This window comes from Allobosea sp. BE125 (assembly GCF_031456075.1).
In the GTDB taxonomy this organism is placed as follows: domain Bacteria; phylum Pseudomonadota; class Alphaproteobacteria; order Rhizobiales; family Beijerinckiaceae; genus Allobosea.
The window spans coordinates 506094-563764 of sequence record NZ_JAVDTY010000002.1 but is presented as its reverse complement, the minus strand read 5'-3'; the positions used below and the strand labels follow the sequence as shown (position 1 = coordinate 563764).

44 protein-coding genes and 1 pseudogene (2 of these 45 cut by a window edge) are annotated in these 57671 nt (G+C 65.7%); 19 read left to right on the top strand and 26 right to left on the bottom strand.

Annotated elements, in window-relative coordinates; all coding sequences use genetic code 11:
- Both trmFO and J2Y55_RS07920 read right to left on the bottom strand, forming a co-directional pair.
- Positions 1-385, bottom strand: the 5' portion of a protein-coding gene (gene trmFO, locus J2Y55_RS07925; RefSeq protein WP_310150277.1) for a methylenetetrahydrofolate--tRNA-(uracil(54)-C(5))-methyltransferase (FADH(2)-oxidizing) TrmFO. Its footprint begins 1028 nt before the window's first position; only the first 385 of its 1413 coding nucleotides appear in the window; the start codon lies at positions 383-385; its stop codon lies beyond the left edge, outside the window.
- A gap of 224 nt (positions 386-609) precedes the next feature.
- Positions 610-765: a DUF1127 domain-containing protein gene (locus tag J2Y55_RS07920; protein WP_082358930.1), complete on the bottom strand. Its 156-nt coding sequence runs from the start codon at positions 763-765 to the stop codon at positions 610-612.
- Between the two features lie 507 nt (positions 766-1272).
- Here J2Y55_RS07920 and J2Y55_RS07915 point away from each other — a divergent pair.
- The gene (locus J2Y55_RS07915) at positions 1273-2166 is read left to right on the top strand and encodes a dienelactone hydrolase family protein (RefSeq protein WP_310150268.1); all 894 of its coding nucleotides are present in this window, start codon (positions 1273-1275) and stop codon (positions 2164-2166) included.
- A gap of 817 nt (positions 2167-2983) precedes the next feature.
- Here the strand turns inward: J2Y55_RS07915 and J2Y55_RS07910 are convergent.
- Positions 2984-3811 carry an arylamine N-acetyltransferase family protein gene (locus J2Y55_RS07910; RefSeq protein ID WP_310150264.1) on the bottom strand — a complete coding sequence of 276 codons (828 nt, stop codon included), beginning with the start codon at positions 3809-3811 and terminating at the stop codon, positions 2984-2986.
- 278 nt (positions 3812-4089) lie between these two features.
- Here J2Y55_RS07910 and J2Y55_RS07905 point away from each other — a divergent pair, with 278 nt between their 5' ends.
- Both J2Y55_RS07905 and J2Y55_RS07900 read left to right on the top strand, forming a co-directional pair.
- A complete protein-coding gene (locus J2Y55_RS07905; RefSeq protein WP_310150262.1) occupies positions 4090-4368 on the top strand; it encodes a PsiF family protein in 279 nt (92 codons plus the stop codon).
- Positions 4369-4447: 79 nt separating this feature from the next.
- The gene (locus tag J2Y55_RS07900; protein ID WP_310150258.1) at positions 4448-4810 is read left to right on the top strand and encodes a YidB family protein; all 363 of its coding nucleotides are present in this window, start codon (positions 4448-4450) and stop codon (positions 4808-4810) included.
- A gap of 257 nt (positions 4811-5067) precedes the next feature.
- Here the strand turns inward: J2Y55_RS07900 and uvrA are convergent, their stop codons facing one another.
- Positions 5068-8022, bottom strand: coding sequence for an excinuclease ABC subunit UvrA (uvrA, locus tag J2Y55_RS07895; RefSeq protein ID WP_404978848.1), 2955 nt, complete (start codon positions 8020-8022; stop codon positions 5068-5070).
- Positions 8023-8304: 282 nt separating this feature from the next.
- On the opposite strand from uvrA, the gene J2Y55_RS07890 reads away from it, so the two are divergent.
- Together J2Y55_RS07890 and J2Y55_RS07885 are read left to right on the top strand one after the other, a co-directional pair.
- Positions 8305-9657 (top strand): methyl-accepting chemotaxis protein, encoded by a 1353-nt coding sequence (locus J2Y55_RS07890; RefSeq protein WP_310150254.1) that lies wholly within the window; start codon positions 8305-8307, stop codon positions 9655-9657.
- An 85-nt stretch (positions 9658-9742) separates the two neighbouring features.
- On the top strand, positions 9743-10447 hold the full coding sequence (locus J2Y55_RS07885; protein ID WP_310150251.1) for a hypothetical protein: 705 nt from the start codon (positions 9743-9745) through the stop codon (positions 10445-10447).
- Here the strand turns inward: J2Y55_RS07885 and J2Y55_RS07880 are convergent.
- Positions 10416-11597, bottom strand: a complete 1182-nt coding sequence (locus J2Y55_RS07880) for an MFS transporter (RefSeq protein WP_310150245.1) — start codon at positions 11595-11597, stop codon at positions 10416-10418. The genes J2Y55_RS07885 and J2Y55_RS07880 overlap by 32 nt on opposite strands.
- Positions 11594-12184, bottom strand: coding sequence for a GNAT family N-acetyltransferase (locus tag J2Y55_RS07875; protein ID WP_310150243.1), 591 nt, complete (start codon positions 12182-12184; stop codon positions 11594-11596). The genes J2Y55_RS07880 and J2Y55_RS07875 overlap by 4 nt, the downstream gene beginning before the upstream one ends.
- Between J2Y55_RS07875 and J2Y55_RS07870 the strand changes: the two are divergent.
- From J2Y55_RS07870 to J2Y55_RS07850, 5 genes and pseudogenes are all read left to right on the top strand, one after another.
- Positions 12080-12472 (top strand): annotated as a pseudogene (locus J2Y55_RS07870) (LysR family transcriptional regulator); the annotation flags it as partial. The gene J2Y55_RS07875 and the pseudogene J2Y55_RS07870 overlap by 105 nt on opposite strands.
- An 86-nt stretch (positions 12473-12558) precedes the next feature.
- Entirely contained in the window at positions 12559-13296 is a 738-nt protein-coding gene (locus J2Y55_RS07865) for a LysR family transcriptional regulator substrate-binding protein (protein ID WP_310150239.1), read from the top strand.
- A 521-nt stretch (positions 13297-13817) separates the two neighbouring features.
- Positions 13818-14687, top strand: coding sequence for a helix-turn-helix domain-containing protein (locus tag J2Y55_RS07860; RefSeq protein WP_310150236.1), 870 nt, complete (start codon positions 13818-13820; stop codon positions 14685-14687).
- 126 nt (positions 14688-14813) lie between these two features.
- On the top strand, positions 14814-16100 hold the full coding sequence (locus J2Y55_RS07855) for an MFS transporter (protein WP_310150233.1): 1287 nt from the start codon (positions 14814-14816) through the stop codon (positions 16098-16100).
- Complete coding sequence (locus J2Y55_RS07850) at positions 16093-17013, top strand: amidohydrolase family protein (protein WP_310150229.1); 921 nt, start codon at positions 16093-16095, stop codon at positions 17011-17013. Before J2Y55_RS07855 ends, J2Y55_RS07850 begins: the two co-directional genes overlap by 8 nt.
- A gap of 166 nt (positions 17014-17179) precedes the next feature.
- Here J2Y55_RS07850 and J2Y55_RS07845 read toward each other — a convergent pair whose 3' ends face one another.
- Positions 17180-18361 (bottom strand): pyridoxal-phosphate-dependent aminotransferase family protein, encoded by a 1182-nt coding sequence (locus J2Y55_RS07845; RefSeq protein WP_310150227.1) that lies wholly within the window; start codon positions 18359-18361, stop codon positions 17180-17182.
- A gap of 522 nt (positions 18362-18883) precedes the next feature.
- Here J2Y55_RS07845 and J2Y55_RS07840 point away from each other — a divergent pair.
- A complete protein-coding gene (locus tag J2Y55_RS07840; RefSeq protein ID WP_310150224.1) occupies positions 18884-22165 on the top strand; it encodes an autotransporter outer membrane beta-barrel domain-containing protein in 3282 nt (1093 codons plus the stop codon).
- A gap of 51 nt (positions 22166-22216) precedes the next feature.
- Here the strand turns inward: J2Y55_RS07840 and J2Y55_RS07835 are convergent, their stop codons facing one another.
- From J2Y55_RS07835 to J2Y55_RS07825, 3 genes are all read right to left on the bottom strand, one after another.
- On the bottom strand, positions 22217-23356 hold the full coding sequence (locus J2Y55_RS07835; RefSeq protein WP_310150221.1) for an ABC transporter substrate-binding protein: 1140 nt from the start codon (positions 23354-23356) through the stop codon (positions 22217-22219).
- Between the two features lie 349 nt (positions 23357-23705).
- A complete protein-coding gene (locus J2Y55_RS07830) occupies positions 23706-24389 on the bottom strand; it encodes a GntR family transcriptional regulator (RefSeq protein ID WP_310150687.1) in 684 nt (227 codons plus the stop codon).
- A gap of 39 nt (positions 24390-24428) precedes the next feature.
- On the bottom strand, positions 24429-25265 hold the full coding sequence (locus tag J2Y55_RS07825) for an isocitrate lyase/PEP mutase family protein (protein ID WP_310150217.1): 837 nt from the start codon (positions 25263-25265) through the stop codon (positions 24429-24431).
- A 69-nt stretch (positions 25266-25334) separates the two neighbouring features.
- Here J2Y55_RS07825 and J2Y55_RS07820 point away from each other — a divergent pair, with 69 nt between their 5' ends.
- Both J2Y55_RS07820 and ssb read left to right on the top strand, forming a co-directional pair.
- Positions 25335-26894 (top strand): FAD-binding oxidoreductase, encoded by a 1560-nt coding sequence (locus J2Y55_RS07820; RefSeq protein WP_404978846.1) that lies wholly within the window; start codon positions 25335-25337, stop codon positions 26892-26894.
- Positions 26895-27062: 168 nt separating this feature from the next.
- Complete coding sequence (ssb, locus tag J2Y55_RS07815) at positions 27063-27599, top strand: single-stranded DNA-binding protein (RefSeq protein WP_310150211.1); 537 nt, start codon at positions 27063-27065, stop codon at positions 27597-27599.
- Positions 27600-27983: 384 nt separating this feature from the next.
- Here ssb and J2Y55_RS07810 read toward each other — a convergent pair whose 3' ends face one another.
- Positions 27984-28853, bottom strand: a complete 870-nt coding sequence (locus J2Y55_RS07810; RefSeq protein WP_310150208.1) for a flagellar motor protein MotB — start codon at positions 28851-28853, stop codon at positions 27984-27986.
- Positions 28854-28881: 28 nt separating this feature from the next.
- Positions 28882-29739, bottom strand: coding sequence for a flagellar motor stator protein MotA (motA, locus tag J2Y55_RS07805; protein ID WP_310150205.1), 858 nt, complete (start codon positions 29737-29739; stop codon positions 28882-28884).
- A gap of 361 nt (positions 29740-30100) precedes the next feature.
- Here motA and J2Y55_RS07800 point away from each other — a divergent pair, with 361 nt between their 5' ends.
- Positions 30101-31687, top strand: a complete 1587-nt coding sequence (locus J2Y55_RS07800; RefSeq protein WP_310150202.1) for an ABC transporter substrate-binding protein — start codon at positions 30101-30103, stop codon at positions 31685-31687.
- 212 nt (positions 31688-31899) lie between these two features.
- Here the strand turns inward: J2Y55_RS07800 and J2Y55_RS07795 are convergent, their stop codons facing one another.
- Positions 31900-32370, bottom strand: a complete 471-nt coding sequence (locus J2Y55_RS07795) for a VOC family protein (RefSeq protein WP_310150684.1) — start codon at positions 32368-32370, stop codon at positions 31900-31902.
- A 188-nt stretch (positions 32371-32558) separates the two neighbouring features.
- Between J2Y55_RS07795 and J2Y55_RS07790 the strand changes: the two genes are divergently transcribed.
- Positions 32559-33674, top strand: coding sequence for a M20 family metallopeptidase (locus J2Y55_RS07790; protein WP_310150199.1), 1116 nt, complete (start codon positions 32559-32561; stop codon positions 33672-33674).
- Positions 33675-33829: 155 nt separating this feature from the next.
- Here J2Y55_RS07790 and gyrA read toward each other — a convergent pair whose 3' ends face one another.
- The gene (gyrA, locus tag J2Y55_RS07785) at positions 33830-36595 is read right to left on the bottom strand and encodes a DNA gyrase subunit A (protein WP_310150197.1); all 2766 of its coding nucleotides are present in this window, start codon (positions 36593-36595) and stop codon (positions 33830-33832) included.
- A 258-nt stretch (positions 36596-36853) separates the two neighbouring features.
- Between gyrA and J2Y55_RS07780 the strand changes: the two genes are divergently transcribed.
- Positions 36854-37486: a MarC family protein gene (locus J2Y55_RS07780; protein ID WP_069691952.1), complete on the top strand. Its 633-nt coding sequence runs from the start codon at positions 36854-36856 to the stop codon at positions 37484-37486.
- Positions 37487-37643: 157 nt separating this feature from the next.
- Here J2Y55_RS07780 and J2Y55_RS07775 read toward each other — a convergent pair whose 3' ends face one another.
- Positions 37644-39431 (bottom strand): peptide ABC transporter substrate-binding protein, encoded by a 1788-nt coding sequence (locus J2Y55_RS07775; protein ID WP_310150191.1) that lies wholly within the window; start codon positions 39429-39431, stop codon positions 37644-37646.
- Positions 39432-39722: 291 nt separating this feature from the next.
- Here J2Y55_RS07775 and J2Y55_RS07770 point away from each other — a divergent pair, with 291 nt between their 5' ends.
- Positions 39723-39923: a hypothetical protein gene (locus J2Y55_RS07770; RefSeq protein WP_310150189.1), complete on the top strand. Its 201-nt coding sequence runs from the start codon at positions 39723-39725 to the stop codon at positions 39921-39923.
- A 59-nt stretch (positions 39924-39982) separates the two neighbouring features.
- On the opposite strand, the gene J2Y55_RS07765 is transcribed toward J2Y55_RS07770, so the two are convergent.
- Both J2Y55_RS07765 and J2Y55_RS07760 read right to left on the bottom strand, forming a co-directional pair.
- Entirely contained in the window at positions 39983-40132 is a 150-nt protein-coding gene (locus J2Y55_RS07765; RefSeq protein ID WP_310150185.1) for a hypothetical protein, read from the bottom strand.
- Positions 40129-40794 carry a DJ-1/PfpI family protein gene (locus J2Y55_RS07760; RefSeq protein ID WP_310150182.1) on the bottom strand — a complete coding sequence of 222 codons (666 nt, stop codon included), beginning with the start codon at positions 40792-40794 and terminating at the stop codon, positions 40129-40131. The genes J2Y55_RS07765 and J2Y55_RS07760 overlap by 4 nt, the downstream gene beginning before the upstream one ends.
- Positions 40795-40868: 74 nt before the next feature.
- Between J2Y55_RS07760 and J2Y55_RS07755 the strand changes: the two genes are divergently transcribed.
- Positions 40869-41834: a GlxA family transcriptional regulator gene (locus tag J2Y55_RS07755; protein WP_310150178.1), complete on the top strand. Its 966-nt coding sequence runs from the start codon at positions 40869-40871 to the stop codon at positions 41832-41834.
- 175 nt (positions 41835-42009) lie between these two features.
- Here J2Y55_RS07755 and J2Y55_RS07750 read toward each other — a convergent pair whose 3' ends face one another.
- The 9 genes from J2Y55_RS07750 to guaB form a co-directional block, all read right to left on the bottom strand.
- Entirely contained in the window at positions 42010-43203 is a 1194-nt protein-coding gene (locus tag J2Y55_RS07750; protein ID WP_310150175.1) for an E22 family MetX-like putative esterase, read from the bottom strand.
- Between the two features lie 103 nt (positions 43204-43306).
- Positions 43307-45061 (bottom strand): AsmA family protein, encoded by a 1755-nt coding sequence (locus tag J2Y55_RS07745; RefSeq protein WP_310150172.1) that lies wholly within the window; start codon positions 45059-45061, stop codon positions 43307-43309.
- Between the two features lie 171 nt (positions 45062-45232).
- Positions 45233-46912, bottom strand: coding sequence for an ABC transporter permease (locus J2Y55_RS07740; RefSeq protein WP_310150169.1), 1680 nt, complete (start codon positions 46910-46912; stop codon positions 45233-45235).
- The gene (locus J2Y55_RS07735; RefSeq protein WP_310150166.1) at positions 46909-47922 is read right to left on the bottom strand and encodes an extracellular solute-binding protein; all 1014 of its coding nucleotides are present in this window, start codon (positions 47920-47922) and stop codon (positions 46909-46911) included. Before J2Y55_RS07735 ends, J2Y55_RS07740 begins: the two co-directional genes overlap by 4 nt.
- 193 nt (positions 47923-48115) lie before the next feature.
- Positions 48116-49126 (bottom strand): DUF2865 domain-containing protein, encoded by a 1011-nt coding sequence (locus J2Y55_RS07730; protein WP_310150163.1) that lies wholly within the window; start codon positions 49124-49126, stop codon positions 48116-48118.
- A gap of 294 nt (positions 49127-49420) precedes the next feature.
- Positions 49421-52564, bottom strand: coding sequence for an efflux RND transporter permease subunit (locus J2Y55_RS07725; RefSeq protein ID WP_310150159.1), 3144 nt, complete (start codon positions 52562-52564; stop codon positions 49421-49423).
- Positions 52564-53805: an efflux RND transporter periplasmic adaptor subunit gene (locus J2Y55_RS07720; protein WP_310150156.1), complete on the bottom strand. Its 1242-nt coding sequence runs from the start codon at positions 53803-53805 to the stop codon at positions 52564-52566. The genes J2Y55_RS07725 and J2Y55_RS07720 overlap by 1 nt, the downstream gene beginning before the upstream one ends.
- Positions 53806-54012: 207 nt before the next feature.
- Positions 54013-54423 carry an MAPEG family protein gene (locus J2Y55_RS07715; protein ID WP_310150153.1) on the bottom strand — a complete coding sequence of 137 codons (411 nt, stop codon included), beginning with the start codon at positions 54421-54423 and terminating at the stop codon, positions 54013-54015.
- A gap of 180 nt (positions 54424-54603) precedes the next feature.
- Entirely contained in the window at positions 54604-56097 is a 1494-nt protein-coding gene (guaB, locus tag J2Y55_RS07710) for an IMP dehydrogenase (protein WP_310150151.1), read from the bottom strand.
- A gap of 318 nt (positions 56098-56415) precedes the next feature.
- Here guaB and J2Y55_RS07705 point away from each other — a divergent pair, with 318 nt between their 5' ends.
- A protein-coding gene (locus tag J2Y55_RS07705) for an MFS transporter (protein ID WP_310150148.1) crosses the window boundary here: on the top strand, positions 56416-57671 show its 5' portion. Its footprint extends 184 nt past the window's final position; 1256 of the gene's 1440 nt are visible here — the first part of the coding sequence; its start codon is at positions 56416-56418; its stop codon lies beyond the right edge, outside the window.

Below are 57671 nucleotides of genomic sequence, written 5' to 3'. Positions count from 1 at the left end.
GCGGCAGACCGGCGATCTCGGCGCGGTCGATCGTGATCAGCGGATGGCCTTCCAGCGAAGCCGTCACGGCTTGCGAGAAACCGTCGCGGTCGACCGCGAGCGCGCCGCCGGCCGGCACCTGATGCGCGTCGCCCTTGGCTATGATCACCGAGCCGAGCCGGCGCATCTCCCAGTGGAGCTGCCCGACCGCATTGCTGAGCGAATCGTCGGAGCGGAAGGAATTGGAGCAGACGAGCTCGGCCAGGCCTTCCGTCTTGTGTGCTTCGGTGCCGCGCACCGGCCGCATCTCGTGCAGTACGACCGGCACGCCGGCCTCCGCGATCTGCCATGCGGCTTCGGAACCGGCAAGGCCACCGCCGATGATGTGTATGGGTTTGACTGTCATGCCAGCGATGTGTCGCCACAGGCGCCCGCGGTCAAGAGACGGATCGGTGTTGGTCGAGCTTATCTGGCAATCGACTGCTGCTCTTCGCGAGCGCGAAGCTGCGATGAGGGCGCATGCAGGGCCCAAAATGCAAAATGCCCGCTCGAAAGCGGGCATTCGCTCTTCGACCAGGTCCGAGGGGAGGACACGAACCCGGGAGAACTACTTGTAGAAGCCGTGAAGGCTCAGACGGCGGCGTGGGTCCGCGCGACGAAAGCGATTTCCGAACGCGACAGGCCGAGATCGTCCAGCTCGCGGTCGGTCAAACGCGACAGCTCGCGAACGGTCTCACGGTAACGAAGATAAGAGCGGATCTTGGCAGCAATCATGGTGACGAACATGGTGAAAGTCCTCGGTTTTTTCGGGGCCTTTTGGCCCTGACAGCGATGAATTCGTTGTGCACTGCATATATGGGAGCATCCTTGCCTGAAACAGAGGCGCCAGATCAGTTCCGTTATGCGCTTTGCGCATGTCGATTTAAGAAATGCTTCATAAATCGGGCGTTGTCCCGCGGTGAGGGTCTGGCAAGGCCATCCGAGGCGGTTTGATTCTGCCTATTCGATCGCCATTCGAGCGATCGGCCGTTAACAAATCGCTGCTTTGCCTCCTTTGTGGGCATGTTGCGCCTGCTCAGTCCATGCGTGAGGACCGGGTCGACGGGCTGACGCAAGGGGAGTGGCGCCCAAGCAGTTGGTTTTGCGCGAAAAGATTCGCGCTTTCCGCGATCGACGGCCTTGCGATCACGCAGCTGTGACCATTTGCGCCCGATTGCGCCGATTCGGCCCCTTGGCAGTCCACCCGCGCCGCCGCACTCTGCCGCCCCTTCCGACATGCGAGGAACCGCCATGATGAGCAGCACCAGCGCGAAAGCCGCCAAACCCCTGCTGGAGGGCCTGGACGGGCTCGTGCGCGAGCCCTTCTCGCGCCGCGGCTTCGTCATGAGCGGGCTGGTCACCGGCTTCACCGCAGCCACCACCGTGGTGCAGGGCCAGACCATTTCCACCGATGCGACGGGGCTGGAGGCCGGCGAGGTCAAGATCCCGACCAGCGACGGCATGATGCCGGGCTACCGGGCCATGCCGAGCGGGGCAGGGCCGTTCCCGGTCATCCTCGTGATCGAGGAGATATTCGGCGTCCACGAATATATCAAGGACACCTGCCGCCGCCTCGCCAAGCTCGGCTACTGCGCCGTCGCGCCCGAGCTTTTTGCCCGGCAGGGCGACCTCACCAAGATGACCGACGTGCAGCAGATCGTGCGCGACGTGATCGCAAAGAAGCCCGACGCCGAGATGCTGTCGGACCTCGACGCGACCGTGGCCTGGGCCGCGGCCAGCTCGAAGGGCAATATCCAGAAGCTCGGCGTCACCGGTTTCTGCCGCGGCGGGCGCGGCGTCTGGCTCTACTGCGCCCATAGCCCGGCGCTGAAGGCCGGCGTCGCCTGGTACGGTCCGCTCGGCGGCAACCGCAGCGACATCCAGCCCAAGACGGCGGCCGATGTGGTCGGCGAGATCAAGGCGCCGGTGCTGGGCCTCTACGGCGCCGCCGATACCGGCATCCCGGTGGCCGATGTCGAGAAGCAGCGTGACGCCGCCAAGGCGGCCGGCAAGACGGTCGAGATCGTGATCTATCCGGACACGCCGCACGGCTTCCACGCCGATTACCGCCCGAGCTACCGCAAGGCAGCGGCCGATGACGGCTGGGCCCGAATGCTCGCCTGGTTCAAGACCTACGGGGTGGCGTGAGCCTGGGGATGGTCTGAGAGGGCTTCTCCTCTTCGTCCCGTGTCCTTTCCGTCATGCTCGGGCTTGTCCCGAGCATCCACGTCTTGAACGCTGCCTTCGACAGGCGAAGGCGTGAATGGTCGCCACAAGGGCGACCATGACGGGAAAGTCGATGGCAGTCCGCTTGCTCGGCAGCGAGCCCTGCGGAGCAATCCGGGGCCCCGCTGCGCCCTTCAGCGGAAGCTTCTCATACTGGTGCAGTTCATGAAGGCCATATGCGCCGGGGTCCCGCGCTTTGCCGACCGCCAGCGCATGTGGCCGGGCCGGTGAGGGTCGGGATAGACGCTCCCGCCATTCTCGAGCGCGCAAGCGCATGAGACTCGGTCCCTGAACGTCCGGCATTCCTGAGGTGTCCCGCCAAACTGGGCGAAAGCCATCGATGACAGGCCGATGCTGCAAAGCGATGCGATGCCGAGCACTGAAATAGACTTCATTCTGAAGTCACCCTTATGTCTAGATGGTGTCTACCGCATCAATGCAACCTTAGGGTGCCGCGGACACTTGTGCAAACCCGCAATTGCCTACCCCTGCCGCAAAGGCATTGCCGAATAATCTCGCTGCTACTTTTCTCCGCCCCGGTGCTGCTCCGCAGCCTTGAACCTGGCTCGCGGGAATGTGGCGCCGCTCATCCCGCTACGCTCGGGCAAGGCGCTGCGTCCGGGCTCTTCCCGTTATGCTCGGACCTGTCCCGAGCATCCATGTCTTGAACGCTGCCTTTGACCGGCGAAGACGCGGATGGCTGCCACAAGGGCGACCATGACGGACGCGGCGCCCGCGCTCACCCCGCGATATTGCCAACCGCCTTCGCCCAGGCCTCATCCTCGACCGCGATCCCGAAGCGCTGCGCCAGCACGGCCCTGAGCGCGTCGTCATCCGCGATCTCCTGGATGATCGACGGCTCGCCCAGCCGGTGCTCCGTCAAGCGGCGGTTCAGCAAAGCGAGCCGGCCTTGCGGCAGCACGCGGGCGGCGATCAGGCTATAGGTGAAATGCGAGGCGGGGTGGGTCGCGACATAATGGTTGGCGACCTGGTCGTCGATCGGCCAGGTCTCGTCGAGGGTGAAGCGATAGAGCAGGCGCCATTCGCCGGCGACTTTTGCGCGCAGCCACCAGATCTCACTGGCGCGGTCGAGCCGGTAGGGCTCGTGCGGGGTTGGCTGCTCGATTTCGGGGACGAGGTGCATCGGGCCGGTCAGCACCTGGCCGCCGAGGCCGATATCGCAGAGCAGGTCCTGCCCTTCGCAGGTCAGGCGCAGCACCTTGTGGGTGCGCGCGACCTGCGCCTCCTCGGATTTGCCGAGCATGACGCGGCCCGACATCTGCACGACCGTGAAGCCGAAGGCCTCCAGCACCGCCTTGAACAGCGTATTCTGCTCGAAACAATAGCCGCCGCGCCGGGAATGCACGAGTTTCGCGACCAGCGCCGGCAGGTCGAGCGGAGGCGTGCGGCCCGAAAGCGGGTCGAGATTCTCAAAGGGGATCGCTTGCGGGTGCAGGAGGTGCAGCGCGTTCAGCGCGGCGCGCGTCGGGGCGACCGCGCCGTCATAGCCGATCCGGGCGAGATAGGCGGTGAGGTCTGGGGCGGAGAGGGCGGCGCTTTGAGGCATGGTCGTCTCGTCGGTTACATCGTCCCCGGCTGCGGCGAGTCGGGGGCGCCGGGGAGGATTGCGCCTTGCGGCGGCCTTGCGCAAATCATGGGTGCGAGCGGGCCCGCTGGGCGAGGCTGGCCTAACCAAGTATCCGCCTGACGAAAACTTCCGTTGCGGTAGCAAGCCGGGCGCGATGACTGTGTCCGAACAATTCACACGCGCCTGAATTCGGCCTCTTTTCAGTCATCCCTTGACTGGATCTGCCGGGGCAGGGGCCCACCGCAGCGAGGTTCATCATGAAACACTTCACAATTCTCTCAGGCGCGGCCGGTCTGCTTCTGATGACGATGTCGTTTGCCGGTGCGCAGACGACGCCCGCCACACCGGCGACGCCCGCCGCCAAGCCGGCGATGACCGCGCCTGCCACGACCACGGCTCCCGCTGCTGCCAAGCCCGCTGCTGCGGCTCCCGCGACGCGGACGGCGAAGTCCAAGGAATGCTCGGCGCAAGCCGACCAGAAGGGGCTGCACGGCAAGGAGCGCAAGAAATTCCGCGACGCCTGCAAGAAGGCCTGAGTAAAATAGCCTGAGCCTGGCCCGCGCGCCGTCTCGCGGCGCCGGGCCTTTCGAGGTTTCCAGAAAGGGGTGGGGCGAGATGAGTTTGCTTGATGGGTTGAAGGGCGCGCTTGGCGGCCTCGTCGAACAGGCGGAGGCGCAGCTGCTGCCCGAATTGCTGTCGAAGGCTCTGGCCAGCACCAGCCTCGGCTCGCTGCAGGGCCTGCTTGAGAAACTGCAAGCCTCGGGGCTGGGCCCGCAGGTCGCGTCCTGGCTGGGCAGCGGCGCCAACCAGCCTGTGACAGCGGATCAGATCGAGGCGGCGCTCGGCGACACTATCATCGGCAAGATCGCCTCGACCTTCAACCGCTCGCCCGACGAGGTGGCCGGCTTCCTCGCCGCCCATCTGCCGACGCTGATCAATGCGCTGAGCCCGAACGGGGCGTTGCAGCCGCACGCTTGAGCGGGGGGCTCGCTTCCCTTCTCCCCTGGCGGGAGAAGGTGGCGCGCAGCGCCGGATGAGGGGGCGCCGTGCCCTGTCCGGTCAGCGTCGTGTTCGCCACGTGGAAAGCACACAGCGCCCCCTCATCCGTCTCGGCTTCGCCGATCCACCTTCTCCCGCGAGGGGAGAAGGGCAGAACCCGCGCTAAAACCTGCCTGCGTTCCGCAGGGGTTGATGAGGGGCTGGCGGAGCGCCGGGAGGCGCGAGTCGGAGGTGTCCTACTCCGCCGCCTGCCGCGCGCCCTTCTTGATCGGCCGCCGCGCCAGCACCTCCTTCAGGAAGCGCGCGGTATGGCCCTTGCCGATCCGCACCACATCCTCCGGCGTGCCCTGGGCCACGACCTCGCCGCCGCCGTCGCCGCCTTCGGGGCCCATGTCGATGATCCAGTCGGCGGTCTTGATGACTTCGAGGTTGTGCTCGATCACCACCACGGAATTGCCCTGCTCGACCAGCTCGTGCAGCACCTCCATCAGCTTGGCGACATCGTGGAAGTGCAGGCCGGTGGTCGGCTCGTCCAGGATGTAGAGGGTGCGGCCGGTGGCGCGCTTGGAGAGCTCCTTCGAGAGCTTGACGCGCTGGGCCTCGCCGCCTGAGAGCGTCGTGGCCTGCTGGCCGACCTTGACATAGTCGAGCCCGACACGGTGCAGCGTCTCCATCTTCTCGCGGATCGAGGGCACGGCCTTGAACAGGATTTTTGCCTCCTCGACCGACATGTCGAGCACATCGGCGATCGACTTCTCGCGGTATTTCACCTCGAGCGTCTCGCGGTCGTAGCGCTTGCCCTTGCAGACATCGCAGGTGACGTAGACATCGGGCAGGAAGTGCATCTCGATCTTGATGACGCCGTCGCCCTGGCAGGCCTCGCAGCGGCCGCCCTTCACGTTGAATGAGAAGCGGCCGGGCTGATAGCCGCGCGCCTTCGCCTCGGGCAGGCCGGCGAACCATTCGCGGATCGGCGTGAAGGCGCCGGTATAGGTCGCCGGGTTGGAGCGCGGCGTGCGGCCGATCGGCGACTGGTCGATGTCGATGACCTTGTCGAGCAGCTCGATGCCCTCGATGCGCTCATGCGGGGCAGGGTGGTCGATCGCGCCGTTGAGCTTGCGCGCCACCGCCTTGTAGAGCGTGTCGATGACGAGCGTCGACTTGCCGCCGCCGGAGACGCCGGTGATGCAGGTGAACAGCCCGAGCGGGATCTCGACCGTGACATCCTTGAGGTTGTTGCCGCGCGCGCCGACAATCTTGAGCGAGCGGCCCTTCTGGGCCTTGCGGCGCTTGTCGGGCACCGCGACCGAGAGCTCGCCGGTGAGATATCGGCCGGTGAGCGAGTCCGGGTTGTCGAGAATGTCCTGCGGCGTGCCCTTGGCGACGATCTCGCCGCCATGGATGCCGGCGCCGGGTCCGACATCGACGACATAGTCGGCGGTCAGGATCGCGTCCTCGTCATGCTCGACGACGATGACGGTGTTGCCGAGGTCCCTGAGACGACGAAGCGTACCGAGCAGGCGCTCATTGTCGCGCTGATGCAGGCCGATCGAGGGCTCGTCCAGCACATAGAGCACGCCGGTGAGGCCGGAGCCGATCTGGCTGGCCAGCCGGATGCGCTGGCTCTCACCGCCCGAGAGCGTGCCGGAGCCGCGTGCGAGCGTCAGGTATTCGAGGCCGACATCGAGCAGGAAGGTCAGGCGGTCGCGGATCTCCTTGAGGATGCGCGGGGCGATCTCGTTCTGCTTCTTCGACAGGCGCGAGGGCAGGGCGCTGACCCATTCGAGCGCGTCCTTGACCGAAAGCCGCGAGATCTCGCCGATATGGCGCATGTCGATCTTCACCGCCAGCGCCTCGGGCTTGAGGCGGAAGCCGTCGCAGGCCTTGCACGGCGTCTCGGACATGAAGCGGCCGATCTCCTCGCGGGCCCAGTCCGACTCCGTCTCCTTCCAGCGCCGCTCCATATTGGTGATGACGCCCTCGAAGGGCTTCTTCACCTCATAGGCGCGCAGGCCGTCATTATAGGCGAAGCGCACGGGCTCGGTGCCGGTGCCGAACAGGATCGATGTCCTGGCTTTCTCCGGCAATTCGCTCCAGGGCTTCGTCATCGAGAAGCCGAAATGCTTGGCGAGCGAGTCGAGCGTCTGGCCGTAATAGGGCGAGGTCGACTTGGCCCAGGGCGCGATCGCCCCCTTCTTCAGGGAGAGCGCGTGATCGGGCACGATCATCTCGGGATCGATGCGCATCTCATGGCCGAGCCCGTCGCAGGCCGGGCAGGCGCCGAAGGGGTTGTTGAACGAGAACAGGCGCGGCTCGATCTCGGGGATGGTGAAGCCGGAGACCGGGCAGGCGAATTTCGAGGAGAAGGTGACGCGCCTGGCCTCGCCATTCTCGGCCTTCTCATCGGCATATTCGAAGACGGCGATGCCGTCGGCGAGCTCCAGCGCCTGCTCCAGCGAGTCGGCGAGGCGGGCGCCGAGATCGGGCCTGATCACGATGCGATCGACCACGACGTCGATGTCGTGCTTGAACTTCTTGTCGAGCGCGGGCGCGTCGGGGATCTCGAAGAACTCGCCATTGACCTTGACGCGCTGGAAGCCGCGCTTCAGCCACTCGGCCATCTCCTTGCGGTACTCGCCCTTGCGGCCGCGCACCACCGGTGCGAGCAGATAGCCGCGCGTCTTCTCCGGCAATTCGGTCAGGCGGTCGACCATCTGCTGCACGGTCTGGCTCTCGATCGGCAGGCCGGTCGCGGGCGAATAGGGAATGCCGGCCCGTGCCCAGAGCAGGCGCATATAGTCGTGGATCTCGGTGACGGTGCCGACCGTCGAGCGCGGGTTCTTCGAGGTCGTCTTCTGCTCGATCGAGATCGCCGGCGAGAGCCCGTCGATCTGGTCGACATCGGGCTTCTGCATCATCTCGAGGAACTGGCGGGCATAGGCCGAGAGGCTCTCGACATAGCGGCGCTGGCCCTCCGCATAGATCGTGTCGAAGGCGAGCGACGACTTGCCCGAGCCCGACAGTCCGGTGAAGACGACGAGCTTGTCGCGCGGAATCGCGAGGTCGACATTCTTGAGGTTATGCTCGCGCGCGCCGCGCACGGAAATCACGCGCGAATCGACCTTGCGGTTGGCGTCGAACATATCCTCAAGCGCAGCGGCCTGGTCGGCGAGGGAAGACTTGCGGGCCATGGGGGCGTCCGGTTCGGGTAAGCGGTAGAGATAGGGCAAATGCCGGGCCATACGAGCCCCTGCTTCGCGCGCCGGGCATGATTAGCATGCAAGGCCCTGTTCCGCAGCCGTTCTCCTGACAACAGCTGTCAGCAGCGCCGAGTCACCCCGCTACGACCTGGCCGGCCACTGCATGACTGAGGGTTCGGGCGATCGACTTTGCCGATCGGCGCGATCCGTAACGAGCCGTTAAGGAAATTGCCGCGTAGTCTCTGCTTCAGTATCCAACCGTCTGGCCGTCCTGTGACAGCCCTCATCGAAATCGTCAGGCATGAGATCGGCAAACGTCTGCCGATGTTCACACTCGATAGCAAGACACGGTCGCTCCTCCGGCGACTGAAACCGGTTGTCGAGAAGAATATCGAGAGGCTGTGTTACCTTGATTACGCACGGGCTCTGTCCGTCCATGCTGACAAGGCGGCGGATATTTCGACCAGAATGGACGAAATGGTTGCCTGTGCTTCGAGCCATTTCAGCGTGTTGTTCGCTGCGAATTTCGACGAGGAATACGTCGCGTCAGTCGTCAGGTTCCGCAATATCGAGATTGAATCCTCGCTCGGCGCCCGGTCGCGCCTGTCGATCGCGATGCGTCTGCTCGAGCCGATCGCGCTGGTGCTGGCCCGGAAAAACCGTTTCTCGCCGGCAGGAATGGCGCGCGACATGGAGATCGTCGGGCGGGTCTTCACGCTGGATATCAATACGACCATCGCCCTGGAGCAGCAGAAGCTTTCGGATGATAGCGCCGCGCGACAAATGCGCCTCGCTGAGGGCGCCGTCGATTTCCAGACGAAAATGCGCGAGCTGAATCAGGCCGTCTACGAGTCATCCGACCGTTTTCTCAAAAGCGCCGATCGCGCCTCGCAGATGAGCGAGGCTGCGGCCCACGAAACCACCGAGGTCAGCTCGGCGGCGCGCCGGACCCGGGAAAGCGCAGCCGTGACCGCCTCGGCGACGGAAGAGCTCTCGATGGCCGCCGCGGAGATCGGCAGCACGATGGAGCGGAACCGGGACATCGCCGTCCGTGGCGTCGCCGACGCGCTCAGGCTCTCCGCCAATGTCGAAAGCCTTGGCGCGGGTGCAAACCAGATCGGCTCCGTCGTCGGCATGATCGCGGCCATCGCGGCGCAAACCAATCTCCTGGCGCTCAATGCCGCCATCGAGGCCGCGCGGGCGGGTCCGGCAGGCCGCGGCTTTGCGGTGATCGCCGGCGAAGTGAAGGCCCTGGCCGGCCAGACGGAATTGGCGACCAGGGATATCTCCGCACAGATCACCGCTCTGCAGGCGATCGCAAACGGCTCCATCCTCGAGGTGAAATCGATCTCCGCGACAATTCGCGAGATGGAAACGGAGATGCGGTCGATCTCGGAACTGGCTTCAAAGCAGAGCGCTGCCACAGCGCTGATTTATGGCGATGCTGCGGAGGTCTCGACGATCGCGGAAGGAACCATGACGAGCGCCGGCATTGTCAAAAATGCGGTCGGCATCCTGCATGAGACGACCGGACAGGCGCGCGACCTGGCCAAGCAACTCAGGTCGACCTCTGTGGAGCTCGACAGCGATATCGGCGATTTCGTCGGCTGGCTGGCTGTCACCTAGCCTGCCGCTGCCACCTGACCGCTTGCTTCTGCTCGAGATCGACGCATGATCGCTGCGGCTGCGGGGGCAGCGATACGACAAGGCGATGAAGGCGAAGCCGCAACCGGATTTCCACGCATTGATGCGCCCGCCGCACCGGGCGAGCCTGCCGAGCGAACTTTCCGCCCGCTTGCGCCTGCTCGCGCAACAGGAGGAGACGCCGGCGGCGCGCAGCGAGATCGAGGCCGCGCTCGCCTGCCCGTGGTGGGGGCTGCGCGTGCTGGCGATCCGGGCGATCGGCCATTGGGCCGGCGGACAGGGCAAGGCGGCAGCCGGCAACCGCGCTTGGCTGGGCGAGCGCGCCCGCAGGCCTCTGCCTGATTTAAGAGCACTCTGGCGGCTGCCGCATGGCGATGCGCTGCGCTGGCAGGCGCTGGAGACCGAGACGGCGCGGCTGGCGTTGTCGCCGCATGTGACGGAACAGGATGCCGACTGGATCCTCGATCTCTGGTTCGCGGCCAGCCAGCGCTTCAACGGTCTCCATACGGCCTTGCTCTCGAAGCTGCCGCCCGGACCGATCGAGGCCCGGCTGCGGCGCGAGATCGATGCCGGCACTCCCGAAGGCTGCGAGGCGGCGTTGCAGCTCCTGACCAACCGCCAGCATCTCGCCGGTCGGCAGGAGGCTTTCGCGCGTCTGGCCGCCAGTCCCGACGCGGCGGTTGCCAAGCGCGCCCGTCGCCTGGCCGCGTTCGTCGCCGAACGCGATGCGGCTAGCGGCCTCAAGCCGGCGGCGGCCGGAAGCGCAGCCTGAGCAGGGCCGCCGCGATCAGCATGAGGACGGCGATGGCGATCGACAGATAGAGCGCTCCCGTCTCGCCGAAATGCCGGATGACGGAAGCGTAGACGACCGGCGCGGTGGCGGAGAGGAAGAAGCTCGGCGCGAGCAGCCTGCCGACGACGCTGCCATAGCTGCGGTGGTCGAAGAGCAGCAAGGGCAAGGTGCCGCGCGTGATCGTCAGGATGCCGTTGCCGGCGCCGTAGCAGAAGGCGAAGGCGAAGGCCGCGATGGCGGAGTGCCCGCTGGCGAGGCCCGCGACGAAGCAGAACGGCAGCAGCGCGCAGGCCATGAGATTGAGGGTCAATGGCTCGATCCGCCGGCCGAACAGGACCTCGCAGAGGCGCGCCAGCGACTGGCCGACGCCGCGCAGCGTGGCGATCCAGACCGAGACCGAGGCGGCGAGGCCCAGCCCAGCCAGGATGCCGATCATATGGGCGGACATGCCGGCATTGAGGAAATTGGCGAAGGTGGCGATCGCCGCATAGAGCGCACCGGCGATCGCGATGTCGCGCGGGCTGGAGGCGAGGGGGCGCTGCTCGGTCGTGGCGCCGCGCGGGACGGGGTTTTGGTAGCGGCGGTTCGGGATAGCCAGATAAAGCGGTGCGGAGAGCAGCGCGATGCCGGCATAGACCAGGAGCGCGCCGCGCCAGCCGAGATGCGCGGCAAGCGCGGCGCCAACAGGCCAGAACAGGGTGGAGGCGAGCCCACCGAGCAGCGTGATCTGCGCGATCGGGCCGCGCGCCTGCGGCCCGCCGATCCGGGCCAGCGCCGCGAAGGCGGCGTCATAGAGCGTCAGGCGCATCGCCAGGCCGAGGCAGATCCAGGCGGCGTAATAGGCTGGCACCGTCTCGGCGAAAGCGAGCCCGGCGCAGCCGGCGGCGTTGAGCAGCGTGCCCGCCATCATCACGGGCAGGCCGCCATGACGGTCGACCAGGCGTCCGACGACGGGCGAGGTCAGGCCCATCACCAACAGCGCGGCAGAAAAGCCGCCATAGACGACAGCGCCCGACCAGCCGAGATCCTTGGCGATCAATTCGCCGAAGCTGCCGATCAGATAGTAGGAGATGCCCCAGGAGATGAGCTGCGACAGGCCAAGGCAAAGGGTGGTCCGGCGCGGGATCAAGAGCTGGGTTCTAACCTGAAGCCGATCGCGGGAAGCGTGCTGTCGCCGGTGGCCAGGGGGCGCTGCATCAGGATGGTATCGACCCACTGGCCGAGTTTGAAGCCGACGGAGCGCAAGGTGCCGGCGGGCTCGAATCCGAAGCGCCGGTGCAGCGCGATCGAACCGGCATTGCCGCTATTGCCGATATTGGCGAGCATCTGCCGCCAGGGGCCGGCTTCGCAGCGGGCGATCAAGGCTGCGAGCAGCGCCGTGCCGATGCCGCGCCCACTGAGCCCGTCGTCGACATAGACGGAATCCTCAATGGTGTGCCGATAGGCCGCCCGGGGGCGATAGGCGGTAGCGTAGCAATAGCCGGCGACCCTGCCGTCGAGCTCGGCGACGAGATAGGGCAGGCCGAGCTCCAGCACGGCGGCGCGGCGCACCAGCAATTCGTCGATGCCGGGCGGCGTCTCCTCGAAGCTCGCCAGCCCGTGCAGGACGTGATGGGTATAGATTGCCAGCACGGCTGCCATGTCGGCCTCGACCGCATCCCGAACGAGGAGCGCCGGCCGGCTGGCCGCGGCTTCATGCAATTCCAGGTTTCTCACGGATTCTCCTCCGGCCGGGCGCGGCCGATCTTGTGGGGCAGGGCTGGCCTCAGGGGCTTGTCCAAGCGACCGGGTCACAGTGCCGGAGCGCGTTCGATAAAAGAAGCTTTTGCCAATTATGCAAAGCATGAGAAATTCTTTGGTAAGAGGAGCTCTTGGCAACGGAAGCCCTTGGGCATGCGCGACTTCAATCTCGACCAGCTTCAGACCTTCTGCGACGTCATCGCGCTCGGCAGTTTCACCGCTGCCGCCGACAAGCTGAATCTGAGCCAGCCGGCGGTGAGCCTGCAGATCCGCCAGCTCGAACGCCGTCTCGGCGTGGTGCTGATCGAACGCGTCGGACCCGGGCACGGCCCACTGCGGCTGGCGTCGAATTGCTCGGCCATGCCGGCCAGATCGAGGCCGTGGTGTCGGCTGCGCGCGACGGCATGGCCCGGCACGCCACAGGAGCGATGGGGCGGGTGCGGCTCGGCACCGGCGCGACCGCATGCACCTTCCTGCTGCCGCCGATCCTGCGCGAACTGCGCCGGCGCTTCCCCACGCTCGAGATCACGGTCAGCACCGGCAATACCTCGGACATGGTCAAGGCGATCGACGAGAATCTGCTCGATGTCGGCCTGCTCTCGCTGCCGGTCTCCGGCCGCATCCTCGAGATCACGCCGGTCCTGGAGGACGAATTCGTCGTGATCGCGCCGCCCGAGATGCGCCTGCCCGCGCGCGTCACGGCGGCAGTGCTGTCGGGCCTGCCGGTGCTGCTCTACGAACCCGGCGGCAATACGAGGCGGATCGCCGATGAATGGTTCGCGCGGGGCGGCGTAGCCTTGAAGCCGGTGATGTCGCTGGGCAGCGTCGAGGCGATCAAGGAGATGGTCGGCGCGGGGCTCGGCTGTGCCGTGCTGCCGGGGATGGCCGTGAGCAAGGACAAGAACCGGGAGAGCTTCGTGACGCGCCCGCTCTCGCCGCGATTGCATCGCATGCTCGCGGTGGTGATCCGCCGCGACAAGCTCTTGCATCGCGGCCTCAGGGAGACGGTCAAGGCGCTGAAGTCGCTGTCGGAGGGGGCTCAAGGCGTCGAGGGAGGGCTCGCGGGCGAAGGGCGGGAAACCTCCTGAGCCCTCATCCTGAGGGCCGGCCGATAACGATGCCGCTGTTTTCAAAAGCTTGAACGCCAAGGAAAAACGCGCCGTCATCCCGGACGCAGCGAAGCGGAGATCCGGGATCCATGCCGGAGCCTAACCAGGCAACGCTCCGGCATGGATCCCGGGTCTCCTTGCAGTCGCCCGGGATGACGACGCGTTTCAAGACGAAATTCCAACCCGACTGAAATCCTTGCTCACATGATCGGCCAGCCTCTGAGCTGCGCTCAGCAGGAGCGCGTCTTGAAGGATGCTCCAGGAGGCTCCCGTGCCTGCTGGAGCATCCTTCGAGACGCCGCTTCGCGGCTCCTCAGGATGAGGGCTGAAGCTTCCAAAGCGGTTCGAGGGGGGAGCCGACTGCCGATCGCGTCAACCGCGGAATCTGCGCTCTTCGCAGCGCTCTCTTGCGGTTGCGGCGCTTGTATGCGGAAAGTCGCCGATCGTCTGAAGCCGGTTTGTTTCCCATGAGGCTAGATCCAGTTCGGCACGCGGAGTTCGTGACCGGCCGCAGGCAGTCGGCACTCGTCGACCTGTGGTCGAAGACGGGGTTTGCCGCGGCGCTGAGCGAGGTCACGGGCCCGCATCTCTATGATTATGGCGAGCTGCCCGTCGCGACCGTCGCGATCACCCTCTATGATGTGCGCCGTCATGTGCTGATCGAGGACGGCCGGGTCCGTCGTGATGGCCGCGTTGCGGCCGGGCGCTTCCGCATCGGGCAGCCGGGACGCAAAGTCTTCGTCGACGCCGTTCCCGATGTCCCATCCGGAAAGCTGCTGCTGCTTTATCTGGGCGATGCGTTGCTCCGGGATGTCGGGGCCGGCCAGGGCAGGTCGACGCCGATCGAATTGATGGACCGGGCCTGGGACGTCGACGACCCGTTTCTGTCCCTGGCCGCGCAGCGGCTGGTCGAGGCCAGTGAAGCCGCCCATTCCGGCCAATCGCTGCTGGCCGAGCAGCTCGCCTATACGCTGGCGCTGCATCTGTCGGACCGTTACGCCGCCCCGAGCAGCGCATCAGGCGAGCACCCCCGCGATCTCGACGCTGGCATGCGTGCGCGGATCGCGGATTTCGTCCGCGCCGATCCGGGGCGGGACATCACGCTCTCCGACATGGCGAAACTCTCAGGCCTCAGCCCCTCCGCCTTCATCCGCAGCTTCAAGCGCTCCACCGGCCAGACGCCGCATCGCTTCGTCGTCGAGCAACGGGTCGAGGCGGCCGGAGATCTTCTCTGCGAATCCGGGATGACGATCGCCGAGATCGCGCTCGCCGTCGGCTTCTCCTCGCAATCCCATCTCGGGACGGCGTTCCGGACGATCACTGGCTTGAGCCCGGCGCGCTTTCGGCGCCTCAAGCGCGGCGAAGAGTGATTTTCTGACAGAATCGCCGGTTTCCGCGCGCCGCGCGCCTGTTTTCCGGCAGACATTCCCGGCGGCATCGCAACATCGTCCCGCTTCAGCGCTCGCCCGACCGAAGGCGAGGCAAGGGAGGCAAGAATGTCGACGACGCCAACAACGATCGTTCCGATCGAGGATACGAGCCTGACCGGCTTCTACAAGGACATGACCGTCCCGGAGAAGCGCACCTTCTGGGCCTGCGCCACCGGCTGGGCCCTCGATGGCATGGATTTCATGATCTACCCGCTGGTGATCGGCACGATCATCCAGCTCTGGAACGTCGATCCCGGTACTGCTGGCCTCGCCGGCACGGTGACCTTGCTGGCCTCGGCGCTCGGTGGCTGGGGCGCGGGCTATCTCGCTGACAGGATCGGCCGGGTGCGGACGCTCCAGCTCACGATCATCTGGTTCTCGTTTTTCTCGCTGCTATGCGCCTTCGCGCAGAATTTCGACCAGCTCCTGATCTGCCGCGCCTTGCTCGGCCTGGGCTTCGGCGGCGAATGGGCGGCCGGCGCCGTGCTGATGGGCGAGACCATCCGGGCGCAGTATCGCGGCCGCGCCGTGGGTTCCGTGCAATCGGGCTGGGCTGTCGGCTGGGGCCTCGCCGTGCTGGCGCAGGCTGCCCTGTTCTCCTACCTGCCGCCCGAACAGGCCTGGCGCTGGATGTTCGCGATCGGTGCGCTGCCGGCGCTGCTGGTGCTCTATCTGCGCGCCTATGTGAAGGAGCCCGAGGTCGCGGCGGAAACGCGCGCCAAGGTCGCCGCCAAGGGGGAGAGCCCCTCCATCCTCGAAATCTTCCAGGGCCCGATCCTGAAGGTCACGGTCCTCGCCTCCCTTGTCTCGATGGGCTGCCAGGGCGGCTATTACGCGATCACCTTCTGGGTGCCGCGCTTCCTGACGACCGAGCGCAAGCTCTCGATCGTCAGCTCGACCGGCTATCTCGCGGCGCTGATCGTCGGCTCCTTCGCCGGTTATCTCGTCGGGGCCTGGTATGCCGACAGGTTCGGCCGCAGGAACCTCTTCCTTGTCTTCTCGCTCGGCGCGATCGCGGTCGTCGCGGCCTATACGCAATTGCCGCTCTCGAACGAGGTGCTGTGGGTGCTCGGCTTCCCGCTCGGCTTCTTCGCCTCCGGCTATTTCTCCGGCATGGGCGCGTTCCTGACCGAGCTCTATCCCACAAGGCTGCGCGGCTCGGGGCAGGGCTTCTGCTATAATTTCGGGCGCGGCATGGGGGCGCTTTTCCCCTTTCTCGTCGGTTATCTCTCGCAGACCACGACGCTCGCCAATGCGATCTGCATCTTCGCCGTCATCGCCTATGTGGTGTTCTTCGCGGCGGCCTATGCTTTGCCCGAAACCCGCGGCAAGGTGCTCCATGCCGATGCGTGAGGCTGGCACCAATCAGGATCGGGCTCCGGCATGTCCGGGCCCCGATCCTCGCCCGCATGGGCCGACGCGTTATCGCGTGCCGCCAGGCGCGGTCGACAGCCACGCCCATGTCATCGGCCTGCCGCCAGCCTATCCCTTCGTGGACAGCCGCAGCTACACCCCGCCGGAGGCGACAGTGGACCGCTATCTTGCCATGCTCGACGCCACCGGCATGAGCTATGGCGTGCTGGTCCAGGTCAGCGTGCATGGCACCGACAACCGATTGACGCTCGAGACCCTGAAGGCCCATCGCGACAGGCTGCGCGGCATCGCCGTCATCCCGCTCGGCCTGCGGGACCGCGATCTCGCGGAGCTGAAGGAGGCCGGCATCGTCGGCCTCCGGCTCAACATCCTCTATGGCGGCGGCATCGGCTTCGAGCAGCTCGACGCCTATGCGGCGCTCGCCCGCGAGATGGGCTGGCATCTGCAATTCCTGATCGATGCGCGCGATCTCGTCCCGCTCGCGCCGAGGCTGGGGACATTGCCGGTGCCCTTCGTGGTCGACCATTGGGGCCATTTCCCGGTCTCGCGCGGCCTCGACGATCCGGGTTTCCAGACGCTGCTCTCGCTCCTGCGCGATGGCGGCTGGGTCAAGCTCTCGGGCGCCTATCGCAACACCCTCGAGGGGCCGCCCTATGCGGACACCATTCCCTTCGCCCGGCTGCTGCACGAGGCGGCGCCCGAGCGCTGCGTCTGGGGCTCGGACTGGCCCCATGTCGCGCATTGGCAAGCGATGATGAATGTCGGCGACCTTCTCGACCTCCTGGCCGAGTGGGTGCCGGACGAGGCGGCGCGCAAGCGCGTCTTCGTCGACAATGCGCACAGGCTCTATGGCTTTGAGGGCGTCGTCCCGGCCGGGTCTGCCGGGGGCTGAGCCGCCAGGCCAGATCGTTCGCCGCAGGGCTTGATCGTCATTGCGAGGAGCGTGAGCGACGAAGCAATCCAGGAAGGCTCGCTCGACGGCCCCTGGATTGCTTCGCTGCGCTCGCAATGACGGGGCAACGCGAATGGAAACCGCTCCAACAGGAGCAAAACCCCGTTCAGCGCACGCCTTCCGCCAGGAACGCCACCGCCGCCGCGACGCCGCCGCTGCCATGGGGGATGCCCTTGGCCTGTAGCGTCATCTCGACGGCGCCGAGCGCGCCCAGCACCATCGGCGCGTTGACATGGCCCATATGGGCGATGCGGAAGGCTTTTCCGGTCAGGTCGCCGATGCCGAGACCCAGCGTCACGCCGCAGACGTCGCGGGCATGGTCGGTGATCGTCGCGGCCTCGACACCTTGCGTCAGGATCGTCGTGACCGAGGGCGCGCGCTGCGCGGGTTCCGGGATGTTGAAGGCCAGCGCCTGACCCTCGATCCATTTCGACACTGCCGCATGGGTCGCGCCGGCGAGCAATTCATGGCGCTTCCAGACCGCCTCCAGCCCCTCGCTCAGGATCATGTCGAGCGCGGCGCGCTGGCCGAAGAGCAGGTGCTCCGGCGCCGTGCCGCAATGTTTCATATAGGCCAGCGTGTTCATGCGGGAGGACCAGTCCCAGTAGAGCGTCTTCATCGTCGCGCTCTGATGGGCCTGCATCGCCTTCTCATTGGCGGCGACGAAGGCGAGGCCGGGCGAGGACATCAGCCCCTTCTGCGAGGCCGACATGGCAACGTCGATGCCCCAGGCATCCATCTCGAAGGGCATGCAGCCGACCGAGGCGACGCCGTCGACCATGAACAAGGCCGGGTGGCCGGCGGCATCCAGCGCCTTGCGCACCGCAGGCACGTCGTTGACGACGCCCGAGGCGGTGTCGATCTGGACCATCAGCACGGCCTTGATCTCGTGCTTCGTGTCCTGCCGCAGACGTTCCTCGACGGCGGCGGGATCGACCGCGCGGCGCCAGGTGCCGGCGAGGACCTCGACATCGGCGCCCATGAAGCGCGCCATCTCGCCCCAGCCGACGGCGAAGCGCCCGCTCGCCAGCACCAGCACCTTGTCGCCGCGCGAGAGCACATTGGTCAGGGCTGCTTCCCAGCCGCCATGGCCGTTGGCGGTGTAGACGAAGGTTTCGCCGGTGGTGCGGAAGATCTTCTTGAGGTCGTCGAGCACCGTTTCTGTGAGGTTGACGATCGTCGTCGAGCTGAGCTCCTCGGCCGGGCGCATCATCGCCTGGAGAACCCGGTCGGGAATATTGGTCGGGCCTGGAGTCGCCAGGAAAGCCCGGCCGTTTGCGACGCTCATCTCGAAATCCCCAATATCTTGCCCGGCTGTCCTGGCGCGCAGGGCCGATGATTGGCGATGGCCTTAGAGCAGGATGCGAAAAAGGGGAAACCGGTTTTTTGCATCGATTTGCTCTCTTTTTGTGATGAGAGCCGGATTGCGCGCGGACGCAACAGCGCAATTGTTCGCGTCACGCAGGGCTGGAATGCCGGGTTGGCAGGGGCGCCGCTCTCATCAAAGAGCGAGGGCAGGATCGCCCCACATTTTTGAAGCCTGCTCGTGAGCCGGTGAGGATGCATGGAGGCAAGGACACCGGCTGTTGCTGCGTGTTGCAAATGCAACAGGGGGTAACAATTGGCTATCCCAAGATGAGGGTGCCCGGGGGGTCGCGGCGGTTTGTGTCCGATTGTCATAAAACTCATGTCTGGGCTCGGTCTTGTGCCGGACTGACCTATCGGAATTTCCGGTCAGGTTCGTCCCGAAGAGCCGCGCTGTTTGCTCGTCCGAAGAGCCGCTCTCTCAATTCGATCTGGAGCCTCTGTGATGAGTTCTGCCGCGATCCGTGCTGCTCGCGATGCGAGCCTTGCCCTGACATCGCGTCGCCGCATGCTGTTGTGCAGCACGGCGCTGGTCGCGGCTGCGCTGGCGATGTTCGAGGCCCCGGCGGCGATAGCCCAGACCTTCACGGTCACCACGGGGACGACCGACAACACCGCCAAGACGCTGAACGGGACGCAGACCGGAACCGTCGAGGCCGGCGGCACCCTGAGCACCTCGGGCGCGACCGTGGCGGTGACCTGGAACAACACCGTCTCTCCCAATGTGATCCTGACCAATTGGGGCACCATCGAGCAGACCGGCACCGGGCGTGCCTTCGATTCCTCGGGCGGCACCCTGACGCCGCGCAACCTCACCTTCATCAACGAGGCGGGCGCGACCCTGCGCTCAAGCCAGAACGACGCCTTCCGCATCAACACGGCGGTGACCGGCAGCACCATCGTGATCGACAATGCCGGGCTGATCCAGGCGGGTGGGACCGGCTATGCCGGGCTCGGGCAGGCGCTCGATTTGCGCGCGATCACCGCGATCTCGGGCAACAGCATCAGCATCGTCAACCGCACGACCGGCATCATCGAATCCTTGACCGATGACGCGGTCAGGCCGGGCCAGGCGACCTCGATCAGCAACTCCGGGATCATCCGCAGCTTCGGGGCCAATACCTCCGGCGGCGCCAACGGCACGGCTGACGGCATCGATGCGGGCGGGCGCACCGGGATCGTGGTCACCAACACCAGCACCGGGCTGATCTCGGGCGCGCGCCACGGCATCACCGCCGACACCGACATCACGGTGGTCAACCTGGCCGGGGGCACGATCATCGGGCGCAATGGTTCCGGCGTCGGCTCGGACGGCACTGGCACGGTGACGAATTACGGCACCATCACCGGGGCCTATGCCGGGGCCGGCAATATCTTCAACTCGGATGGCACCGCCTCGTTGAACGGCGATGGCGACGGCGTCGATATCGACCTGATCGGCACGGTCCGCAATTTCGGCATCATCCAGGGCACCGGCGCCGGCGGCGTCGATTCCGGCGGCCGCACCAACGGCTCCGAAGGCATCGCCATGGGCGGGGGCCTGATCGAGAACGCCTATGGTGCGCTGATCTCCGGCGCGAGCAGAGGCATCCTCATCGATGACGGCGCCAATGGCTCGGCCTATGGCGCGATCACGATCAACAATGCCGGCACGATCCAGGGCCTTGCCGGCTCGGGCGTGACGATCGTCGGCAATTTCGCCAATTCGGTCACCAATTCCGGCCTGATCTCGGGGACGGGTTCGGAGCCGGCACTGTTCTTCAACGGCAATGGCAACAACATTGTCGTCAATTCCGGGACGATCTCGGCGAGCGGCACCGGCCCCGCCATCCAGTTCGGCGACGGCAACAACAGCCTGACCAGCTCGGGCAAGATCACGGCCGCGAGCGCGGCCGGCACGGCGGTCCTGTTCGGCAACGGCAACAACAGCGTCACCATCCAGGGCGGCAGCATCACCGGCAATCTGACGGCCGGCAGCGGCAGCAACACGCTGAACTTCGCGCTGGGCCAGGCCGGGGTTTTCACCCTCGACGGCAATATCAGCGGGTTCGCGACGACAACGATCCAGTCGGGCGCGGTGCATATCAACGGCACGATCAGCGGCTCGTCGGGCCTGACCGTCGGCGCGGGTGGCATTCTCGGCGGCAACTCGACCTTGCCGAGCGTCACCATCGCCAGCGGCGGCACGATCTCGCCCGGCAACTCCATCGGCACCATCACGATCAATGGCAACCTGACGCTGAGCGCCGGCTCGACCACCGTGATGGAAATCCAGGGCGCGGCCGCCGACCGCATCAACGTGACCGGAACCGCCGCGCTTGCCGGCACGCTGCGGCTCGTGCCGCTGGCCGGCCCTTATGCCTTCAGGACGAATTATACGCTGATCTCGGCGCACGGCGGCCGCTCCGGCAGTTTCACCACGGTGGACACGCAAGGCTCGTTTGGCCCGGCGATCCGGACGAACGTGACCTATACCGGCACGGATGTACTGCTGAGCCTCGACCCGAACGCTATTCTCTCGGTGGTTGGGCCTACGCCGCTCAGTCGCAACGCGCTTGGCGTCGCGGCGGCTTTTGACCGGGCCGTCGCCGGCGGGGCCGACCCGTCGGCCTATTTCAACCTCTACTACACCCAGGCCGGCGCCCTTCCGGGGGCGTTGAATTCGCTGTCGGGCGAGGTCCACACCAGCGCCAATACAATGGCTGTGCAGGCGTCCGGCCAGTTCCTGGGCATGATGCTCGATCCCTTCGCCAATGGCCGCGACGCCACGCTGGTCTCGGCCGCCGAGGCCGGGCTCGGCGCGGCCGCCTTCTCCGCCAGCCGCAGCGCAGTCGAGCTGCCAAGCGGCAAGGGGCCGCGGCCCGCCCTCGGCGAGGTGCCCAGGACCTATCGCGTCTGGGGCGCGGTGGCTGGCGGCTCAGCCCGCCTCGATGGCGAGTCTGTCGCGGGCTCGTCCCGCAACAAGACCTCCGACGGGCATGTCGCTGTCGGCGTCGATGTCGCCATCCTGCCCGGCACGATCGCGGGCATCGCCGTCTCGGGCGGCCAGTCGGATGCGACGCTCAGTAACGGCATGGGTTCGGCCACGGCCGATGTCTATCAAGCCGGCCTCTACGGCATGACCCGGTTCGGGGCGTTCAGCCTCAATGCGTCGGGCGCCTATTCGTCATTGCAGGTCGAGACCAAGCGGGCGGTGCCGGTGCTCGGCGTCAACTCGGTCAAGGGCTCGTACCGGGCGGAAGGCTGGAGCGGGCGGCTGGAAGCGGCCTGGGCCGCCGCGACCTTCGCCGGCGTCACCCTGTCGCCCATCGCCGCCGTCCAGGCGCAGAGCGTCAGGACGCCGGGCTTCACCGAGACGAACGGCTTCACCGGGGCGGCCTTCGGCGTCACCTCGCTCGGGCGCAGCAACAGCACGGTGCGTAGCGAACTGGGCGCGAAGCTCGGCATCGACGCCGTGCTGGCGGGCGCGCAGGTCAATCTCTACGCCAAGGCTGCCTGGGCGCATTATTACGTACGCGATGCGGGTTTCTCGGCTGGTCTCGTCGGCCTGAGTGGCGCGAGCTTCGTCACCGAGGGGGCAAAGCCCGCACGCGACGCGGCGCTGCTCAGCGTCGGCGCGGATGTGAAGCTCAGCTCGCAGATGAGCCTGGGCGCGCGCCTCGACAGCGAATTATCGTCGAGCACGACCAGCTATGCCGGCTCGCTCAGGCTGCGCTACGCCTTCTGAAATCCGGGACCGCGGCCGGGCCGGTCACGTGACCGGCCCGGCCGTGCAGCCTCAGTTGCTGATCTTCGGCAGGCGGCCGATGATCTTCTGACGGCCATCGACGACCTCGGCGAGGAAGCTCTCGCGCTGGACGTCGCCATTTTTGTCGAAGGTGGTCTCCATCAGGATGCCGGGCTCGTCGGCGGGCGTGATGGTGGCGCCGTGCAGTGTCGCGGCGAGCTTGGTCGGCTCGAACTTGCCTTGTTTCTCCGTCGCCCATTTCACGGCATGGACGGCCATATAGCCCTTGATACCGTTATGGTCGGGCAGGAAGTTGAAGCGTGCCTGGAAGCGCTTGCCGAATTCCTGCAGGGCCGGGATGGGGGCGTCGATCGTCTGGCCGACATGGCCGCGCACGCCCTCCGCCGCCTTGCCGGCGAGCTCGATCACCTTGGAGCTCAGGATCGTGGTCTCGCCGATGATCGGCTTGCCGACCTTCTGGTCGTTCAGGGCGACGAGCAGGCGGGCGCTCTCCTCCTCGTTCAGATAGACGAAGACGGCGTCGGCCTGGACGTTCTTGATCTTGATCGCGTCATTGGTGAAATCGGCCTGGCCCTGCTCGGTCGAGAGGTCGACGGCGACCTTGATGTCGCGGCTCGCGAGCTCCTTGACGATGGCGTCGTGGCCGCCCTTGCCGAAGTCGTTGTTGACCCAGACCACGGCGACCGATCTCACCTTGACCACGTCCTTGAGATAGGCCGCGATCTTGGGCATCGCCGCCGTCTGGCTGAGCGAGGTGCGGAAGATGAAGGGGTTGCCCTGCTGGGTGTAGGCCGAGCCGTCGCCGGCCGCGAGCTGGGCGATCTCGGCGCGCTGCGCCACCTGCATCGAGGCCAGGATCGAGCCGGTATAGACCGGGCCGAGCACGGCATGGGTGCCCTCGTCGATCGCGCGCTGCACGGCGGCGCGCGCATTGGCCGGATTGGTTTGGGTGTCGTAGGCGACGAAGTCGATCTTGCGGCCGAGAATGCCGCCCTTGGCGTTGATCTCCTCGACGGCGAGCTCGATCCCGCTCTTCCAGTTGACGCCGGCCGTGGCGCCGGGGCCGGAGAGCTCGGCGATGGTGACGAGCTTGACCTTGTCCTGGGCGAGCGCCGGCGACGCGGCGACGAGCACAGCGGCCAATGCGACTGCCTTCAGCATGAACTTCATCGGATCCTCCCGAGATCACAGCGGCCTTGAACGGCTCTGGTCATGATCATAATCTGTACCACACTGTATGCAAGATGGATTCGCGTAAGGTTGGTCTGGCGGGTGGCGGCCAGGATCGTCAGGCGGAGGGGCGGGGTAGGGTGATGCGCTGGGGAAGGGGGGCGCATGGCTGATCGAGACTGCCGTGTTCGGGGCCCGTTCGGAAATTCTAGCCCTCATCCTGAGGAGCAGCCTTCAGGCTGCGTCTCGAAGGATGATCCAGCTCGTACGGGAGCCTCCTGGAGCATCCTTCGAGACGCCACTTCGTGGCTCCTCAGGATGACGGCTCAGGAGGTTTCCTATTAGTGGCTCAGCCGGCGCTCGCGCGACGCAGGACATCGCCATAGGCGTCCCGGGCGCGCAGGATGTGCTGGCGCAGGAGGCCATCGAGATCCGCCAGGCGGCCATTGGCGAAGGCCTCGACCATCAGGCGGTGTTCGCTCATGGAACGGGCCTGCTCGCCCTCCAGCGGCACCGAGAGATGCGTGCGCAGCGCCGCGACCCGGCCCGAAACGCTGCGATAGGCATTGCCGAGATAGCGGTTGCCGCAATGCAGGAAGAAGACCTCGTGGAAGCCGGTATCGGCGCGGGCATAGTCATGGCGCGTGCCGCTGGCCTGGGCCGCATCCATCGCCGCGATCGCACTCGTCATGCCGTCCAGCGTCGCCACCCGCGCCGTAGCCAGGCATTCGCGCAGCGCGTTGCTCTCCAGCATGAAGCGGAAGGTGCAGAGCTCGGCGACGTCCTCGGCCGTCGGTGCAAAGACGAAGGTGCCCTTCTTCGGCACGATGGTGACGAGCCCCTGGAGCTGGAGGCGGGCCAAGGCCTCGCGCACCGGCGTGCGGCTGACGCCGAGCGCGCTGCTCAGCGCATCCTCCGAGAGCGCCTCGCCGAAACGCATCTCGGCGTCGATGATCGCCTTGCGCAGGCGTTCCTCGACGATGGTGACCAGCGATTTCGGCTGCTGGACCTTGAAACGCCTGATCGCCTTCATGCTCGTCACGTTTCGGCCCTCCGCGATTCGACGCCGGTATCAGGCATAATGCTCGCGGCCGAGAAAGGCTTCATAGCTCGGCAGGTCGAGCATGTCGGCCTCCAGGCCGCGCGTGGTGCCGCTGCGCTTCAATTCGCGGGCGAAGGCCATCATCATATGGGCGTATGCGAGGGTGGACGAGACGGGATAGCTGAGCAGTTTGAATCCAATGCGGCCGAACTCTTCGGCGTTAAGTGAAGGCACGCGGCCTTCGACATAGTTGAACATCAAGGGTGCCTCGATCTCGCGCAGGGCCTGGCGCATCTCGTCCTCGGATTGCAGCATCTCCAGCAGCACGAGATCGGCGCCGGCCTGCGCATAAGCCTTTCCGCGCGCGATCGCCTCGTCGAGGCCCAGCGGCAGGCGCGCATCCGAGCGGCCTATGATCAGGAAATCGGGATCGCGCCGCGTCGCGACCGCGATGCGGATTTTTTCGGCGTGCTCCTCGCGCGAGACCAGGGCAAGGCCGGCCATGGCGCCGCAGCGCTTGGGCGTGACCTGGTCCTCGAGATGGATCGCGGCGACGCCGGCGGCCTCGTATTCGGTGACCGTGCGGGCGACGTTGTTGAGGTTGCCATAGCCGGTGTCAGCGTCGGCGATGACCGGAACGGGAACGGCGGCGGCCAAGGCGCGGCCGCGCGCCACCATCTCGGTCATGGTCAGGAGGCCGATATCGGGCGCGCCGATCAGGCTGGCGGAGAGGCCGTTGCCGGTCATGTAGACCGCCTCGAAGCCGGCCTGCGCGATGGCCCGCGCGCCGATCGCATCATGGCAGCCGGGGGCGACGACGAGGCCGGGCTGGCGCAGCCTGTCGGCGAGGGAATGGCGAGGGCTCACGGCAATCTCCGTCCTGTATGCAAGATACAGAGCCTTGCACGAGACGGGCTAGTATGCCAGTCCTCGGTGATGCCGGGACGGGTTGCAGCCGCACCTGCCCGCGCCGTTTCGACCGGAGACGCCGCCGTGACAGCCGCTCTGCCAGCCTCGCGCTCCCTTGATACGGCTCCCGCGGCGGGCGGTCTCGCCCCGGCCCTGGCGGAGGCGCTGCACGCGCTGCTCGGCTCCCGCTTCTCAACCTCTCTGGCCGAGCGCGAGCATCATGGCCGCGGCGAATCCTACCATGCCAGCCGCCCGCCAGACGCCGTCTGCAGGGCAGAGTCGACCGAGGAGGTCGCGGCGGTCGTGCGGCTCTGCGCGCAGCACGAGACCCCTGTGATCGCCTTCGGTGCGGGCACCTCGCTGGAGGGCCATATCGCGGCCTTGCAGGGCGGGGTGAGCCTCGATCTCTCCGGCATGACGCGCATCCTGGCGATCCGGCCGGAGGATTTCGACGCGACGGTCGAGGCCGGCGTCACCCGCCAGCAGCTCGATGCGGCACTGCGCGACGTCGGGCTGTTCTTCCCGGTCGATCCGGGCGCCGAATGCACGCTGGGCGGCATGGCGGCGACGCGCGCCTCGGGCACCAATGCGGTGCGCTACGGCACGATGCGCGAGAATGTGGTGACGCTCACCGTGGTGATGGCCGATGGGCGCATCATCAAGACCGGCGGGCGGGCGCGCAAATCCTCGGCCGGCTACGATCTGACCCGGTTGTTCGTCGGTTCGGAGGGAACGCTCGGCATCATCACCGAGGTGACGCTGCGCCTGCACCCGCTGCCCGAGGCCGTCTCGGCGCTGGTCTGCTCCTTCGCCACAGTGGCTGATGCGGTCGAGGCCGTGACGGCGGTGATCCAATGCGCCGTGCCGGTGGCGCGGGTGGAACTGGCCGATGCGCGGGCGATCGCGGCGGTGAACCGGCATTCGAAGCTGGAGCTTGCGGAGACGCCGACCCTGTTCTTCGAGCTGCATGGCAGCCCCGCCGAGGTCGAGCAGCAGGCCAGGACGGTGGAGGGGATCGTCGGCGAACATGGCGCGACGAATCTCGCCTGGGCGACCGATCCCGACGAGCGACGCCGGCTCTGGCGCGCCCGGCACAACATCCATTACGCGCTGCAGGCGATGCGCCCGGATGCGCGGATCTGGAGCACCGATGTCTGCGTGCCGATCTCGCAGCTCGCGCCCTGCCTTGCGGCGACGCAGGATGACATCAAGGCGGCGAGTTTCTATATCGGCACGGTCGGCCATGTCGGTGACGGCAATTTCCATCTCGGCCTGGTGATCGACCCGAATTCGCCGGCCGAGCTGGCTGAGGCGAAACGCTTGAACGAGCGCCTGATCGAGCGCGCCATCGCCTGTGACGGCACCTGCACGGGCGAGCACGGCATCGGCTATGGCAAGGCGCAGTTCATGGAGCGCGAGCATGGCGAGGCGGTCGACGTGATGCGCGCGATCAAGCAGGCGCTCGACCCGCTCGGCATCCTCAACCCTGGCAAAGTCCTGCCTGGCAAAGTCCTGCCTGGTAAGGTCCCGCCCGCCAAGGTTTTGCCCGACGCGATCCTGCCGGAGGCGGCCGTGCCACGAGGCTGATCGCGGCGGCTGCGAGCCCCTAGCAAAATCGAATCACGAATTCCGGGGACAACCCTAGTGAAAGCCCTTGAACAAAACAAGAACATCGTTGATAGTGGCGTCACGGATCGGTAGGGTCCGGCTCCGGTCGATGGCCGGTTTCGATGTGCGCAGGAAATGGAGCCTCTCATGGCTGGTAGCGTCAACAAGGTCATTCTGGTCGGCAATCTCGGGCGCGATCCCGAGGTGCGGCGTCTCGGCAGCGGCGAGCCCGTGGTCAATCTGCGGATCGCGACCTCCGAAACCTGGCGCGACAAGCAGTCGGGCGAGAAGAAGGAGCGCACCGAGTGGCACTCGGTGGTGATCTTCAACGAGAACCTCGCCAAGGTCGCCGAGCAATATCTGAAGAAGGGCTCGAAGATCTATATCGAGGGCCAGCTCCAGACCCGCAAATGGCAGGATCAGTCGGGTGTCGAGAAATACACCACCGAGATCGTGCTGCAGCGCTTCCGTGGCGAACTGACCATCCTCGACAGCCGGGGGCAGGGCGGTTCGGACGAATATGGCGAAGGCGGCGGCGCAATGGAGGATCGCTCGGGCGGCGGCAGCTCCTTTGGCCGGTCGAGCCCGATGGGCGGCGGCACTGCACCGCGCCAGCCCGCCATGGCGGGCGGCGGTGGCGGCCGTTCATCCTCGACCCATCTCGACGACGATATTCCGTTCTAGCAAATACCTATGACGATTATGTAGGGAATAAGGCACTAAGGCGTTGTTTTACAACGCCTTTTTGCTTTTCTGCCAACGTCTGTCGGTTAGAGCATTTCCGAGTCGCGGAAATGCTCTGGATTCTTGTTTTAACGCGTTTCTTCACGCGAACCGGTGTCCACTTCGCTCGAAAACGCTCTAGTGCCGGTTCACGGCGCGCAGCGGGATCATGGCGCGCTTGAAGTTTGCTTCGCCGGTTGGGAGCTTTGCATAGGCGAGGCCGTGACTTCGGGCAGCACATCGACGTCTCCGAGGCCATGATCCACGTCGCAATGGTCAGCCTCGTCGTGTCAGCCAATGAGCTCAATCTCAAACGGACTCTGAGGCGGCCGAGGCGCCTCGCCGTCAGCGAAAGGCGCTCGGAGGCAGCGGCGGCGCCTCATTGAGCAGCGTGATCGCCACCCGTCGGTTCGGCGAGAGGTAAGGATTGTCGGGGAAGACCGGCTCGGTGTCGGCGCGTCCCACCACGGAGGTGAAGCGGTCGTGGGGGAGCCCGGCAACCGACAGGATCTCGCGCACGGCGAGCGCACGCCCGGCGGTAAGGCTCCATGGATCGACGCCCCGCTCCGAGCCCGGGCGCGCCGCGGCCGTGTGGCCGGTGACAGACAGGCGGTTGGGCAGCCGGCGCAGGGTGGGCGCGATCGCCGCCAGCACGCGACGGGTGCGCTCGTGGGGTTGGACCGAGCCCTCGGCGAACATGGAGCGGCCGTCCTGGTCCATGAGGGAAACGTTCACCCCGTCCTTGGTCGGCTCGATCATGATGTTGCGCGAGAGCTCGGCAATTTCGGGCATGTTCTGGAGCGCCTGCCGGAGGCTGGTCATGGCGCTTTGGTTGTCCTGCACGCTGGTGGCAGGGCGGTTGACCTCGCGGTCGCTGGTGCGGCCCGGGTCGGCCCGACGCGTTCCGTCCTCCTTGGTGGGGCCCATCGTCGCGTCGCGAGGCGCCGACGACTTGCTGCCTGACGTGTCTAGGGCGGTGCCCCACAGCATGCCGCCAGCGCCACTGGTGCTAGGACTCACAGCCGTCGGCGCGAAGTACTCCGCCAGGCCGATCTTCTGCTCCTGCGTCGTCATGCTAATCAGCCACATCAGCAGAAAGAACGCCATCATGGCGGTCACGAAGTCCGCATAGGCGATCTTCCAGGCCCCGCCATGGTGCGCATGAGCGGCCTTCTTGACCTTCTTGATGATAATCGTCTGGGTGGGGTTGGTCATCGAGTCCCTGCTGGAGATTGGGTCAGATCTAGGCGGGCAGACCGGCGGTTGCCGCTTCCACTTCGCTGAAGCTCGGGCGGACGTCGCTAAACAGAGCCTTGCGGGCAAATTCTACCGCCATCACCGGCGGCTGGCCGCCGATATGGGCGAGGAGACCCGCCTTGAGTGAAAGGTAGTATTTGGATTCCGCCTCGAAGAGGCTCCTAAGCGACTGCGCCATGGGTCCGAAGAAGCCGTAGGCGACGAAGACGCCGAAGAAGGTGCCTACGAGCGCGCCGCCGATCAGATGTCCCAGCACCTCCGGCGGCTCTTTGATCGCCCCCATCGTCTTGATCACGCCGAGCACGGCGGCGACGATGCCGAGCGCCGGTGTTCCGTCGGCGAGCGACTGCATGGCCGCAACGAGACGCTCCTGCTCCTGGTGGTGCGTCGCCAGTTCCTCGTCCATGAGAGCGTCTATCTCGTGGACGTTGTTGGCGCCCTGCGTCAACATGCGCATGTAGTCGCAGACGAACTCGACCGCATGATGGTTCGCTGCAAAAGTCGGGAAGGCGTTGAACAGCGTCGACTCGCTCGGATTTTCAATGTGCTGCTCGACCGCGAGCATGCCCTTCTGCCTTACGAGCTTGTACAAGGAATACTGCATCCCCAGCAGTTCGACATAGCTTTCCTGCGTGTATTTGGGGCCCTTCACGAGCGTGCCGAGCATGCCGGGCACGGCCTTGAGCACCGGCCCGGTGTTGCCGATGACGAAGGCGCCCATCGCTGCACCGAGGATGATGACAAACTCGAATGGCTGCCAAAGGACCTCGAGGTGGCCACCCATAGCCGCGTAGCTGCCGAAGACGCAGGCGAAGACGATGATTGCGCCGACGATGAGCCGCATGATTTGCTATCCTTGCGCCGCAGCAAATACAGCCCGCGCGAAGCCACTACTGGTCCGACGAAATGACCGATCAAGGTTAAGGGCGAGTTTAGAGTCACGGGGCCACAGCATTGTAAGCGTCTTTCTCAGGCCGCGGCTTTGAGGTTGGGGCGGCAGAGCAGGCCCAGGGGAAGAAATAGGCGAACAACGAGTCTCCCCCCTATCCTGGTGATCGGCGTCCAAGACGAGGTCCGGGCCGTCCGTTTTTTGATTGTCTCCCCCGGTGCGATCGTCGCGCATTGGCATGCCGCTTGCCTGATCCTGGCCGCAGGATAGGCTCTCGCTTGTGCTGCACTTCCGGTTCAGCGAGAGGAGCTCGATCATGCCGACACGGCGTAGGTTCATCCAGCTTGGCGCCGCGGCGCTGGCCTTACCCGCCCCGCATATCGGGCGTGCGGCCGACAAGAGCGTGCTGAAATTCGTGCCGCAGGCCGATCTCGCCGTGGTCGATCCGATCTGGACGACGGCGACGGTGACGCGCAACCACGCCTTCATGGTCTACGATACGCTGTTTGGGCAGGACGAGACCTACAAGGCCCAGCCGCAGATGGCCGAGGGCGCGGTCGCCGATGCCGACGGCAAGGTCTGGACGATCAAGCTGCGCGACGGCCTCGTCTTTCATGACGGCGCGCGCGTTCTGGCCCGCGATTGCGTGGCGAGCCTGAAGCGCTGGGGCAAGCGCGATTCCTTCGGTCAGACGCTGCTGGGGCTGACCGACGAGCTCACGGCTGTCGATGACAGGACGCTGCAGTTCAAACTGAAGAAGCCGTTCCCGCTCCTGCCCGATGCGCTCGCCAAGATGACCGCCTTCATGCCGGTGATCATGCCGGAGCGGCTGGCGAACACGGACGCCTTCACCCAGGTCACCGAGGTCGTCGGCAGCGGCCCGTTCCGCTTCGTTGCGGCTGAGCGCCAATCGGGCAGCCGTGCCGTCTATGAGAAATTCGCCGGCTATGTTCCGCGCAGCGGCGGCGTGCCCGGCCGCACTGCCGGACCCAAGATCGTGAATTTCGACCGGGTCGAATGGCACACGCTGCCCGACCCCGCGACGGCGGCGGCCGCACTGCAGAGCGGCGAGATCGACTGGGTCGAGCAGCCCTTGCCCGATCTGCTGCCGATGCTGGCGAAGAATCCCGCGATCGAGGTCGTGGTCAAGGAGACCACGGGCGCGGTTGCGATCATGCGGATGAACCATCTGCATCCGCCCTTCGACAATCCGGCGATCCGCCGCGCGATCCTGCTGGCAATCGACCAGTCCGAGTTCATGGAAGCGGTCGGCGGACCCGATAAGAACCTGTGGCGCCCCGGCGTCGGCGTGTTCCCGCCGGGAACGCCATTGGCGAGCGATGCCGGCATGGAGGTGCTCAACGGCCCGCGCGATGTCGGCAAAGTCAAGCAGGCGCTGGCGGCGGCCGGCTATAATGGCGAAAAGGTCGTGCTGCTCGGCGTCACCGACCTCGCCAATCTCAAGGCGGAATGTGAGGTCGCCAACGAGATGCTGCTGCGCATCGGCATGAATGTCGATTATCAGGCCATGGATTGGGGCACCGTCGTCGCGCGGCGCGCCAAGAAAGAGCCTCCGGCGCAAGGTGGCTGGAACTGCTTCTTCACCGGCTGGGCCGGGCTCGACATGTTCGACCCCGTCGGCCATCTCTCGCTGCGCGGCAATGGCGCCAATGCCTGGCCGGGCTGGCCGGTGGCGCCCAAGATCGAGGCGCTGCGCGATGCCTGGATCGAGGCGCCCGACCTCGCCGCGCAGAAGGCGATCGCGGCCGATATCCAAAAACAGGTCTTCGAGGACGTGCCCTATGCGCCGCTCGGCCAGTATTTCCAGCCGACGGCCTATCGCAAGACGCTGACCGGCGTGCTGGCGAGCTTCCCGACCTTCTGGAACGTCAAGCGGGTGTAAGGGGAGAGGCCTTCAAGGCGGGGCTCTCGTTATTGGAATGCGCGCCGTCATCCCGGACAAGCGGCATAAGCCGCGCCGATCCGGGATCCATTCCTGAGCCGTTCGGGAATGGATCCCGGGTCTTCGCGGAGTTTATCCTTGGGCCGATTGAAGATCGGACCCGGGGGCTGCGCCCGGGATGACGGCACGCTTCTACAGGCTAAAGGGCATGCTCACCCCGCCGCGGCGCGCTCCAGCGCGGCGATGTCGATCTTGGTCATCTGCATCATGGCCTGCATGACCCGGCCGGCCTTGGCGGGGTCGGGGTCCATGTTCAGCTCCAGCAATCGGTCGGGCGTGACCTGCCAGGACAGGCCGTATTTATCCTTGAGCCAGCCGCATTGGCTGGTCTGGCCGCCTTCGCCGAGCTTCTCCCAGAAATAATCGACCTCCTCCTGCGAGCCGCAATGGATCAGGAGCGAGATCGCTTCGGTGAACTTGAAATGCGGTCCGCCATTCATGGCGGTGAACTGCACACCCTCGAGCTCGAAGATTGCGCAGAGCACGCTGCCCTTGGGGCCTGGACCCGCATCGCCGCAGCGCATCACCGGGCCTGCCTTCGCGTTCTTGAACACCGAAAGATAGAAGGCGACCGCCTCCTCGGCCTGATTGTCGAACCACAGGAAGGGCGTGATCTTCTGGATGCTGGGCATATTGTCCTCCATCGGGGCTGTCGCGGTGGGGTTGGCCACCGTCTCTACTTAACCGTATGGTTAAGTAGAGACGGTGCGTCATGTCAACCCGCAATTGCAGTTCGCCATGCGGTGAGGGCAGGGGTGCCGCGCCAGGTCGCGTCCTTGCTTGCGCCATGCTTCTTGGCGAAGCTCGCGAGATGAGCAGCATCGATCCCACCATCTCCGCCCTGTCCGTCTGGCTTGCCCTGGAGAGCCCGACCCATCATGCGCCCGGCGTGAACGGGATGATGGACCTCGTCGCCAAGGAGGTCGAAGGGCTGCCGATCGCGGTCGAGCGCCTGCCGGGCCGCGACGGGCTTGGCGACAGCCTGATCCTGCGCGCCGGTCCCAATAATGGCGAGCCTGCCGTCGCGGTGATGTCGCATCTCGACACGGTCCATCCGGTCGGCACGAGCGCCAAGGATCTGCCTGTGCGCGTCGAGGGCGACAAGCTTTATGGGCCGGGCGCCTGCGACATGAAGGGCGGCGCCTGGCTTGCACTGCAGGCGTTCAAGGAGGTCGCGATCGCGGGCTCGGCGAAGCGACCGATGGTCTTCCTGTTCACGCCCGACGAGGAGATCGGCTCACCGACGACGCGCGGCCTGATCGAGGAGATCGGGCGTAAATCGGCAGCCGTTCTGGTGACGGAGCCTGCGCGCGACGGCGGCCGGATCGTCACCGCGCGCAAAGGCGTCGGCCGCTTCGACGTCAGGCTCGAGGGCAGGCCCGCTCATTCCGGCACGCGCCATGCCGATGGCCGTAGCGCCATCCGCGAGGCGGCGCATCAGATCCTGGCGATCGAGGGCATGACCGATTATGCGCGCGGCATCACGACCTCGGTCGCGCTGGTCGGCGGCGGTACCGCGGCCAATGTGATTCCGCAGCACGCCTGGTTTTCCGTCGATTGCCGTGTCACCAGCCTCGCCGACGGCGTGATGATGGAAAACCGCATCATCGGCCTGACGCCGCGCGATCCTGATGTCGTGATCAAGGTCATGGGCGGGATGAACCGGCCGCCTTACGAGAAATCGACCGCGGTGGCGGGGCTGTTCGAGACGGCGCGCGGCATCGCGGCGGGGATCGGTTTCGACCTGCAGGATGTGCCGATGACTGGGGGGGGCTCGGACGGCAATTTCACCGCGGCGCTGGGCATCCCCACGCTGGATGGCCTCGGCATCGATGGCGGCGGCGCCCATACGCTCGCCGAATTCGGGCTGGTCTCGTCGATCGCCCCGCGCCGGGCGCTGATCAAGGGCTTGCTGGAGACGATTTGAGGGGCCGCCGGGCCGCAGCGTCATTCTCGGGCGAAGCGAAGCGCAGACCCGAGAATCGCTCCTCAAATATGGCGCTATCGCTGCGTCTCATTCCCAGGGGATGCTCGGGTCAAGCCCGAGCATGACGGTGCCATTTCCCGGCAGCGGCGAGGAGATCACTCCCCGCCGTTCTCCTCCGGCGCCGGGCCGACCTCAGTCTCGCCTTCGCCCTCATCGTCCCCGCCATCATCGCTGACGCGCTCGACCGAGACGACCTTTTCGTCCTTGGCGGTGTCGAAGATGGTGACGCCCTGCGTCGAGCGGCCCTTGACGCCGATCTGGTCGACCGGGCAGCGGATGAGCTGGCCGCCATCGGTCACCAGCATGATCTGGTCGCTCTCCTCCACCGGGAAGGAGGCGATCAGATTGCCGTTGCGCTCGGTGGTGGCCATGGCGACGATGCCTTTGCCCCCGCGCCCGGTGATCCGGTACTCATAGGCCGAGGTGCGCTTGCCATAGCCGTTCACAGAGATGGTCAGGATGACCTCCTCGGCCTCGGAGAGCTCGACATAGCGCTCCTGGCTGATCTCGGCATTGCCGCTCGCCTCTTCGCCGTCGCTCGCCGTGGTGTCCTCGCCGATCTCGCCGGCGATGGCGCGGCGCAGCTTGAGGTAGGCCTGACGGGTCTCGCCGTCGGCCTCGACATGGCGCAGGATCGCCATCGAGATGACGATGTCGCCCGAAGCCAGGTTGATGCCGCGCACGCCGGTGGAATCGCGGCCCTTGAAGACGCGCACCTCAGGCACCGGGAAGCGGATGCACTGGCCCAGCGCCGTGGTCAGCAGCACGTCGTTATCCTCGGTGCAGATCTGCACGTCGACGATGGCGTCGCCCTCGTCGAGCTTCATCGCGATCTTGCCGGCGCGGTTGACGTTGACGAAGTCCGACAGCTTGTTGCGCCTGACCCCGCCCGAGGCGGTGGCGAACATCACGTCGAGCTTCTCCCAGCTCTCCTCGTCCTCCGGCAGCGGCATGATCGTGGTGATGCGCTCGCTCTGGTCGAGCGGCAGCATGTTGACCAGCGCCTTGCCGCGCGCGTTCGGCGCCGCCAGCGGCAGCCGCCAGACCTTCTCCTTGTAGACCTGGCCATGCGAAGAGAAGAACAGCACCGGTGTGTGCGTCGAGGCGACGAAGAGACGCGCAACGAAATCCTCGTCGCGCGTCGCCATGCCGGAGCGGCCCTTGCCGCCGCGCTTCTGCGCCCGATAAGTCGAGAGCGGTACGCGCTTGATGTAGCCGGCATGGGACACGGTGACGACCATGTCCTCGCGCGCGATCAGATCCTCGTCGTCGAGATCGGAACCCCAATCCTGGATCACCGTGCGGCGCGGCGTGGCGAAGGCGGCCTTCACCTCGACAAGCTCGTTCTTGATGATCGTCTGAATGCGGACGCGCGAACGCAGGATCTCGAGATAATCGGCGATCTCGGTGGCGAGCTTCGACAGCTCCTCGCCGATTTCGTCGCGGCCCAGAGCCGTCAGGCGAGCGAGGCGCAGTTCGAGGATCGCCTTGGCCTGGGCGTCCGACAGCTTGTAGGTGCCGTCGGCATTCATCGGATGGCGCGGATCGTCAACCAGCGCGATCAGCGGCGCGATGTCCTCGGCCGGCCAGTTGCGTTCCATCAACGAAGCATGGGCGGCGGCCGGCGTCGGCGCGGTCCGGATCAGGCGGATGACCTCGTCGATATTGGCAACCGCCGTGGCGAGGCCGCAGAGCACATGGGCGCGCTCGCGAGCCTTGTTGAGCAGGAAGCGGGTGCGCCGCGAGACGACCTCTTCGCGGAACTCGACGAAAGCCGCGATGAAGTCCTTGAGGTTCAGGACCTCCGGCCGGCCGCCGGTCAGAGCCACCATATTGGCGCCAAACGAGGTCTGCAGCGGGGTGAAGCGGTAGAGCTGGTTCAGCACGACATCGGCGACCGCATCGCGCTTGATCTCGATGACGACGCGCACGCCCTCGCGGCTGGATTCGTCGCGCAGGTCCGAGATGCCCTCGATGCGCTTTTCGCGAACCAGATCGGCGATCTTCTCGACCATCGAGGCCTTGTTCACCTGATAGGGAACCTCGGTGACGATGATCGCCTCGCGCTCCTTGCGCAGTTCCTCGATATGCGTCTTCGAACGCATCACGATCGAGCCGCGGCCGGTGTGATAGGCGGAGTGGATGCCGCTGCGGCCCATGATCGAGGCGCCGGTCGGGAAGTCCGGGCCGGGCACGATCTCGATCAATTCGTCGATCGAGATCTCGGGGTTCTCGATCAGCGCGATGCAGGCATCGATGACCTCGCCGAGATTATGCGGCGGGATATTGGTCGCCATGCCGACCGCGATGCCGCCGGCGCCGTTGACGAGCAGATTGGGGAAGCGCGCCGGCAGGACCTTCGGCTCGAGCTCCTTGCCGTCATAGTTCGGCTGGAACTCGACGGTGTCGAGGTCGAGGTCCTCCAGCAGCGACATCGCCGCCTTGTCGAGCCTGGCTTCGGTATAACGATCGGCTGCGGCGCTATCGCCGTCCATCGAGCCGAAATTGCCCTGGCCGTCGATCAAGGGCAGGCGCAGCGAGAAATCCTGCGCCATGCGCACGAGCGCGTCATAGACGGCGAGATTGCCGTGCGGATGGTACTTACCCATCGTGTCGCCGACGATGCGGGCGCATTTGGTGTAGGACCGGTCGGGCGTGTTCTTGTTCTCGTGCATCGAGAACAGGATGCGCCGGTGCACGGGCTTCAAGCCGTCGCGGACGTCGGGCAGAGCGCGGCTCACGATCACGCTCATGGCGTAATCGAGATAGCTCTTCTTCATCTCGTCGGTGATCGCGATCGGCTTGATGTCGCCGCCGAAATGCGGCTCGTCCGGGCGCTTGTCGTCTGTGTCGTCGCTCAAGGGATTGGGTCCCGATTCCTGCTATTTTTCAGGCTTCTGGCTACCCGATTCCGGCAGGGGAAGCCAGTGCGGCGGTTGGCTTTTCAGGGGAAAAATAAGCCATTTGAATCAAATGGTTGCGGGGCTCGGAGATGCGGCGGCGCCGCCCGTTCCACAATGCTGCCTTGATTGGCGGCGAAAGCGGCCATTCGGAGCCCTGTCCAACCCGTTCCACCTTCGCGCTGGCGGTTGCACCTGCGGCATGGCTTACTGCCCGCGATGAACCTCGATTTCCTCACCTCCGCGCTGGTGACGCTTCTGGTCACGCTCGACCCTCCGGGGCTCGCGCCGATCTTCCTGTCGCTGACGCGCGGCATGACGGGGGATGAGCGCAGGCAGGTCGCGGTTCGCGCTTGCATCATCGCGTTTGGCATCATGGCCTTCTTCGGCGTGGCGGGAGACATCGTGCTGAAGGCGCTCGGCGTCTCGCTGCCGGCCTTCCGCATCGCCGGCGGTTTGCTGCTGTTCTGGATTTCGTTCGAGATGGTGTTCGAGCGCCGCAACGAGCGCAAGGCGCAGACCGCCGAGATCGCGATCACGCAGGACCATATCCGCAATGTCGCGGCCTTTCCGCTGGCGATCCCGCTGATGGCGGGGCCGGGCGCGCTGACGGCGATGATGCTGCTGGCCGGCAGGGCCGAGGGCAACCCGCTGATGCTGGCTTCGCTCGCCGTGATCTGCGGCCTGGTGATCCTGTCCTGCCTTGTCGTCTTCCTGCTGGCGGTGCCGATGGCCCGGCTGCTCGGCGTTACCGGCAATGTCGTGCTGACGCGCCTGCTCGGCGTGATCCTGGCGGCGCTCGCGGTGCAATTCGTGATCGATGGCGTGAAGGCGGTGATCACGGCGGGGTAGGGTGGTTCGTTCCACTTCCGGTGTGGGGGGCAGACGTTTGTTCCGTCCCGACGCTGCCCATATATGCAAGAAAGCCCGGCGGGTCTAACCCGCCGGGCTTTCTTATTGCAATGCGGCCCCTCGCGGAGATTGTGTCTCCGCGAGGGGCCGCTAGCGCTTAGCTGCGATACCAGGCCGCGAGGTTCCAGGTGTCGACGTCCCAGCCGCTATGGTCGTGCGCAAGGCTTTGCGCCGCCGCCACGACCTTGGTCCTTGAAAGGACCGGCAGGATGACGTTGGCCTCGCAGAAGATCTCGTTGACCTTGATCAAGAGCGCTGCGCGCTTGGCCGGATCGAGCTCCTTCTGGGCGGCCTTGTAGGCTTCGTCGGCAGCCGGGTCGGAATAGCGCGAGACGTTGCGGCCCAGCCATTTATTCTCCTTGTTGGCGATCTCCCAGGAGGTGAACTGGTTGAGGAAACGCTCCGGATCGGGCTGCGGCTGCGTCGTGGTGTACATCTCCATGTCGACATAGAGCTTGGTGTAGGTGTCGGGGTTGGCGACGTCGGAGGAGAAGAACACCGAAGCCGTGACCGACTTCAGCTCCAGCTCGATGCCGGCGCGCTGGCAGGCCTGCTTGACGATGGCCTGGACCTTTTGGCGCGGGGCGTTGATCGAGGTCTGGAAGACGAATTTGAGCTTCTTGCCATCCTTCTCGCGGACGCCGTCGGCGCCCTTCTTCCAGCCGGCCTCGTCGAGGATCTTGTTGGCCTTCTCGATGCTGAACTCGTATTTGAGCTTCTGCGACTTGAACTGCTTGGGCTCGTTCACGAAGCTCGCGGTGGCGACGCCGCCGCGGCCATAGATGAACTTCTGGATCGAGTCGCGGTCGATCAGCAGGTTGATCGCCTGGCGAACGGCCGGATCGGACAGCGTCGGGTGCTTGGTCTTGACGCTGGAGCGCTCGCCATCGACCTCGGTCCACGGGTCTGTGGTGTTCAGGGTGATGAACTCGACATCGCCCGCGGGCGCCGCGCTGATCTTGCCGCGGCCGCCGGTTTCCAGGCGCTTGAGCACTTCGTCCTCGACCAGCGTATCCCAGGCATAGTCGTACTCGCCGGTCTGCAGCACGGCGCGTGCGGCCGAGACTGCGTCACCGCCGCCCTTGACCTCGAGCGTGTCGAAATGCGGCTGGTTCTTGACGTGGTAATCCTCGTTGCGCGTGCCGGCGAGGATGTCGCCGGGCTTGAAGTCGGCGAATTTGTAGGGGCCGGTGCCGACAGGCTTCAGATTGGCCGGGGCCTCGCGCGACTTGGCGCCCTTGTACTCGGCGAAATGATGCTTCGGGATGATCATGCCGGCGACGCCGACGAAGGGGTCGGCCCAGAACGGTGTCGGCTTGCTGAAGATCACCTTGATCGTGAGATCGTCGACCTTCTCGACCTTGATGTCCTTGTAGGCGCCGGTGGTGTAGGCGGCGGTCGCCGGATCGGCGGCGTATTCCCAGGTGAAGACGACGTCGTCGGCAGTGAGCGGCTTGCCGTCATGCCACTTCACGCCTGGCTTCAGCTTCCAGGTCACACTGGTGCCGTCTTCCGAGAGGCCGCCATTCTCCTTGCTCGGAATCGCGGCGGCGAGCTGCGGGATTAGATTGCCCTCCTTGTCCCAGCCGGCGAGCGGCTCATAGAAGATGCGCGAGGCAATCTGGTCCTTGGTGCCGGAGGCGAAATGCGGGTTCAGCAGGGTCGGGGCCTGCCAGAGCAGGAGCTTCAGCGGCCCGCCGCCGCCGGCCTTGGTCGGCTTGTATTCGAGCGTGGCGTTGGCCATCGCAACGTTGTTCCAGGCGAGTATCTGGCTTGCGATCGGGGCGCCGATGCCAAATGCCGCCATCTTCTGGATGAAGGAGCGTCGCGATAGGCGGCCTTCTTTCAGATTTTGCACCATGCCTTGGATATGCTGACTATTCATAACTTGCCTTCGCATCGCATCGACAAGATACCGATCAATATAATGATCGGATCTAGTCTTGTTTTATCAAATCCAAAGCATGGCTATGCTTTGGTCGCGGCTCTTCTCGTAAGAGCCACAATCTTAAGCCCGCCTTAAGGCGGCTGAAGAGGACGGTGCGTTGATGCCCGCTTGCCACCTCATTGCGGACGCCCTTTAAATCGCGATCACCTAGGGGCTGTCGGTCGGCTCCGAAGGGGCCTCCCCAATGCGTACGAATTTCATTTGAACGGAAACTGGACGGAGCTCTCGATGACCAAGGGCGGTTGGATTGCCAAGGTTTTGCTTGCGCTCGTCGGAGTCTTCGCCGCGGCGTTTGTCGTCGACGAATTGATCGGCGGCGGCGCGCTGGGATGGATGGCAGGCGGAGCCATCATCGCCGTAACCGTAGGGCCGCTGTTGTTGTCCCTGATCGCCTGGCGCCGGGAGCAAGACAGCCGCCGCGGCCAATAAAGCTGTTTGCGATACTGCCTGCGGCTCTAGCGGGGCGGGGGAGCCCCTTTCCCGCATGCCTAGGGAACACGGCGCGATGGGTCGAAAAGGGACGAGACCTGTTTCTCCCAAAAGGCCCGGATCGCGCCTTCGGCCTGCTTCATCGAGGTGACGCCGTCGCGATGGCTGCGCGTGCCCTGGATGAAGGCCTGGGCGAGCGAAGCCGTCACCAGTGCGACAGAATCTCCTCGCGTGCGGCCCGCGATCCTGCCAGGCGGCGCCTCGTCTCCGCCAGCACTGCCGGCGAAGCCTCTTTCGGCGTGCCGGAGTGGAAGGGCGGCTGCGGCGCATATTCAAGCGAGAGCTGGACGATCTCGGCCTCGGCCTGTCCCATCAGCTCCGCGATCACAGCCAGTCCGAAGTCGATGCCCGAGGTGACGCCGCCTGCGGTGATCAGGTTGCCGTCCTGCACGATGCGCTCGTCGACCGGAATGGCGCCGAAGCGGCCGAGGAAGTCATGGGCGTTCCAGTGGGTGGTGGCGCGCTTGCCCTGCAGCAGCCCGGCCGCGCCGAGCACCAGGGAGCCGGTGCAGACCGAGGTGACATAGCGCGCCTTCGCAGCTTGCTCGCGCACGAAGCCGAGCACGATGTCGTCGCGCAGCAGCACATTGACGCCGCCTCCGCCGGGTATGCACAGGACATCGAGCACCGGGCAGTCGGCGAAGGTGGCGGTCGGCGTCAGCGACAGGCGGGTCGATGCCAGCAGCGGCTCGCGATCCTTCCAGACGAGATGAACCTCCGTATCGCGTGCGGATGCGAAGACCTCGTAGGGGCCGGTGAGATCGAGCTGTTGCACGTTCGGGAAGACGAGGATGCCGAAGCGAAGGGGCATGGGGAAACTCCTGATTGACGCGGGCCAGCCTAGCGGAGCAATCTCTGGCCGTATTGCCAATCATCCCTCGCTTCATGCCAAACCTGCCGCGCCGCATCGAAATCCTGACCTTCCCGAAAGCCCAGCTTCTCGATGTCGCCGGGCCGCTGCAGGTCTTCGCCACGGCAAACGACCTCGCCAGGATCGAGCGCGGTGCGCTGCCCTATGAGCCGGTGGTGGTGGCCGATGGCGAGCGGGTGATGACGACGGCCGGGCTGGAACTCGCCACAGTCCCGCTGCCGGCGGTCGATCTGCCGCTGCACACCCTGATCGTTGCCGGCGGCTGGGGCGTCAACGCGGCCTGCGACGATCCGGGCCTTGTCGCCTGGATCAGCCAGCGCGCGAAGGCGGCGCAGCGCACCGCCTCCGTCTGCAGCGGCGCCTTCCTGCTGGCCTCGGCAGGGCTTCTCGACGGGCGGCGCGCCGTCACCCATTGGCAGCGTTGCGCCGAATTCTCGAAGCGCTTTCCCGAGGTGCGCCTCGATCCTGATCCGATCTTCATCCGGGATCACGAGATCTGGACCTCGGCCGGCGTGACGGCGGGAATTGATCTCGCTCTGGCGCTGGTCGAAGCCGATCTCGGGCGCGCGATGGCGCTTGCGATCGCGCGGCAGCTCGTCGTGTTCCTGAAGCGCCCGGGCGGGCAGGCGCAATTCAGCGCGGCGCTGGCGCTTCAGGAGCGCGACGGGCGTTTCGACCGCCTCCACGCCTGGATCATCGCCAATCTTCGCGGCGATCTGTCGTTGGGCGCGCTGGCGGAGGCCGCGCATATGAGCGTGCGCAGCTTCGCGCGCCACTACCATCAAGCTACCGGCCGAACGCCGGCACGCGCCGTCGAGGATCTCCGGATCGAGACGGCCCGGCGCCTGCTCGAGCAAGGTCTGCCGGTGGCGCGGGCCTCGACCCGCTGCGGCTTCGGCTCGGAGGAGACGATGCGGCGCGCCTTCCTGCGCAGGCTCGGCACCAGCCCGCAAAGCTATCGCGACAGGTTCGCCGGATAGGACATGTTGTTCGCGGGCCGCGAATCGCGCGCGCGATGGGCAACCTAAGTGTCAAAGTCGGCAAGAGCCGACTTTGATGGGGAGACGGGAAGAGGGCGGCGCAGCTTTCCGGAAACCGGGATAACGCCCTCACTTATTGTCTGGAATGACGGCGCGGTCGGTCGAAAAAGGACGCCTATTTCTCCAGAAACGCCCGGATTGCGCCCTCCGCCTGCTTCATCGAGATGACGCCGTCGAGATGGCCGCGCGTGCCCTGGATGAAGGCCTGGGTGACGTTGACGCCACCCTTCCTAAGCGTCTCGGCGGTCCGCTCGATCGCGTCCGCGGTGAAGACGAGGTCCTTGGGCTGGCTGATCAGCAGCACGGGCGCCTTGATCTTGCTGGCCGCGTCCGCGAGCGAGATGCCACCGGCGGCGTAGAGTTGGTTGGCCTTGACCAGATAGAGGAAATGGTTGGCGTCCGAGACTTTTGCGCGGGCCTCGCCGGCATTGTCGAGAATGCTCTGGACCTGGAACTTGTTGGCGAGCGTCTTGGCCGGAGCGTCGCCCTCCTTGGCGGGACGGCGGCCGAAGGTACCGTTGGTCCAGTCGCCGTGATTGGCCTGAAGCGTGACCACGGCCAGAGCCTTGGCGAGGCCGGCATTGGGCGGGGTCTTGCCGTAGTAATCACCCTTGTTCCAGTTCTGGTCGACCAGGATGGGTGCAGCCCAGACGTCGAGCCAGGCGATCAGCTGTGCGTCGGCCTCGGCCGCGCCGATCACAGGCATCGCCTTGGCGACCATCTCAGGATAGCTCGCGGCCCATTCATAGGTCTGCAGCGCGCCCATCGAGGGACCGGCGACCAGGGCGAGCTTCCTGATGCCGAGACTTTCGACCAAGGCCTTTTGGACATTGACGAAATCGCCGATTGTCACGACTGGGAAGTCGAGCGCATAGGGCTTGCCGGTGTCGGGATCGATCGAGGCGGGGCCGGTGGTCGTGGTCTTGGGGTCGCCGGTATTGAGGTTGACCAGCGTATCGGAGGAGAGGACGAAATATTTGTTCGTGTCGATCGCCTTGCCGGGTCCGACAATGGCGTCCCAATAACCGGGCGCAGCGTCTGCGGCGGCATATTTTCCGGCAGCATGCGAGTTGGCCGAGAAGAAATGGCAGATCAGGATCGCGTTTGACTTGTCGGCATTGAGCGTGCCGTAGCTCTCCCAACCGACCTTGACGTTCTTGAGGGTTCGGCCGCCTTGCGTGGTGTAGCTCGGCAGTTCGAAGATCTTCTTTTCGACGATCAGCTCCTGCGCCTCAGCCGTACCCGTCGCGATCATGCCAGTCATCATCAATCCCACGACGCCGACCGCGCCCGCAATCCAGTGCTTCATGCCGATATCCTCCCCTTGAATGGCCGTCGGGCGGCCTTGGGCGGCATGAGAGCGGAATTCGATCCGCAATGAAAGCTGTAAAAAGCGGCGTGCCCGGCTCTGTTCAGCGCAGCAGCTGTGTCGGGAAAGCCGTGGCTCCGCGCGATAGCGCCTCGGTGTCGAGCTCCAGCGTGGGGTTGTCGAGCGGGCCCTTGAGGGTGAAGGGCAGGCGGAGTGGGCCATTGCTGGGCGTAAGCAGGAGGCCCATTTCATAGGCGCGTCCAGCCAGCGAGACCTGGCCTGCCAGCGTCAATTGATAGCTGGCCCCGATCATCTGCGCATCGGTCACCATCGCGACGCCATTGGCGATGCTGAGATTGACGGCGGCTGTATCGAATGGGGTCTTGCCCTGCCGCCAGTCGCGCAGCACCAGGTTTGGATTGCGCTCCAGCCGGCGCAGCAGCTCGCCAAAGGCAACGCCACCGAGTTCGCCCTGGCGCAGGCTTAGGCCGGCCTTGCCACTGAGCGAGGCGACGACCTCTTCGAAGGAAGCCCCGAGACCGTCCAGAGCGATTTGCAGCGTGCCGATGCCGCTGAGCTTCGCCAGATCCGGCACATCGCTGGCAGCCTTACCGAGATTGACCTTGTCGAAGCCGCCCTGGAGCTTGACGTCGACGCCGCCTGGTGCCGCCAGCACCAGGAACCGCCCCTTCAGGCTGCCACCATAAGCGCCGGCGCGCAGCAGCCCAGCCTCAAAACGCCCCTTTTTGACCAGGAGATAGGTCGCGACATCATCGAGCCGCGCGCCATTGACCCTGGCCGCATCGACGGAGATGCGCAGGTCGATGTCGTGGGCGGTCCAGGCGTCGAAATCGAGCGGGGCGCTCTCGTTCTCCGGCACAGTGGCGGGCAGCACGCCGAGGCGACTATAGAGCCGGCCGAGATCGAGCGTCGCGCCAGCCAGCGTGCCGGACAGGGCCAGCCGCCCGCCGGCGTCGCCGAGCTTGATCGCGCCTTCGAGCCGCTCGCCTTCGAGGCTGACGACGGCGTTGCTCAGCGAGGCCTCATGCGGCTTGATCTGCGCGTCGGCGGTCAGGTGCAGCGGGCCGATCGCGGAGGCCAGACGCGGCGTTTCGCCGAACCAGCCGAGCAGCTCGGGCAAGGCCTTGGTCGCAAGCGAGAGCCGGCCGTTGACGACGGGGTCGTTCAGGCCGCTGCGGGCGCCCTCGAATTGCAGGTTCATCACGGGCGAGGCCGCTGTCAGCGCCAGCCGTGCATTCGCGCCGGCCATCGGCCAGAGCAGGCTGACCTGCGTTGGCACGCCGCGCCAGGTCAGCGAACCCGACAGGCTCAGCGGCTCGCCGGCGTCGCGATCCTGGAGGACGAGATTGACGTCGCGCAGGATGGTCTGGATCACGCCCTGCGCCCGCATGAAGACCGAGCCGGCGGTGATGATGATGCGGCTCTGGACTTTCAGCCTCTCGAGATAGCTCAGGGGCGGCGTGAGCCAGTCACCGAGCCCGTCATCCGTGCCTGCGACCGCGACGTCGATCTGCGGCAAGACCAATTCGATGCGATCGAACCTGAACTGCCCGATGAGCAGCGGCAGAATGCGCGCGCGGGCCTTGATCCGCAGGGCCGAGCCGGTCAGGAGGTGGTCGCGCTGCCGAAAGCTAACCTTGGACAGGCTGATGCGCGGCAAGGGCAGTAGAGCAATCTCGGCGCGCTCGAGCCCGGTGACCTCGAGCCCGGTGCGCAGCTCGATGGCTGCGATCACACGCTGCTCCACCCGCCCGACCGCGATGCCCCAGGATTGCAATCCGAGCAGCACGACGGCGATGACGAGGCCGTAGGCGAGAATGGAAGCGCGTCTTGTCATGAGCCTTTGCGTGGCGGGAATCCGGCCCGAAACCGGTTTTCGACCGGTGACCGGTTTATGACGATGCCAAGACCTTGTCGAGATATGGACCTTGTCGAGATATGGACCTTGTCGAGATATGGACCTTGTCGAGATATGGACCTTGTCGAGATGACGGACCTGGTCGTGATTTCAGGCGGGCTTACCGCCAGCCCGCGCCAGGATGATGGCGGGATAGAGGCCGGCCAGCACGATCAACAGGCTGGCGAGCGCTCCGTCCTCGAAGCTGCCGCGCGAGGCGTGGCCGTAGACGATCGTCGCCAGGGTATCGAGATTAAGCGGCCGCAGCAGCAGCGTCGCCGGCAGCTCCTTCAGGCAATCGACGAAGACGAGCAAGGCCGCGGCCGCAATCGCCGGGCGCATCAACGGCCAATGCACGCGCCGCAGCAATTCGGGCGCTCCGGCGCCGAGCAGTCGGGCGGCGTCGTCGATGCGCGGCGAAACCCGCGCGAACCCGCTTTCGATACCGGCTATCGCGATAGAGAGGAAGCGCACGGTATAGGCGATGACGAGCGCGGCGCCGGAGCCGATAAGAAGCAGGCCCGGATTGACGCCGAACCAGGTCTGGGCGGCGTCGGCGAGCCTGTTGTCCAGCGCCGCGAGCGGCACCAGCAAGCCCAACGCCAACACCGTGCCAGGCACGGCGTAGCCGAGCGAGGCCGTGCGCGCCAGAGCCTGGAGCCAGGCCTCGCGCCCAAGCCGGCTGGCCGCCGCGATGGCGAGGCCGAGCGCGACGACGAGGCCCGAGGCGAGGCCCGCGAGCAGCAGCGCATTGGCGAGATTTCGCAGCAAGGCGGCGTCGACCTGCGCCAGCAGACCGCGTGACAGCACCTCGCCGAGCAGGAAGCCGATCGGCAGGAGCGCGCCGAACAGGACGGGCAGGGCGCAGACGAGCGCGGCACTGAAGGCTGCGCGCCCGGTGAGTCTGATGCGCCCGACGGGGCGCGGCTGGCGCACCGAGAGCGCGAAGCGGCGCTGGCCGCGCAGGTGTTTCTCGATAAGGATCAGCCCGACGACCATCACCAGCATGACGCAGGCGATCTGGGCCGCGCCGGGTAGCGAGCCGCGATTGACCCAGGTCGTGTAGATCGAGAGCGTCAACGAGCGCACGCCGAGATATTCGGTGGCGCCGACATCGTTCAGGGTTTCCAGCAAGGCGAGCGTCAGGCCCGCCGCCAGGGCCGGGCGCGCCATCGGCAGGCCGATGCGCCAGAACAGGCGCCGCCGCGAGGCGCCTAAAGTGCGCGCCGCTTCGACCATCGCCGCGCCCTGCAGGCCGAAGAGCGCCCGCACGCTGAGATAGACGTAAGGATAGAGCACGAGCGCCATGATGATAATCGCGCCGATGAGATTGCGAGGGTCGGGAAACCAGTAGTCGCGCAGCGAGCGCCAGCCGGTGAGTGCCCGCAGGCCCGTTTGGAACGGCCCCTGGAAGCCCAGGACTTCCACGTAGATATAGGCGGTGATGTAGGTCGGCATCGCCAGCGGCAGGACCAGCAGCCATTCGAAGGCGCGCCGACCCGGAAAGTCATATTGCGTGACGAGCCAGGCGGTTGCGACGCCGATCAGCGCGCAGAGGGCGCCGACGCCGAGCAGCAGCCGCAAGGTGTCACCGAGCGCCCGAGGAATGACGTTGGTGGCGAGATGCGGCCAGATCTGCGCGGCCTCCGATGAGAGCGCGGTCAGCGCCAGCGCGATGAGAGGAGCGGCGACAAGCCCTGCGCCGAGCAGCGACGCCCAGGCAAAACGCGTCGACGGCCGCCGTGGGAATGACGGCCGTCGCAGCGATCTGGCTGGAGCGCCCAGGCTCAATTGTCGAAGCCGACCTTGTCGACGAGGTCGGCCGCGGCCTTGCGGTTCCTGGCGATGTCGGTCAGCGGCGTCTTGTCGGGCGTGATCACGCCGAGCAGCTTGACGGCGGCGCTCTCCTTGACCTCGGCATTGACCGGGAATTCGAAGTTGCCGTCGCCATAGAGTTCCTGCGCCTTCGGGGTGAGCATGTATTCGATCAGCTTGACCGCATTGTCCTTGTTGGGCGCGTTCTTGGCGATCGCGGCGGCGGAGACGTTCACATGCGTGCCGCCGTCGGCGAAGCTGGTCTTCAGCGGCTTGATCGCGTCGTACCAGCCCTTCTGCTCGTTCTTCGCCTGGCTCATCAGGCCGATGTAATAGGTGTTGATCAAGGCGATGTCGCACTGGCCCGAGAGGATGTCGCGGGCGACGTCGCGGTCGCCGCCACCGGGCTTGCGGGCGGTGTTGGCCTTCAACGCCTTGAGATAGCCTTCCGTCTTCTCGGCGCCGTTGCGGGCGAGGTAAGCAGCAAAGAAGGCGTTGTTATAAGGGTGTTGGCCGGCGCGGATGCAGAACTTGCCCTTCCATTTCGGGTCGGTGAGATCCTCATAGGTGATCGCGTCCTGCTGCACCCGGTCCTTCGAGACAATGACGATGCGGGCGCGCTTGGTCAGGGTGACCCAGTTGTCGTCGGGACCGCGCAATTGCGCCGGCACGATCTTGTCGACGGCAGCCGACTTGACCGGCTGGGTGATGCCGGCGTCCACGGCCGCGTTGATCTCGCCGACATCGACCACCAGCATCACGTCGGCAGGGCTGTTGGCGCCTTCCGCCTTGATGCGCTCCTGCAAGCCGTCCTTCAGGAACACGGCGTTGACCTTGATGCCGGTGTCCTGGGTGAAAGCGGCCAGCACCGGATTGAGCAGGCCGGGCTCACGCGTGGTGTAGAGGTTGACGCTCTGGGCCATGACCGGCGTCGCCAGCAGACCGGTGGCCAGCGCCAGGGCGGACAGATGGGTGGAGTGGATCATGGGGCGCTCCCTCTCGATTAAAGGCCCGCTTCTGGGGCTTGAGGCCGGGAGGGGTAGTGATCGGTTGGCGTTGCGTCAACAAAAAATGGAGCAAGATCAGAGACTTGAAGGCGTTCTAATCTAGCATTACATTAGGGTAATTCTAAAGAATGCAGGACTGGCCCAACCTGCCGCTTTTTTAGCGGGGCCAGGATCATGGCTGCGTCGGGAATATGGCGATCGGGATGATGCGGGCCTGCCCCCGTGCGGTCGGATCGAGCGTGCCGCGCAGGGGTACCGCGTCGCTGACGACGCTGTCGTCATGCAGGCTGGCCTCGCGCAGGAGCATCTGCCGGCGCAGGCCGCGCGCCTGCGCCTCCATGCGCGAGATGCCGACGCGTTCGTCGATCTGCTGGCGCTGGCCCTTGCTGAGCTCGGAGGCCTTGCGGAAATCGCGGAAGTCGCTGGTGCTGTAGGGCCAGCGCGAGCCGCCCATGAAGGTGCGGACCTTGCCGTCAAGCACGACGCTGTCGCCGGGACGCAGGGTGAAATCGCGCAAGAGCGAGACCCGGCGCTCTCCGGCCTGGACGATCGCGGGCCGGCAAGCGGGATCGGCCGAGGTCTCATGGCCATGGGCGACGGGCAGGGCGGAATAGCGCTTGCCGTCGGCGGCCTGGGCTTCCTCGATGGTCGCAGCGCCCGCGGCGACCCGGAAGACCTTGACGGGGATGCCGGGATTCATCGCCTGGCAGAGCGCCTCATGCGCCTTCATGTCGGACTGGTTGCGCAGATAGCCGATGGGCGCATGGAAGCCGTCGCACATACGCACGCAGATGGTGCGGGCGACATCGGCCGCGCCGGAGACAGTATCGAGCCGGACCGCTTGCCGAGTCTTGACCTGCTGTGTCCTGGCCGGCTGTGTCTTGGCGTGCTGGCGCTCCGCCAGGCCCGCGGGCGCGTCATGCGGCCGGAACGGGTTGAGGCTGACCGTAGGGTGGGCGATGCGCCCATCGGCCTGCGTGCGCCAGAGCGGCAATTCCCAGCGGCCGCGAGACGGCGCGTAGGCGGTCGGCGCGGCGGGCGCCGAGGCAACCCGTTGCGCAGCGCGGCGATTGGCGCCTTCCTGCAGCAGAAAAGTGCGGGCGCCCGCGTCGTCCTCGGCCTGGACAAGAGAGATTGTGAAGATCGCGCCGCCCGCGCCGAGCGCCAGGCCCAGCCCCGTCATCGCGATGAGCCTGGTCGCACGGTTGCCCCGTGACGCAGATGGCGCGGCGGTGCTTGCGGCGACAAGACTTTCACTGCGGGAAAAACCTCCCGCCGGAACTTCACGGACACGCAACATCGCGTCGACTCCATCCTACGCTTGTTTACTCGTCCGCCGCCGAATGGGTGTAGTTTACTTTTTGTTAAGCTTCAACGCCGCTGCGGCTCAGCTCACGGAAAAAGGGCGCGATGCTTAACGCAGCGCGCCCTTTGGACCGTGGAACAGGCAAACAGGAGCGAATATCGCCCTTTTGCTTCAGAGCTCCGGCTTGTGAACGGCCTGCGGCACCGCCACGGGGACCCCAGGTACGAGCATGTCCTGCTGGCTCTCCCGCCGATCGCGGCCCGAGAGCCAGCTGTCGACCTTGTCGAGATAAAAATAGACGACGGGGGTGATGTAGAGCGTCAGCAATTGCGAGACCATCAGGCCGCCGACGACGGCGATGCCGAGGGGCTGGCGCAATTCGGCTCCGGCGCCATGGCCGAGCGCGATCGGCAGCACACCGAAGATCGCCGCGAAGCTCGTCATCATGATCGGCCGGAAGCGCACCAGCGCCGCCTCGCGGATGGCACTGAGCGCGTCGTCGCCCATCTTGCGCCGCTCGATCGCGAAGTCGACCATCATGATCGCGTTCTTCTTGACGATGCCGACGAGCATCAGGATGCCGATGATCGCGATCACCGACAGGTCCATGCCGAAATATTCCAGCGCGAGCAGGGCGCCGAGGCCGGCCGAGGGCAGGCCGGACAGGATCGTGATCGGGTGGATGAAGCTCTCGTAGAGAATCCCGAGGATGATGTAGATCACCAGGATCGCGGCGAAGATCAGCAGGCCCTGGCCCTTCAGCGCATCCTGGAAGAGCTGAGCGGAGCCGGCGAAGCTGGTGACGATGGTGGGAGGCAGGTTGACGTCGCGTTCGGCCGCCCGGATGGCGTTGACCGCGTCGCCGAGCGAGATGCCCGGCGCGGTGTTGAACGAGATCGTCACCGCCGGCTGCTGCGAGATGCGGTTGACCGCCAGCGGCCCGACGCTCGGCTTGATCGTCGCGACCGATTCCAGCGGCACGTTGAGGCCGTTCGCGGCCTTGAGCTGCAGGCGAGAGAGCACGCCTGGGTCCTGCTGGTAGATGCGGTCGGCCTCCATGATGACCTGATAGTCGGTCGCCGGGGTGAAGATCGTCGCGATCTGGCGCGAGCCGAAGGCGTTGCCCAGCGCCTGCCGGATCTGGTCGCTGGTGATGCCAAGGCTGGCGGCGCGCTCGCGGTCGATGTCGATCGAGAGCTGCGGGTTGCGCAATTGCAGGTCGATATTGGCGTCGCGCAATTGCGGGATCTGCGCGAGCCGCTGCTGCATCATCGGTGCGTAGGTGAAGATCTGGTTCAGATCCGGCCCCTGCAGCGAATAGAGATATTGCGCGCGCGAGGAGCGCCCGGCGTTCAGGTTGATGTTCTGGACCTGCTGGAACACGGCGGTGATGCCGGGCACCTCGGCGGTTGCGCGCCTGAGCCTGGCGATGACCACCTCCGCCTTGTCGCGCTCCTCCTTGGGTTTCAGCGAGATGAACATGAAGCCGTTGCTGGTGGCGTTGAAACCGCCGATATTGGCGTTCAGATAGTCGACTGCGGGATCGGCCTTGACGATGGCCGAGACCCGCTGCTGGCGCTCGGCCATGGCCTCGAAGGAGGTGTCGGGGGGCCCTTCGGTCGAGGCGCGCAGCAGGCCGGTGTCCTCGGTCGGGAAGAAGCCCTTCGGGATCGAGGTGTAGAGCGTCGCCGAGACCCAGACGGTGCCGAGCGTGAAGATCAGCATCAGGACGCGAGCCTTGAGAACCCAGTCCAGCGTCCAGCGATAGGCGTCGAGCATCGCCTGGAAGCCGGCCTCGAAGACCCGCTCGACGATGTTGGGCTTCTTGTGGTGGTCATGCGCCTTGAGGAAGCGGGCGCACAGCATCGGCGTCAGCGTCAGCGAGACGAAGCCTGAGACGATGATCGAGGCGGCGATCGTGCCAGCGAACTCGGCGAAGACCTTGCCGACGACGCCACCCATGAAGAAGACCGGGATGAACACCGCCACCAGCGAGATGGTGATGGACAGGATGGTGAAGCCGATCTCGCGCGAGCCGTCGAGCGCCGCCTGGAACGGCTTCTTGCCCATCTCAATATGCCGGATGATGTTCTCCAGCATGACGATGGCGTCGTCGACGACGAAGCCGACGGCCAAAGTCAGCGCGAGCAGCGAGATGTTGTCGAGCGAATAGCCGAGCGCGTACATGATCGCGAACGTGCCGATCAGCGAAATCGGCAGGGCCAGCGTCGGGATCACGGTTGCCGCAAGGCTCTTCAGGAACAGGAAGATCACCATGATGACGAGCGCGATCGCGACGACGAGCGAGAACTCGACGTCCTCGACCGCTTCGCGGATCGGGATCGAGCGGTCGTTCAGCGCGTGCAGCTCGATCGCGGCGGGCAGCTGTGAGCGATAGCTCTCGATCCGGGCTTTGATGCTGTCGACGACATCGACGGTATTGGCGTCGGACTGGCGATAGACGGCGAGCAGGATCGAGCGCTGGCCATTGTACCAGCTCGCGGTCTGGTCGTTCTCGACCGAGTCATAGACGGTCGCGAGGTCCTCGAGCCGGATCGGCACGCCGTTCTTCTGGGCGACGATCAGATTGCCGTATTCGGCGGCGCGCTCCATCTGGCCGGTTGCGCCCAATGTCAGGCGCTGGTTCTCGCCGTTCAGCGTGCCGACCGGCGAATTGGAGTTGGCGGCAGCGATGGCGGTACGCACATCCGAGAGCGCAAGGCCGCGCGAGGAGACCGCATCGGGATTGATCTTGACGCGCACGGCGTATTTCTGCGCGCCGAAGATGTTGACCTGGGCGACGCCGTTGAGCTGCGAAATCTGCTGCTGCAGCACGTTCTCGCCGAATTCATGGACCTCATAGAGCGGCTTGGTCGCCGATGTCAGCACCATGAACAGGATCGGCGTATCGGCCGGATTGACCTTCCTGAAGCTCGGCGGTGTCGGCAGTTCCGGCGGCAGGCGCCGGGCGGTTGCGCTCAGCGCCGCCTGCACGTCGAGCGCAGCGCCGTCGATATTGCGGTTGAGGTCGAATTGCAGCGTGATCGAGGTCGAGCCCTGCTGCGAGACCGAGGACATCGAGGTGATGCCCGAGATCGAGGCGAATTCACGCTCGAGCGGAGCCGCGATCGAGGAGGCCATCGTCTCAGGCGATGCGCCCGGCATGCGGGCGCTGACATTGATGGTCGGGAAATCGACGCGCGGCAGCGCCGCGACCGGCAATTGCTTGAAGGCGAAGAAGCCGAAGATCAGGAAGGTCGCCATGATCAACGTCGTCATCACCGGACGACGAATGCAGGCCTCGGGCAGGTTCATCAGCCGGCACTCCCGCGCTGAGAGGTCTGGTTGCTAGGCACTTGCTGGCCGCCGCGATTGCGCTCGATCGTGCGGACGCCATCGGTCAGCAGCAGCGCGCCGTCGACCACGATTGTCTCGCCGCCCTTCAGGCCCGAGGCGAGCACGACGCGCCCGTCGACGGTGCGGTCGAGCACGACGGTGCGCGCTTTGGCGACGTTATCCTCGATGACGAAGACGAAGGGGCCGTTCTGGCCGTTCTGGACCGCCTCGCGCGGCACGGTCAGCGCATCCGGCTCGACGCGCAAGGTGACGCGGACCTGGCAGAGCGCGCCCGGCCAGAGCGCCTCGGCTGCATTGTCGAAGATGGCGCGCAGCTGGATCGTTCCGGTGGTGGCGTCGACCGTGTTGTCGACGACAGCGATCTTGCCCTCGACACCCTTGGCGACGCCCTGCTGCGTTGCCAGCACCGTGGCGGTGTCGGCTTTCATCGCAGCGCGGATCGCCGGCAGATAGCGCTGTGGCAGGGCGAAAGTGGCATAGATCGGGTCGATCTGGTTGATCGTCGCCAAGGCTCCGGAGGTATCGCCGACCTTGGCGATGTTACCTTCCTTCAGCGCTGCGACGCCGATGCGGCCCGAAACCGGCGAGACGACGGTGTAGTAGGTGAGCTGGACTTTCAGCCCGTCGACCGCAGCCTCACCCCCGAGGATCGAGGCCCGCAAGGTCGCGGCCGCGGCGCGCGCCGTCTCGAGCCGCTGGTCGGTGGCGAAGTCGCGCTTGGCGAGTTCCTCGGCGCGGCGCAGATCGGCCTCGGCAGAGACCAGCGAGGCCTTGTCGCGTACGACATTCGCCTCGGCTTGCCTGAGTTGCGTTTCGAGCTGGCGGGAATCGAGCCGGAAGAGCAGGTCACCCTTCTTGACGTAATCGCCGTCCTTGAAGCCGACCTCCATGATCTGGCTTTCGACGCGGGAGCGCACCGTAACGGCCGACAGCGTCTGCACCGTGCCGATGGCGTCAAGCCGCACGGGCATCGGCATCCGCTCGGCCTTGGCGGTGACGATCGTCACGGGCGGCCGTTGCGGGGCTGCTGCACGCTGCGCCGGCTGCGCGGTTTCGGCCAGAGGTGGTATGACCTTGCCGTAAGGTATCTTGTCGAGAGGCCATGGCACCGGCTTGCCGGCGTAGTGAAAACCCGCGCCTGCGCCTACAGCGCCTACGACGGCCAGAAAAGCCACGCGCCCGAAAGTCAGAACTGCCATGTCATGCCTTGCGCCAGAGGGAGGACGAGCCTCTGAACCCAACCAAACGGTTGTCCCCAAACCGTTACCGCCGCAAGCATTTAGCATGCCGACGCTGGGTCAGGGGCGCAAGCTATAAACACGGTTTATCGCGGCATGTAGCGAGGATGTGACAGACGTCCAAGCGGGATATATCAGGCTCGCGAATCGCCTCTGGCGTGCGTCGTCTCAGACGACTGCCAGCACCACCCCGATCCACATCAGGAACAGGATCAGCACGCCGAGCGCGTATACGACGGAGCGCGGCTTCAATGCGTTCGAGCCGACATGGATCAGTGTATGGACGATGCGGGTGGCGACGAAGGCCCAGGCCAACCCAGCCATCGCATAGCCGCTCGCGCCGACCTCCATCGCCAGCATGATCAGCGCGAAAAAGACGACCGGCGTCTCGAACTGGTTCGAGAAGTTCGCCGCCGCCAGCCGGGCGGGCTCGGGATAGCCCTCGGTCGAGACCGCTACGTCGGTCAGGCGCACCTGCTTGCTCTTGAAGGCGGCCTGGCGGCGCAGGAAGACGATGACGAGCACGACGAAGATCCACAAGATCATCGCCAATGTCGGGTAGACCAGTTTCAACGTCATCGCGCGCTCCCGTTCCCGGCTTTCATGAGACTACGGCACAGGCTGTGCTGGAGCCGGATGATTTCAGCTGGGATCACAGAGAGATCCCAGCTGAAATCTGAACCCGTCTCTCATCTGGGAGTTGAGAGCAGGATCTATGCAAAAAACCGGTTCCCACTTTTTCGCATCCTGCTCTTACGCTCAAGAACGGGTCGGGTAGTTCGGGCTCTCGCGCACGATCGTGACGTCGTGGACATGGCTCTCGCGCAGGCCCGCGCTGGTGATGCGGATGAAGCGGGCCTTGGCCTGATAATCGGCGAGATCCTTGCCGCCGACATAGCCCATGGCGGCGCGCAAGCCCCCGGCGAGCTGGTGCAGAACGCTGGAGACCGGGCCCTTATAGGCGACCTGGCCCTCGATACCCTCGGGCACGAGCTTGAGCGCGTCTTTGATGTCCTGCTGGAAGTAGCGGTCGGCCGAGCCCCGCGCCATCGCACCGACCGAGCCCATGCCGCGATAGGATTTGTAGGAGCGGCCCTGATAGAGGAAGGCTTCGCCCGGCGTCTCGTCGGTGCCCGCCAGCAGTGAGCCGACCATGGCGCAGGAAGCCCCTGCCGCCAATGCCTTGGCGAGATCGCCTGAGTATTTGATTCCGCCATCGGCGATGACCGGGATGCCCAGCTTTTGCGCGGCGGAGGCGGCGTCCATCACAGCGGTGAGCTGGGGCACGCCGACGCCGGCGACGATGCGGGTGGTGCAGATCGAGCCCGGACCAATGCCAACCTTGATCGCATCCGCGCCGGCGTCGATCAGCGCCTGGGCGCCGCCGGCGGTGGCGACGTTACCTGCGATGATCTGCACGGCGTTGGAGAGCTTCTTCACCCGTGTCACCGCCTGCAGCACCTTGGCGGAATGGCCATGGGCGGTGTCGACGACGATGATGTCGACACCCGCGTCGATCAGCAGCTCCGAGCGCTCGAAGCCGAGATCACCGGTCGTCGTCGCCGCGGCGACCAGGAGGCGGCCATGCGAATCCTTGGCAGCGTTGGGGTGGGCGACCTGCTTCTCCATATCCTTGACGGTGATCAGGCCGATGCAGCGATAATGGTCGTCGACGACCAGGAGCTTCTCGATCCGGAACTGGTGGAGGAGGCGGCGCGCCTCGTTCTGATCGACGCCCTCGCGCACCGTGATCAGCCGGTCCTTCGTCATCAGTTCGGCGACGGGCTGCTCAGGGTTGGCAGCGAAGCGGACATCGCGATTGGTCAGGATGCCGACGAGCTTGCCCTTGTGGCCCTGCGGCCCGCGCTCGACCACCGGAATGCCGGAGATGCCGTTCTGCTTCATCAATCCGAGCGCGTCGGCGAGCGTTTCGTCGGGATAGATCGTGATCGGATTGGCGATCATCCCCGATTCGAACTTCTTGACGAGGCGGACCTGGGCGGCCTGCTGGTCGGCCTCGAGATTGCGATGGATGACGCCGAGGCCGCCGGCCTGCGCCATCGCGATCGCCATCCTGGCTTCCGTCACCGTGTCCATGGCTGAGGCGATGATCGGCAGGTTCAGCGATATCGTCTTGGTGAGCTTGGTCGAGATATCGACGTCGGCCGGCATGACCTCGGACGGGCCGGGTTCAAGCAACACGTCATCAAAGGTCAAACCGTCGCGAATGAGGCCGTCAGTCGGGAATGCCATCGTCAACTCCGGGGCCGGTTCGAGCGGCCTGTTTTCAAGATCTGGCGGGGGAGCCGTGATCGGGTTGACGAGGCCCGTTATCATGCGTGTGACGCCGCCGCTAGGGCCGTTGTTGAAAAACACCCGGACGACGACGCAAGGCAGCGATGCGTCGTCGTCAGTGGAGGCCCTGCGGCCACCGTGGCCGCGCGCGCCGTTATGACCTGAAAGCAATTCGGCTTCCCACCAATCCGGCTCCGCGGGAGCTATGTTTCCGTTGCGTTCTGCTCCATATGGTTCCCCAATCGTCCGGCCTCCTCCTGAGGGTCTTCCGTCTTGATGCAGCGCGCCAAGCTCCTGCCCCTGATCGTCGCTTGTGCGCTGTTCATGGAGAACACCGACTCCACGGTGATCGCGACCTCGCTGCCGGTAATCGCGCAATCGCTGGGCGAGGATCCGATCGCGCTGAAGCTGGCGCTGACCTCCTATCTCGTCAGCCTCGCCGTCTTCATCCCGATTTCGGGCTGGATGGCTGACCGCTATGGTGCGCGCACGGTCTTCCGGGCGGCGCTCTGCGTCTTCATGGTCGGCTCGGTGCTGTGCGCCTTGTCGAATTCGCTCGGGGCCTTCGTCGGGGCGCGCTTCATCCAGGGCATGGGCGGGGCGATGATGGTGCCGGTCGGCCGGCTCGTCATCCTGCGCAGCGTCGAGAAATCGGAGCTCGTCAGCGCGCTTGCCTATCTCACCGTGCCGGCGCTGGTCGGTCCCGTCGTTGGGCCGCCGCTGGGCGGCTTCATCACCACCTATTTCGACTGGCGCTGGATCTTCTTCATCAACATTCCGATCGGCCTCGTCGGCATCGTGCTGTCGAGCCTGTTCTTCGAGGATATCCGCGAGGAGGATGTCGCGCCGCTCGACATTCGCGGCTTCATTCTGTCTTCCTTCGGCTTTGCCAGCCTGATGCTCGGCCTGGCCACGGGCGGGCGCCATCTGGTGCCGGAGGCGGTCTCCTATGCCTGTGTTGCAGCCGGCATCGCGGCGCTGACCGCCTATTGGTTCCATGCGCGCAACGTCGCCTATCCCGTGCTCAACCTGGCGCTGCTGCGGATTCCGACCTTCCGCATCGGCGTGGTCGGCGGCTCGATCTTCCGCACCGGCATTGGTGCCATTCCCTTCCTGCTGCCGCTGATGCTGCAGCTCGGCTTCGGCCTCGACGCCTTGCAATCGGGGCTGATCACCTTCGCCTCGGCTGCTGGTGCGCTGATCATGAAGACGCTCGCCAAGACGATCCTGGCGCGCTTCGGCTTCCGCAACGTGTTGGCGGTCAACGCGCTGTTCGGCGCGGCCTTCCTGGCGGCGTCGGGCCTGTTCACACCGCTGACGCCGCATTGGCTGATGCTCTCGGTCCTGCTGATCGGCGGCTGCTTCCGTTCGCTGCAATTCACCGGCATCAACGCACTGAGCTATGCCGACGTCTCCAATCGCGAGATGTCGAGCGCGACCAGCTTCTCCAGTGTCGCCCAGCAATTGTCGTTGAGCGTCGGCGTCACCATCGGCGCCTTCGCGCTGGAGACGGCCAACGCCTTCAATGGCGG

What these genes read in the sequence shown, in the direction of transcription:
- J2Y55_RS07920 (WP_082358930.1), bottom strand. Translation starts at nt 765, where the DNA reads ATGTTCGTCACCATGATTGCTGCCAAGATCCGCTCTTATCTTCGTTAC.
- J2Y55_RS07915 (WP_310150268.1), top strand. Translation starts at nt 1,273, where the DNA reads ATGAGCAGCACCAGCGCGAAAGCCGCCAAACCCCTGCTGGAGGGCCTG.
- J2Y55_RS07910 (WP_310150264.1), bottom strand. Translation starts at nt 3,811, where the DNA reads ATGCCTCAAAGCGCCGCCCTCTCCGCCCCAGACCTCACCGCCTATCTC.
- J2Y55_RS07905 (WP_310150262.1), top strand. Translation starts at nt 4,090, where the DNA reads ATGAAACACTTCACAATTCTCTCAGGCGCGGCCGGTCTGCTTCTGATG.
- J2Y55_RS07900 (WP_310150258.1), top strand. Translation starts at nt 4,448, where the DNA reads ATGAGTTTGCTTGATGGGTTGAAGGGCGCGCTTGGCGGCCTCGTCGAA.
- uvrA (WP_404978848.1), bottom strand. Translation starts at nt 8,022, where the DNA reads ATGGCCCGCAAGTCTTCCCTCGCCGACCAGGCCGCTGCGCTTGAGGAT.
- J2Y55_RS07885 (WP_310150251.1), top strand. Translation starts at nt 9,743, where the DNA reads ATGAAGGCGAAGCCGCAACCGGATTTCCACGCATTGATGCGCCCGCCG.
- J2Y55_RS07855 (WP_310150233.1), top strand. Translation starts at nt 14,814, where the DNA reads ATGTCGACGACGCCAACAACGATCGTTCCGATCGAGGATACGAGCCTG.
- J2Y55_RS07850 (WP_310150229.1), top strand. Translation starts at nt 16,093, where the DNA reads ATGCGTGAGGCTGGCACCAATCAGGATCGGGCTCCGGCATGTCCGGGC.
- J2Y55_RS07845 (WP_310150227.1), bottom strand. Translation starts at nt 18,361, where the DNA reads ATGAGCGTCGCAAACGGCCGGGCTTTCCTGGCGACTCCAGGCCCGACC.
- J2Y55_RS07840 (WP_310150224.1), top strand. Translation starts at nt 18,884, where the DNA reads ATGAGTTCTGCCGCGATCCGTGCTGCTCGCGATGCGAGCCTTGCCCTG.
- J2Y55_RS07835 (WP_310150221.1), bottom strand. Translation starts at nt 23,356, where the DNA reads ATGAAGTTCATGCTGAAGGCAGTCGCATTGGCCGCTGTGCTCGTCGCC.
- J2Y55_RS07830 (WP_310150687.1), bottom strand. Translation starts at nt 24,389, where the DNA reads ATGAAGGCGATCAGGCGTTTCAAGGTCCAGCAGCCGAAATCGCTGGTC.
- J2Y55_RS07820 (WP_404978846.1), top strand. Translation starts at nt 25,335, where the DNA reads ATGCCGGGACGGGTTGCAGCCGCACCTGCCCGCGCCGTTTCGACCGGA.
- ssb (WP_310150211.1), top strand. Translation starts at nt 27,063, where the DNA reads ATGGCTGGTAGCGTCAACAAGGTCATTCTGGTCGGCAATCTCGGGCGC.
- J2Y55_RS07810 (WP_310150208.1), bottom strand. Translation starts at nt 28,853, where the DNA reads ATGACCAACCCCACCCAGACGATTATCATCAAGAAGGTCAAGAAGGCC.
- motA (WP_310150205.1), bottom strand. Translation starts at nt 29,739, where the DNA reads ATGCGGCTCATCGTCGGCGCAATCATCGTCTTCGCCTGCGTCTTCGGC.
- J2Y55_RS07800 (WP_310150202.1), top strand. Translation starts at nt 30,101, where the DNA reads ATGCCGACACGGCGTAGGTTCATCCAGCTTGGCGCCGCGGCGCTGGCC.
- J2Y55_RS07790 (WP_310150199.1), top strand. Translation starts at nt 32,559, where the DNA reads ATGAGCAGCATCGATCCCACCATCTCCGCCCTGTCCGTCTGGCTTGCC.
- J2Y55_RS07780 (WP_069691952.1), top strand. Translation starts at nt 36,854, where the DNA reads ATGAACCTCGATTTCCTCACCTCCGCGCTGGTGACGCTTCTGGTCACG.
- J2Y55_RS07775 (WP_310150191.1), bottom strand. Translation starts at nt 39,431, where the DNA reads ATGAATAGTCAGCATATCCAAGGCATGGTGCAAAATCTGAAAGAAGGC.
- J2Y55_RS07770 (WP_310150189.1), top strand. Translation starts at nt 39,723, where the DNA reads ATGACCAAGGGCGGTTGGATTGCCAAGGTTTTGCTTGCGCTCGTCGGA.
- J2Y55_RS07760 (WP_310150182.1), bottom strand. Translation starts at nt 40,794, where the DNA reads ATGCCCCTTCGCTTCGGCATCCTCGTCTTCCCGAACGTGCAACAGCTC.
- J2Y55_RS07755 (WP_310150178.1), top strand. Translation starts at nt 40,869, where the DNA reads ATGCCAAACCTGCCGCGCCGCATCGAAATCCTGACCTTCCCGAAAGCC.
- J2Y55_RS07750 (WP_310150175.1), bottom strand. Translation starts at nt 43,203, where the DNA reads ATGAAGCACTGGATTGCGGGCGCGGTCGGCGTCGTGGGATTGATGATG.
- J2Y55_RS07745 (WP_310150172.1), bottom strand. Translation starts at nt 45,061, where the DNA reads ATGACAAGACGCGCTTCCATTCTCGCCTACGGCCTCGTCATCGCCGTC.
- J2Y55_RS07735 (WP_310150166.1), bottom strand. Translation starts at nt 47,922, where the DNA reads ATGATCCACTCCACCCATCTGTCCGCCCTGGCGCTGGCCACCGGTCTG.
- J2Y55_RS07730 (WP_310150163.1), bottom strand. Translation starts at nt 49,126, where the DNA reads ATGACGGGGCTGGGCCTGGCGCTCGGCGCGGGCGGCGCGATCTTCACA.
- J2Y55_RS07725 (WP_310150159.1), bottom strand. Translation starts at nt 52,564, where the DNA reads ATGAACCTGCCCGAGGCCTGCATTCGTCGTCCGGTGATGACGACGTTG.
- J2Y55_RS07720 (WP_310150156.1), bottom strand. Translation starts at nt 53,805, where the DNA reads ATGGCAGTTCTGACTTTCGGGCGCGTGGCTTTTCTGGCCGTCGTAGGC.
- J2Y55_RS07715 (WP_310150153.1), bottom strand. Translation starts at nt 54,423, where the DNA reads ATGACGTTGAAACTGGTCTACCCGACATTGGCGATGATCTTGTGGATC.
- guaB (WP_310150151.1), bottom strand. Translation starts at nt 56,097, where the DNA reads ATGGCATTCCCGACTGACGGCCTCATTCGCGACGGTTTGACCTTTGAT.